Annotated in this window: 51 protein-coding genes and 1 tRNA gene (2 of these 52 running past the window's edge); 38 read left to right on the forward strand and 14 right to left on the reverse strand. The window is 63.6% G+C overall.

Annotated elements, in window-relative coordinates:
• The 12 genes from nadD to FVW59_RS01620 form a co-directional block, all read left to right on the forward strand.
• Positions 1 to 178, forward strand: partial view of a nicotinate-nucleotide adenylyltransferase gene (gene nadD / locus FVW59_RS01565; protein WP_148062472.1) — the final stretch only. 488 nt of this gene lie to the left of the window's left edge; 178 of the gene's 666 nt are visible here — the last part of the coding sequence; the start codon falls outside the window, past its left edge; the stop codon is at positions 176 to 178.
• A gap of 28 nt (positions 179 to 206) precedes the next feature.
• Positions 207 to 569, forward strand: coding sequence for a ribosome silencing factor (rsfS, locus tag FVW59_RS01570; protein ID WP_148062979.1), 363 nt, complete (start codon positions 207 to 209; stop codon positions 567 to 569).
• Positions 569 to 1039: a 23S rRNA (pseudouridine(1915)-N(3))-methyltransferase RlmH gene (gene rlmH / locus FVW59_RS01575; RefSeq protein ID WP_148062473.1), complete on the forward strand. Its 471-nt coding sequence runs from the start codon at positions 569 to 571 to the stop codon at positions 1037 to 1039. The genes rsfS and rlmH overlap by 1 nt, the downstream gene beginning before the upstream one ends.
• Positions 1040 to 1213: 174 nt before the next feature.
• Positions 1214 to 3088 (forward strand): penicillin-binding protein 2, encoded by a 1875-nt coding sequence (mrdA, locus tag FVW59_RS01580; protein WP_148062474.1) that lies wholly within the window; start codon positions 1214 to 1216, stop codon positions 3086 to 3088.
• On the forward strand, positions 3088 to 4227 hold the full coding sequence (gene rodA / locus FVW59_RS01585) for a rod shape-determining protein RodA (RefSeq protein ID WP_148062475.1): 1140 nt from the start codon (positions 3088 to 3090) through the stop codon (positions 4225 to 4227). Before mrdA ends, rodA begins: the two co-directional genes overlap by 1 nt.
• A gap of 33 nt (positions 4228 to 4260) precedes the next feature.
• Entirely contained in the window at positions 4261 to 5247 is a 987-nt protein-coding gene (gene mltB, locus FVW59_RS01590) for a lytic murein transglycosylase B (protein ID WP_148062476.1), read from the forward strand.
• Positions 5244 to 6071, forward strand: coding sequence for a septal ring lytic transglycosylase RlpA family protein (locus FVW59_RS01595; protein WP_148062477.1), 828 nt, complete (start codon positions 5244 to 5246; stop codon positions 6069 to 6071). The genes mltB and FVW59_RS01595 overlap by 4 nt, the downstream gene beginning before the upstream one ends.
• Before the next feature lie 51 nt (positions 6072 to 6122).
• Positions 6123 to 7313, forward strand: coding sequence for a D-alanyl-D-alanine carboxypeptidase family protein (locus FVW59_RS01600; RefSeq protein WP_148062478.1), 1191 nt, complete (start codon positions 6123 to 6125; stop codon positions 7311 to 7313).
• Positions 7306 to 7578: a YbeD family protein gene (locus FVW59_RS01605; RefSeq protein WP_148062479.1), complete on the forward strand. Its 273-nt coding sequence runs from the start codon at positions 7306 to 7308 to the stop codon at positions 7576 to 7578. Before FVW59_RS01600 ends, FVW59_RS01605 begins: the two co-directional genes overlap by 8 nt.
• Before the next feature lie 3 nt (positions 7579 to 7581).
• The gene (lipB, locus tag FVW59_RS01610; protein ID WP_148062480.1) at positions 7582 to 8232 is read left to right on the forward strand and encodes a lipoyl(octanoyl) transferase LipB; all 651 of its coding nucleotides are present in this window, start codon (positions 7582 to 7584) and stop codon (positions 8230 to 8232) included.
• A 196-nt stretch (positions 8233 to 8428) separates the two neighbouring features.
• Positions 8429 to 10681: a PQQ-dependent sugar dehydrogenase gene (locus FVW59_RS01615; RefSeq protein WP_187275707.1), complete on the forward strand. Its 2253-nt coding sequence runs from the start codon at positions 8429 to 8431 to the stop codon at positions 10679 to 10681.
• 174 nt (positions 10682 to 10855) lie between these two features.
• A complete protein-coding gene (locus tag FVW59_RS01620) occupies positions 10856 to 12958 on the forward strand; it encodes a PQQ-dependent dehydrogenase, methanol/ethanol family (protein ID WP_222711393.1) in 2103 nt (700 codons plus the stop codon).
• A gap of 24 nt (positions 12959 to 12982) precedes the next feature.
• Here the strand turns inward: FVW59_RS01620 and FVW59_RS01625 are convergent, their stop codons facing one another.
• Complete coding sequence (locus tag FVW59_RS01625; protein WP_148062483.1) at positions 12983 to 13513, reverse strand: response regulator transcription factor; 531 nt, start codon at positions 13511 to 13513, stop codon at positions 12983 to 12985.
• The gene (locus tag FVW59_RS01630) at positions 13510 to 14934 is read right to left on the reverse strand and encodes an ATP-binding protein (protein WP_187275708.1); all 1425 of its coding nucleotides are present in this window, start codon (positions 14932 to 14934) and stop codon (positions 13510 to 13512) included. The genes FVW59_RS01625 and FVW59_RS01630 overlap by 4 nt, the downstream gene beginning before the upstream one ends.
• Between FVW59_RS01630 and FVW59_RS01635 the strand changes: the two genes are divergently transcribed.
• Entirely contained in the window at positions 14912 to 16489 is a 1578-nt protein-coding gene (locus FVW59_RS01635) for a peptide chain release factor 3 (RefSeq protein ID WP_148062485.1), read from the forward strand. The two genes, FVW59_RS01630 and FVW59_RS01635, sit on opposite strands and share 23 nt — an antisense overlap.
• A gap of 28 nt (positions 16490 to 16517) precedes the next feature.
• Positions 16518 to 17633 carry a GGDEF domain-containing protein gene (locus FVW59_RS01640; RefSeq protein ID WP_148062486.1) on the forward strand — a complete coding sequence of 372 codons (1116 nt, stop codon included), beginning with the start codon at positions 16518 to 16520 and terminating at the stop codon, positions 17631 to 17633.
• Positions 17634 to 17646: 13 nt separating this feature from the next.
• Here the strand turns inward: FVW59_RS01640 and FVW59_RS01645 are convergent, their stop codons facing one another.
• Entirely contained in the window at positions 17647 to 18132 is a 486-nt protein-coding gene (locus FVW59_RS01645; protein WP_148062487.1) for a glutathione peroxidase, read from the reverse strand.
• Between the two features lie 121 nt (positions 18133 to 18253).
• Entirely contained in the window at positions 18254 to 19426 is a 1173-nt protein-coding gene (locus FVW59_RS01650; RefSeq protein WP_148062488.1) for a fatty acid desaturase, read from the reverse strand.
• A gap of 215 nt (positions 19427 to 19641) precedes the next feature.
• On the opposite strand from FVW59_RS01650, the gene FVW59_RS01655 reads away from it, so the two are divergent.
• A complete protein-coding gene (locus FVW59_RS01655; RefSeq protein ID WP_222711394.1) occupies positions 19642 to 21000 on the forward strand; it encodes an MATE family efflux transporter in 1359 nt (452 codons plus the stop codon).
• 7 nt (positions 21001 to 21007) lie between these two features.
• Here FVW59_RS01655 and FVW59_RS01660 read toward each other — a convergent pair whose 3' ends face one another.
• Positions 21008 to 22354 carry a glutamine synthetase family protein gene (locus FVW59_RS01660; protein ID WP_148062489.1) on the reverse strand — a complete coding sequence of 449 codons (1347 nt, stop codon included), beginning with the start codon at positions 22352 to 22354 and terminating at the stop codon, positions 21008 to 21010.
• Between the two features lie 122 nt (positions 22355 to 22476).
• The gene (locus FVW59_RS01665) at positions 22477 to 23322 is read right to left on the reverse strand and encodes a response regulator transcription factor (protein WP_148062490.1); all 846 of its coding nucleotides are present in this window, start codon (positions 23320 to 23322) and stop codon (positions 22477 to 22479) included.
• A gap of 210 nt (positions 23323 to 23532) precedes the next feature.
• On the opposite strand from FVW59_RS01665, the gene FVW59_RS01670 reads away from it, so the two are divergent.
• Positions 23533 to 24573, forward strand: coding sequence for an AraC family transcriptional regulator (locus FVW59_RS01670; protein ID WP_148062491.1), 1041 nt, complete (start codon positions 23533 to 23535; stop codon positions 24571 to 24573).
• Positions 24574 to 24588: 15 nt separating this feature from the next.
• On the opposite strand, the gene FVW59_RS01675 is transcribed toward FVW59_RS01670, so the two are convergent.
• A complete protein-coding gene (locus FVW59_RS01675; protein ID WP_425468387.1) occupies positions 24589 to 25194 on the reverse strand; it encodes a lytic transglycosylase domain-containing protein in 606 nt (201 codons plus the stop codon).
• A gap of 3 nt (positions 25195 to 25197) precedes the next feature.
• Positions 25198 to 26910, reverse strand: coding sequence for a proline--tRNA ligase (locus tag FVW59_RS01680; protein ID WP_148062492.1), 1713 nt, complete (start codon positions 26908 to 26910; stop codon positions 25198 to 25200).
• Between the two features lie 298 nt (positions 26911 to 27208).
• Between FVW59_RS01680 and FVW59_RS01685 the strand changes: the two genes are divergently transcribed.
• The 19 genes from FVW59_RS01685 to FVW59_RS01780 all read left to right on the forward strand — a co-directional run bounded on the left by FVW59_RS01685 (position 27209) and on the right by FVW59_RS01780 (position 42901).
• Positions 27209 to 27646, forward strand: a complete 438-nt coding sequence (locus FVW59_RS01685; RefSeq protein WP_148062493.1) for an HU family DNA-binding protein — start codon at positions 27209 to 27211, stop codon at positions 27644 to 27646.
• A 196-nt stretch (positions 27647 to 27842) separates the two neighbouring features.
• The gene (locus tag FVW59_RS01690; protein ID WP_148062494.1) at positions 27843 to 28136 is read left to right on the forward strand and encodes an FmdB family zinc ribbon protein; all 294 of its coding nucleotides are present in this window, start codon (positions 27843 to 27845) and stop codon (positions 28134 to 28136) included.
• Positions 28137 to 28188: 52 nt separating this feature from the next.
• Positions 28189 to 29976 (forward strand): aspartate--tRNA ligase, encoded by a 1788-nt coding sequence (gene aspS, locus FVW59_RS01695; protein ID WP_148062495.1) that lies wholly within the window; start codon positions 28189 to 28191, stop codon positions 29974 to 29976.
• A 15-nt stretch (positions 29977 to 29991) separates the two neighbouring features.
• On the forward strand, positions 29992 to 30735 hold the full coding sequence (locus FVW59_RS01700; RefSeq protein WP_148062496.1) for a YebC/PmpR family DNA-binding transcriptional regulator: 744 nt from the start codon (positions 29992 to 29994) through the stop codon (positions 30733 to 30735).
• Positions 30736 to 30839: 104 nt separating this feature from the next.
• Positions 30840 to 31358: a crossover junction endodeoxyribonuclease RuvC gene (gene ruvC / locus FVW59_RS01705; RefSeq protein WP_148062497.1), complete on the forward strand. Its 519-nt coding sequence runs from the start codon at positions 30840 to 30842 to the stop codon at positions 31356 to 31358.
• A gap of 31 nt (positions 31359 to 31389) precedes the next feature.
• Complete coding sequence (gene ruvA, locus FVW59_RS01710) at positions 31390 to 32004, forward strand: Holliday junction branch migration protein RuvA (protein ID WP_148062498.1); 615 nt, start codon at positions 31390 to 31392, stop codon at positions 32002 to 32004.
• 13 nt (positions 32005 to 32017) lie between these two features.
• Positions 32018 to 33094 carry a Holliday junction branch migration DNA helicase RuvB gene (gene ruvB / locus FVW59_RS01715; RefSeq protein WP_246139594.1) on the forward strand — a complete coding sequence of 359 codons (1077 nt, stop codon included), beginning with the start codon at positions 32018 to 32020 and terminating at the stop codon, positions 33092 to 33094.
• Entirely contained in the window at positions 33091 to 33522 is a 432-nt protein-coding gene (gene ybgC, locus FVW59_RS01720) for a tol-pal system-associated acyl-CoA thioesterase (RefSeq protein ID WP_148062499.1), read from the forward strand. Before ruvB ends, ybgC begins: the two co-directional genes overlap by 4 nt.
• The gene (gene tolQ, locus FVW59_RS01725) at positions 33523 to 34233 is read left to right on the forward strand and encodes a protein TolQ (RefSeq protein ID WP_148062500.1); all 711 of its coding nucleotides are present in this window, start codon (positions 33523 to 33525) and stop codon (positions 34231 to 34233) included. It begins immediately after the preceding gene.
• 39 nt (positions 34234 to 34272) lie between these two features.
• Positions 34273 to 34674 carry a protein TolR gene (gene tolR / locus FVW59_RS01730; RefSeq protein WP_148062982.1) on the forward strand — a complete coding sequence of 134 codons (402 nt, stop codon included), beginning with the start codon at positions 34273 to 34275 and terminating at the stop codon, positions 34672 to 34674.
• Entirely contained in the window at positions 34671 to 35447 is a 777-nt protein-coding gene (locus FVW59_RS01735; protein WP_148062501.1) for a cell envelope integrity TolA family protein, read from the forward strand. The genes tolR and FVW59_RS01735 overlap by 4 nt, the downstream gene beginning before the upstream one ends.
• Positions 35447 to 36733, forward strand: a complete 1287-nt coding sequence (gene tolB / locus FVW59_RS01740; RefSeq protein ID WP_148062502.1) for a Tol-Pal system beta propeller repeat protein TolB — start codon at positions 35447 to 35449, stop codon at positions 36731 to 36733. Before FVW59_RS01735 ends, tolB begins: the two co-directional genes overlap by 1 nt.
• A gap of 40 nt (positions 36734 to 36773) precedes the next feature.
• Positions 36774 to 37298 (forward strand): peptidoglycan-associated lipoprotein Pal, encoded by a 525-nt coding sequence (pal, locus tag FVW59_RS01745; protein WP_148062503.1) that lies wholly within the window; start codon positions 36774 to 36776, stop codon positions 37296 to 37298.
• Between the two features lie 30 nt (positions 37299 to 37328).
• Positions 37329 to 38282: a tol-pal system protein YbgF gene (gene ybgF / locus FVW59_RS01750; protein WP_148062504.1), complete on the forward strand. Its 954-nt coding sequence runs from the start codon at positions 37329 to 37331 to the stop codon at positions 38280 to 38282.
• Positions 38283 to 38304: 22 nt separating this feature from the next.
• A complete protein-coding gene (gene queE, locus FVW59_RS01755) occupies positions 38305 to 38997 on the forward strand; it encodes a 7-carboxy-7-deazaguanine synthase QueE (RefSeq protein ID WP_148062505.1) in 693 nt (230 codons plus the stop codon).
• Between the two features lie 2 nt (positions 38998 to 38999).
• Complete coding sequence (queC, locus tag FVW59_RS01760) at positions 39000 to 39683, forward strand: 7-cyano-7-deazaguanine synthase QueC (protein ID WP_148062506.1); 684 nt, start codon at positions 39000 to 39002, stop codon at positions 39681 to 39683.
• A gap of 108 nt (positions 39684 to 39791) precedes the next feature.
• Positions 39792 to 39867, forward strand: a tRNA-Lys gene (locus FVW59_RS01765).
• Between the two features lie 218 nt (positions 39868 to 40085).
• Positions 40086 to 40853 (forward strand): IPTL-CTERM sorting domain-containing protein, encoded by a 768-nt coding sequence (locus FVW59_RS19665; RefSeq protein WP_148062507.1) that lies wholly within the window; start codon positions 40086 to 40088, stop codon positions 40851 to 40853.
• Positions 40854 to 41818: 965 nt separating this feature from the next.
• Positions 41819 to 42901 (forward strand): glycosyltransferase family 2 protein, encoded by a 1083-nt coding sequence (locus FVW59_RS01780; RefSeq protein WP_222711395.1) that lies wholly within the window; start codon positions 41819 to 41821, stop codon positions 42899 to 42901.
• 168 nt (positions 42902 to 43069) lie between these two features.
• Here the strand turns inward: FVW59_RS01780 and FVW59_RS01785 are convergent, their stop codons facing one another.
• The 3 genes from FVW59_RS01785 to FVW59_RS01795 form a co-directional block, all read right to left on the reverse strand.
• On the reverse strand, positions 43070 to 44614 hold the full coding sequence (locus FVW59_RS01785; protein ID WP_148062509.1) for an alpha-N-arabinofuranosidase: 1545 nt from the start codon (positions 44612 to 44614) through the stop codon (positions 43070 to 43072).
• A gap of 96 nt (positions 44615 to 44710) precedes the next feature.
• Positions 44711 to 47902, reverse strand: coding sequence for an efflux RND transporter permease subunit (locus FVW59_RS01790; protein WP_148062510.1), 3192 nt, complete (start codon positions 47900 to 47902; stop codon positions 44711 to 44713).
• 10 nt (positions 47903 to 47912) lie between these two features.
• On the reverse strand, positions 47913 to 49049 hold the full coding sequence (locus FVW59_RS01795) for an efflux RND transporter periplasmic adaptor subunit (RefSeq protein WP_148062511.1): 1137 nt from the start codon (positions 49047 to 49049) through the stop codon (positions 47913 to 47915).
• Positions 49050 to 49560: 511 nt separating this feature from the next.
• Between FVW59_RS01795 and FVW59_RS01800 the strand changes: the two genes are divergently transcribed.
• Positions 49561 to 50478, forward strand: coding sequence for an AraC family transcriptional regulator (locus FVW59_RS01800; RefSeq protein WP_246139595.1), 918 nt, complete (start codon positions 49561 to 49563; stop codon positions 50476 to 50478).
• 61 nt (positions 50479 to 50539) lie between these two features.
• On the opposite strand, the gene FVW59_RS01805 is transcribed toward FVW59_RS01800, so the two are convergent.
• Entirely contained in the window at positions 50540 to 52450 is a 1911-nt protein-coding gene (locus FVW59_RS01805; RefSeq protein ID WP_148062513.1) for a choice-of-anchor I family protein, read from the reverse strand.
• 156 nt (positions 52451 to 52606) lie between these two features.
• Here FVW59_RS01805 and FVW59_RS01810 point away from each other — a divergent pair, with 156 nt between their 5' ends.
• Together FVW59_RS01810 and FVW59_RS01815 are read left to right on the forward strand one after the other, a co-directional pair.
• Complete coding sequence (locus FVW59_RS01810) at positions 52607 to 55129, forward strand: cation:proton antiporter domain-containing protein (protein ID WP_148062514.1); 2523 nt, start codon at positions 52607 to 52609, stop codon at positions 55127 to 55129.
• 65 nt (positions 55130 to 55194) lie between these two features.
• The gene (locus tag FVW59_RS01815) at positions 55195 to 55605 is read left to right on the forward strand and encodes a DUF2784 domain-containing protein (protein WP_148062515.1); all 411 of its coding nucleotides are present in this window, start codon (positions 55195 to 55197) and stop codon (positions 55603 to 55605) included.
• Between the two features lie 12 nt (positions 55606 to 55617).
• Here FVW59_RS01815 and FVW59_RS01820 read toward each other — a convergent pair whose 3' ends face one another.
• Together FVW59_RS01820 and FVW59_RS01825 are read right to left on the reverse strand one after the other, a co-directional pair.
• Positions 55618 to 56904 carry a magnesium transporter gene (locus FVW59_RS01820; protein WP_148062516.1) on the reverse strand — a complete coding sequence of 429 codons (1287 nt, stop codon included), beginning with the start codon at positions 56902 to 56904 and terminating at the stop codon, positions 55618 to 55620.
• On the reverse strand, positions 56901 to 57671 hold the 3' portion of the coding sequence (locus tag FVW59_RS01825) for a magnesium transporter MgtE N-terminal domain-containing protein (RefSeq protein ID WP_148062517.1). Its footprint extends 36 nt past the window's final position; only the last 771 of its 807 coding nucleotides appear in the window; its start codon lies off the right edge, out of view — the gene reads right to left on this strand; it ends in the stop codon at positions 56901 to 56903. The genes FVW59_RS01820 and FVW59_RS01825 overlap by 4 nt, the downstream gene beginning before the upstream one ends.

Here is a 57671-nt window from a genome sequence, read left to right on the forward strand (position 1 = left end):
GGGGAAGGCGCCTGCGGGCGCGGTGCTGTCACTGGCGCTGCGGCCCCTGGCCATCGCCTCTACCGATATCCGGACGCTGCTGGCAGCGGGGCGCTCGCCGCGTTTTCTGCTGCCGGAGCCGGTACTGGACTATATTGAGATTCATCAACTGTATCGCGGCACAGGCAATGGAGCCTGAACGCCGTCAACAACCGCTGGAAAACTGGATGCAAGCAGAGCAGATCAAGCAAATCGTCGAAACCGCGCTGGATGACCTCAAGGCGGTCAACATCGTAACCCTGGACGTCACCGGGCTCACCGATGTCATGGATTACCTGGTGATTGCCAGTGGCACTTCCAATCGCCACGTGAAATCCCTGGCCAACAATGTGGTGGTGGAGGGCAAGAAGCAGGGCGCCCGTCCGCTGGGCGTGGAGGGTGAGGACGCCGGTGACTGGGTGCTGGTGGACTTCGGCGATGTGGTGGTGCATGTGATGCTGCCGGCGACCCGCGACTTCTACGACCTTGAACGCCTGTGGGTGAGGCCGGTGGCGGGCAGCGCCAGCGAGCAGGAGGCGGAGCGGGACTGATGCGCCTCAGCATCGTCTGCGTGGGCGGCAAAATGCCGGCCTGGGTGGACGCCGGTGTCGGTGAGTACGAAATGCGCCTGCCGCGCGAACTGAACTTGCAGTGGAAGGAAATCCCCCTGGCCCGCCGCGGCCGCGACAGCAAGCCGGAGCAACTGCGCCAGGCCGAGGGCGAGCAGATTCTGAAAGCCATTCCCGAAAGCGACCGCGTGATCGCCCTCGATGTGCAGGGCAAAAGCTGGTCGACGCCGGAACTGGCGCAGCAACTGTCGGGCTGGCAGATGTCCGGTGACAACTACAGCCTGGTCATCGGCGGCCCCGACGGCCTTGCCCCACAGTGTCTCGAGCGCGCAGAGCGGCGCTGGTCGCTCGGCCCCCTGACCCTGCCGCACCCTCTGGTGCGCATTGTTTTGGCGGAACAGCTGTATCGGGCTTGGACAATTACGGTTAACCACCCGTATCATCGCGACTAGAGAAACCTCTGCAAAGCTACTGCGCTCGACATCTGAACCCCCGGCGGTGCTCGGAATGCTCATTTATTGCCATATAAACTCCGCATCCTGCGCTCCGGCGGAGGTGCACCTGTATTCGCTCGCTACGCTTTCCAGAGGCTTCTCACCCTGTTCCAGATTGCGGCTATTTAGTTAATGCCGCAGCACATCGCCCTCAAGGATCCCAATCGGGAAAGTCGCATTTTCAGCGCGCGCACCATCACTGCGATCCTCATCGTGACAGGATTGCTGGGGATTATCCTGGCGCGCTATCACACCCTGCAGATCACCGAGTATGAGACCTACCGGACCCAGTCCGAGCGCAACCGGGTGCAGCTACAGCCGCTGCCGCCCAAGCGCGGCCTGATCTACGATCGCAACGGTGTACTCCTTGCAGACAATCGCCCCAGTCACCTCCTGTCCATCGTGGTGGAGCGGGTGCCCGACCTGGAGCAGACCCTGGCGGAGCTGCGGCAGCTGGTTCCGGTGTCTGATGCCGACCTTGAGGCCTTCTACAAGAAAAAGAACCAGCGCCGCCCCTACGAAGCGGTGCCCCTGCGTTTTCGCCTGACCGAGAGCGAACGCGCCGTACTGGCGGTCAACCGCCATCGCCTGCCGGGGGTGACGGTGGAGGCCCAGCTGGTGCGGCACTACCCCCACGGCGAGTTGTTCTCCCACGCTATCGGCTACGTCGGCCGCATCAACGAGCGTGAGACTTTCGAGCTGGATGCCTCCGATTACCGCGGTACCTTCCATATCGGCAAGGTGGGAGTGGAGAAGTACTACGAGGATCTCCTGCACGGCGAGGTGGGTTACCAGAATGTCGAAACCAATGCCCACGGCCGCGTGCTGCGGGTACTGGAACGCTTCGACCCCAAGCCCGGCGCCGATCTGGTGCTGCACCTGGACATCGGCTTGCAGCGGGTGGCCTTTGACGCGCTCGGCGACCAGCGCGGCGCCGTGGTGGCGATGGACCCGGCCACTGGCGGGGTCCTGGCGCTGGTATCCACCCCGGGTTACGACAGCAACCTCTTCGTCAACGGCATCAGTTCCGCTGATTACAGCGCATTGCGCGACTCGCCGGATGTGCCCCTGTTCAACCGCGCGGTGCAGGGGCAGTATCCCCCTGGCTCAACGATCAAGCCAATGATGGCCATGGCGGGGCTGAAGTCGGGGCTGGTGACCCCCGAGTACACCGTTCCCGATCCTGGCTGGTACAGCCTGCCCGGCGACTCGCGCCGCTACCGCGACTGGATTCTGAAAATCCGCGGTACCGGCCACGCGCCGCGGGTGGATATGGAGATGGCGATTGCCGAGTCCTGTGACGTGTATTTCTATGACCTCGCCCGGCGCATGACCATCGACGGCATGTACGAATACCTGCACCCCTTTGGCCTCGGCGAGCGCTCTGGCATCGACACCACCAACGAGCGCCGCGGGGTGTTGCCGTCCACGCGCTGGAAGCGCGACGCCATGAACCAGCCCTGGTATCCGGGTGAAACCATCAGTGCCGGCATTGGCCAGGGGTATATGCTGGCCACACCGGTGCAGCTGGCGGTGGCCACCACGGCGCTGGCGACCCGCGGCACGCACTATTCCCCCCGCCTGGTGAGATCCATCAACGGGGAGGTGGTGAGCGCGCCGGAGTTGACGCCGGTCCAGGGCAGCGAGGAGCACTGGAGTGCGGTGCAGAACGCGATGCGGGAAGTGGTGCACGGGCGGCGCGGTTCGGCGCGCAAGATCGCTGCGGGGATTCAGTATGAAATGGCCGGTAAAACCGGTACCGCCCAGGTGATCGGTATTGCCCAGGGCGAAATCTACCGCGAGGAAGAGGTGGCAGAGCGCCATCGCAATCACGGTCTGTTCATCGCCTTTGCGCCGCTGGAGGCACCCACCATCGCAGTGGCGGTGATTGTGGAAAATGGTGGCGGTAGCAGTGCGGCCTATCCCATTGCGCGGCAGGTGATCGATGCCTGGCTGCTGGATGAGGAACTGCCCGTCGAAGATGCCGGGCCGGTGGAGGTGAATTGATGGGGGACTATGTACGCCAGTTGCCGGGCAGTTCCGCTGGTCTTTCCCGACGCCCGGGTGCCACGCAGCGCTTTCACCTGGATCTGCCGCTGTTGGGCCTGTTACTGGTATTGACACTGTTCGGCTTGGTGGTGCTGTACAGCGCCTCCGGTCAGAATATGGGTGCTGTCATCCGCCAGGGCCGGTTTATCCTGGTGGGCTTTGTGGTGATGATCGCGGCGGCGCAATTCAGCCTGCAGCGCTTCCAGCGCTGGGGGCCGTTGTTTTACCTTGTGGGGGTGGCCCTGCTGGTGGCGGTGGATGTCGCCGGAGTGGGGGCCAAGGGCGCCCAGCGCTGGTTGTCCATTGGCGGCTTCCGCTTCCAGCCCTCGGAAATCATGAAGCTCACGGTGCCGATGACGGTGGCCTGGTACCTGGCTGATCGTACCCTGCCGCCGCGCTTCAAATATATCGTTGCCTGCCTGACGATTATCGCCATCCCCTCGGCGCTGATCCTGATACAGCCTGACCTCGGTACCTCGCTGCTGATTGCCGCCAGCGGCATGTTCGTAGTGTTCATGGCGGGCATTGGCTGGGGCTATATCTTCGGCGCTGTCCTGCTGGCGGTGGCATCGGCCTGGCCAGTGTGGATGTACGGGCTCAAGGAGTACCAGCAGCAGCGCATCCTGACCCTGCTCAATCCCGAGAGTGACAAACTCGGCGCCGGCTGGAACATCATCCAGTCCAAGACCGCCATCGGCTCCGGCGGCTGGGAGGGCAAGGGCTGGCTCAAGGGCACCCAGTCCCAACTGGACTTTCTGCCCGAAAGTCACACCGATTTCATCATCGCGGTGCTGGCGGAGGAGTGGGGGCTGCGCGGCGTCATCATTCTGATGGGCCTTTACCTGCTGATTCTGCTGCGTGGCTTCTGGATTGGCATCCACGCCCAGAGTAGCTACGGGCGTTTGATGGCCGGCAGCCTCACGCTGACGTTTTTCGTATACATCTTTGTTAACATGGGCATGGTTGCCGGCCTGTTGCCGGTTGTGGGTGTACCGCTGCCGCTGGTCAGCGCCGGCGGCACCTCGGTGGTGACGCTGATGGCCGGCTTCGGCCTGTTGATGGCCGTCAGCACAGAACCGCGGCGCGTGGTGCACTGACGCCCGCCCGGCCCGACTTCTGGAGACCTCTGTATGGTAAGACCCTTCATCCTCGCCCTGGCTACCACTGCGCTGATCCCCCTCCAGAGCCTGGCGCAGCACTACGGTGACAACCCGCAGGCGCAGGCAATGATCGAGGAGCTGGTCGCTGAGGAGGGTTTCGAGCGCGATACCCTGGAAACCCTGTTCGGCAAGGCCGAGCGGCAGCAGAGCATCATTGACGCCATCTCCCGCCCGGCGGAAAAAACCAAGCCCTGGTACGAATACCGCAAAATCTTCCTGACCGAAAAGCGCGAGCGCGAAGGCCTCGAGTTCTACGCCGCCCACCGCGAAACCCTGGAACGCGCGGAGGCGGAAACCGGCGTGCCGGCAGAGATCATCGTCGCCATCATCGGCGTCGAAACGTCCTACGGCCGTATCACCGGCAACTATCGGGTGATGGACGCCCTGTCCACCCTGGCCTTTGACTATCCCCGCCGCTCCGCCTTTTTCAGTAAGGAACTGAAAAACTACCTGCTGCTGACCCGCGACCAGGGCATGGATCCGATGGCCCTGAAGGGCTCCTACGCCGGGGCAATGGGCTACGGCCAGTTCATGCCCAGCAGTTACCGCAGCTACGCGGTGGATTTCGACGGCGATGGCAGAACTGATATCTGGAACAATCCGGAGGATGCCATCGGCAGTGTTGCCAACTATTTCAAGCGTCACGGCTGGAACGCCGGCGAGCCGGTGGTGAGCGCCGCCAGCCTGCAGGGTGAAGTGCCCGAGGACTGGTTTAACGCCAGTCTCAAGCCCGAGCGCAGCCTTGTCGATTACAGCGCCGCCGGCCTGCAGCCGGTGACCGAGGGCCTCGATCCGGCGCAGCCAGCGACTGCCATTCGCTTTGAGACCGAGCAGGGCTATGAATACTGGCTGGGGCTGAAAAACTTCTACGTCATCACCCGCTATAACCACAGCAGCATGTATGCCATGAGTGTTTACCAACTCAGCCAGCGTATCGCGGCCGGGGTGGCGCCGTGAGGTCCTTGCGCCTCAGCGGTGCACTGCTTCTGTTCGCAGTGCTGGTCACCGCCTGCTCCATCGGCCCGCAACAACCGGAGCCGCCACCGCCACCGCCGCCAGTGCCCAGCGAGCCGGAGGTGTCTGACGGGGCACCCCTGCGCCACATCACCCCGGATCAGGTAGCCGACGCGGTGCCGCGGCCGGATCCCATCCTGTCGCTGGGCAACAAAAGTCCCTATACGGTCAATGGAGAGACTTACGAGGTGCTCGATGAGCACCACCGTTACCGCGAGCGGGGTATCGCCTCCTGGTACGGGACCAAATTCGACGGGCGTAAAACCTCTAATGGCGAGGTCTATGATCTCTATGCAGCTTCAGCCGCGCACAAGACCCTGCCCATCCCCTGCTACGCCCGGGTGACCAACCTGGACAACGGACGCAGCGTGATTGTGCGGGTCAATGACCGCGGCCCCTTCCACTCGGATCGCCTGATCGACTTGTCCTACGGGGCGGCGGTCAAGCTCGGTTACATGGAACATGGCACCGCGCCGGTGGAAGTGGAAGTGCTGACGGTCGCCGGGGTGGATGATCGCCGCGGCACGCCACTGGGCGACTACCGCTACCTGCAACTGGGCGCCTACAGCACCGAGGATTCAGCCAGACAGCTCACCAGCCGGCTGGCATCGGAAATTGACGCCCCGGTGTTTGTGGCCCCGGTGGAGACTGCTGGCAAGTTGCTGTACCGGGTGCGCATTGGCCCGCTGAACAGCAATGAGGCGCTACTGGTGCTGCAGGAACAACTGGAGGCCGGGGGCTACGGCAGCGGGCAACTACTGCCCTGATTCCCGACCAATTTATTTTTCACCTCTGCTACACACAGGGTTTTCTGCTTTATGAAGCACATTGCAACACTGATTTTTCTGGTATTGACCACCGCCCTGGCACAGGCTTCCACCATTGTGCCCTCGCCGCCGCAGGTCGCGGCAGAAGCCTATATCCTGATGGACGCCAACAGCGGCGCCGTGCTGGTGGAGCACAATGCCGAGGTGCCTCTGCCCCCCGCCAGCCTGACCAAGATGATGACCGCCTATGTGCTGGCCGGCGAGATCGAGGCCGGCCGGGTCAAGAAAGATGACATGGTAGCGGTCAGCGAGAACGCCTGGTCACAGAACCCGCTGTTTGAAGGCTCCTCCCTGATGTGGATCGAGCCCGGCAAGGACGTGTCGGTGGAGGATCTGGAGCGCGGCATTATTGTCTCTTCCGGCAACGACGCCACCGTGGCGGTCGCCGAGCACGTGGCCGGCAGCGAAACGGCCTTTGCCGACATGATGAACAGCCACGCCGAAGCCCTGGGCATGACCGGCTCGCACTTTGTGAATTCCCACGGGCTGCCGGATGCGAATCACGTGGTGACCGCCCACGACCTGGCGCGCCTGGCAGTGGCGATGATTCGCAATTACCCGGAACACTACGCCCTCTACAAGGAGCGCGATTTCACCTACAACGGTATCAAGCAGTACAACCGCAATACCCTGATGGCGGAAGATCCCAGCGTGGACGGCCTGAAGACCGGTCACACCGAGGAGGCGGGCTATTGCCTGGTGGCCTCCGCCGAGCGTCGCGGCATGCGCCTGGTGTCGGTGGTGATGGGCACCGCCAGCCCCAACGCGCGCAAGAACGAAACCCGCGGTCTGTTGAACTACGGCTTCCGCTTCTTTGAAACCGTCAAACTGTTCAGCGCCGGCGAAGAACTGGAAAAACCGCGCATCTGGAAAGGGGTGGAGGACAATCTCTCAGTTGGCCTGCTGGACGAGGCATTGGCCACCCTGCCGCGCGGCAAGCAGGACCAGCTCGCCACCGAGCTGGTGCTCGACGAGCCCCTGGTGGCGCCGGTGGCCCGCGGTGACCAGGTCGGTACTGTGCGCCTGACCCTGGAGGGAGAGACCGTGTTCGAAGCGCCGGTGGTGGCTTTGCAGGCGGTGGAAGAGGGGGGCTTTTTCTCCCGCCTCTGGGACATGGTGCTGATGTGGTTCTCCTCCCTGTTCAGTGCCGAACCGGGAGCGCAGGTGCAGGGCGATGAGTGAGCTGCAGGATCCGCCGAAAATCGAGTTTCCCTGCGACTACCCGATCAAGGTGCTGGGGCGCGACAAGCCCGAGTTCCGGCCGACGGTGCTGGCGGTCTTTGAGCGCCACGCCCCCGGCTTCGACAGTGAGACCATAGTGGTGAAGGGGTCCAGCAAGGGCACATTCATGTCTCTCACCATCACCATCACCGCCACCGGGCCGGAACAGCTCAAAGCCTTGCACGAGGAGCTGATGGCCAGTGGCCTGGTGCAGATGGTGATTTGAGCGGTGCCGGAGCTGCTCTGCAAGCGCCTCGGCCAGGTTGACTACCTGCCCACGTTCGAGGCGATGAAAACCCTCACCGATGAACGCGACGACGACAGCGCCGACGAACTGTGGCTATTGCAGCATCCGCGGGTGTTCACCCAGGGCCGTGCCGGCAAGGCCGAGCATGTGCTGGCGCCCGGGGATATTCCTGTGGTGCAGGTGGACCGCGGCGGCCAGGTCACCTATCACGGCCCCGGCCAGTGGGTCATCTACCTGATGGTGGATGTCAAGCGCCGCGGCCTGGGGGTGAGGGCGCTGGTGGACGTCATCGAACAGGCCATCGTCAAGTTGCTGGCGTCCTACGGCATAGAAGCCGCGCCCAGAGCCGAGGCTCCCGGGGTTTACGTGGGCGCCGACAAGATCGCCTCACTCGGCCTGCGCCTGCGTCGCGGCTGCAGCTATCACGGGCTGTCCCTGAACGTCGATATGGATCTGGAACCCTTCAGTCGCATCAACCCCTGCGGTTACGAGGGGCTGCAGGTGACCTCCATGGCGCGCTGCCTGCCGCAGCAAACGCTGGATATGGATCGGGTTGGCGACAGCCTGCTGGCCGCACTGGCCGCCGAGTTGGAACAGGCCAGCGCAGGCACCCGGGCAGGGGTCTGCAGGTGATGTAAACGCCTGCATGTCGTCCGGGAGGGTGCCGGGAGAGTGCTGGGATAACGCTGAGAGAGCCCCGGGGATTGAGGGCCAGTGGACTGCGCCAGTCAGCGGGCTAGACTGTGAGAGTCGCCACCGGAGACCTGCTGTGTGTTCCATTAAACCATTACCGGGCCGCGCGCTCTGCCTGAAGACAGTAAAACCCACAGTGACGGGACGTAGTTCAGGGTTCTGGCAGGCGCTTCGCCGGCGCACAGCCTGCCTGTTGCTGAGTGCCGCGCTGGCCGCCTGTGGCGGCGGCTCCGGCGGCAGTTCTTCCAGCGCCCCCGAGCCGCCAGCACCACCCCCGCCCGGCGGCGAGCCCGCCCCCGGTGACCCGCCCTTCGGGCTGACCGAGCGAGCGCCGCTGGCGACCCTGCGCCTGCCCACTGAACCGATAGCCGGCGGCAGTGTTGGCCTGGAGCGGCGTTTTCCGGCCCTGGCTTTTCCCTCGGCCCTGTTTGTCGCCGCGCTTCCGGCTGAACCGCGCCTGGTGGCGGTGCGCCAGTCGGGTACCCTGGAAGTGTTTGCCAGTGACAACGCTGCCGGGCAGGCCAGGACCGTGCTCGATCTCAGTGAACGCGTGCTGTTTGCCGGTGAGCAGGGTCTGCTGGGCCTGGCCTTCGATCCGGATTTCCTGGCCAATCGCTACATTTACCTGCACTACAGCGCGGACAATCCCCGCCGTTCCGTGATCTCGCGTTTTCACTGGGATGCCGCCACCGACGCGGTCGATCCCGGCAGCGAGAAAGTCATCCTGGAAGTCCTCCAGCCCTTCGCCAATCACAACGGCGGCATGCTCGCCTTCGGCCCCGACGATTACCTGTACATCGCCTTGGGGGACGGCGGCAGCGGCGGAGATCCGCTGAACAACGCCCAGGACACCGGCAATCTGCTGGGCAGTATCCTGCGACTCGATGTCCACCCGGCAGATCCGGCGGCGCCCTATGCCATCCCGCTGGACAATCCCTTTGTCGACAACCCAGCGATCCGCGACGAGATTTGGGCCTATGGCCTGCGCAACCCGTTCCGTTTTTCCTTCGATCGCGTCACCGGCCTGATGTGGATTGGCGATGTCGGGCAGAACGCACTGGAGGAAATCGATATCGCCAGCGGCGGTGAAAACTTCGGCTGGCGCGTGTTCGAGGGCAGTATGCACTTCGACGCTTCGCTGAATACCCTCCCGGATGCCGCCTTCACCGGGCCGGTATTCGAGTACGGTCGCGAGCAGGGCGTGGCGGTGATCGGGGGCTATGTCTACCGTGGCAATGCAATCCCGGCGCTGGCCGGCCGCTACATCTACTCGGATTTCGGTTCCGGCAATGTGTGGGCCCTGCGCTTCGACGGCCAGCGGGCGGTGGACAACGAACTGATCGCCCGGGCCAATGCGCCCACCTCGCTGGGCGAAGACAGTGACGGCGAGCTGCTGGTGGTGGACCGCCAGGGCCAGCTGCACGGTTTTACCCAGAGCGCCGGCGGCAACCCGCCGGATCGCCTTTCGGAAACCGGGCTGTTCACTGACCTGGCCAGCCTGGCACCGGCTTCGGGGTTGATCGAATACACGGTCAATCATGCCTTCTGGTCCGACAATACCCGCAAGCGGCGCTGGCTGGCGCTACCGGACGGCGCGCACATTGCCTTTGACGCAACCGGGGCCTGGGGTTTCCCCGTGGGCAGCGTTACGGTCAAGCACTTTGAAATACTGACACGGGAGGGCGATCCGGCCTCCGCCGTGCGCCTGGAGACCCGGGTCATGGTGCGCCTGGAGGCGGGCTGGGAAGCGTTTACCTACCGCTGGAACACCCAGGGCAGCGACGCCACCCTGCTCTCTGGCCGGCAAACCCGGCGCCTGCAGATCGAGGATGCCAGTGGTGGGGTCGGCGAGCAGGTTTACACTTTTCCCTCCCGCACTGATTGTTTCCGCTGTCACACCGCGGCTTCCGGACGTGTGCTCGGTATCCACACGGCGCAGTTGAACCGCGACTTCAACTACAGTGGTGTCACCGATAACCAGCTGCGCAGCCTGAACCATATCGGCCTGTTCGACGTCGATATTGGCGCCGCCGCCAGCTATTCCGCCTACCCGGCCCGCGACGACAGCGGGGCGGAGCTGAACAAGCTGGCGCGCGCCTATCTCGCCGTGAACTGTGCGGCCTGTCACCGGGAGGGTGGCACTGCGCCGGTGCAGATCGACCTGCGCTTTAGCACCCCGCTCGGGGATACCGGATTGATTGACCAGCCGCCCCTTGCCAGTACTCCTGGCATGGAAAATGCGGTACTGGTGGCGCCAGGTGCCCCCTCCGCAAGCCTGTTGATCGACCGCGTGGCGCGCCGCGATCGCTTCGCCATGCCGCCGCTTGGCAGCCATCTGGTGGATGAGGCGGGTGTGACCCTGCTGAGCCGGTGGATTGAGTCGCTTTAATTCCCGGCCGGTTTAATTGTTGGCGCTTAAAACATAGCGCCGCCAATGTACAATTTCCCCTTCGTTCGTGACGACTTCCCAGCCAGATACCAATAAGAGGACAGGATGGTTTTGATCTTTCGTGCGGGTGCGCCCGTATTGCTGTTGTTTCTAGTGTTGGCGGGTGGCGCCGCAGTGGCCGCACCTGTGTCGCTACCGGTCAGCGGTGAGCGCCTGCTGGCGGCCGACCGCGAGCCGCAAAACTGGATGAGCTACGGCCGCGATTACGCGGAGCAGCGTTTCTCGCCGCTGCAACAGGTAAACCAGTACACCGTGGAAAACCTGGGTCTGGCCTGGTACTTCGAGAGCGACAATCACCTGGGGCTGGAGACAACGCCCCTCGTTATCGACGGCGTGATGTACTTTACCGGCGCCTGGAACAAGACCTTTGCCGTCAACGCCGGCAACGGTGAGCTGTTGTGGCGCTTTGATCCCGAGGTGCCGCGCAGCAAGAGCATTACCGCCTGCTGCGGGGCGATAAACCGCGGCCTGGCCGCCTGGGGCGAGCGGCTGTTTCTCGGCACCCTGGACGGTCGCCTGATTGCCATCGATCGCGTCAGCGGTGAAGAAGTCTGGTCCACCCAGACCACTGACCCGGAGCAGGCCTACTCCATCACCGGTGCGCCTCGGGTGGCCAAGGGGCTGGTGTTCATTGGCAATGGCGGCAGTGAGTTCGGCACCCGCGGCTATGTCAGCGCCTACAGCGCTGAAACCGGCGAATTGCGCTGGCGCTTCTACACCATACCGGGCAACCCGGAAGAGGGCTTTGAGAACGACGCCATGGAGCGCGCCGCGGCCACCTGGAACGGCGAGTGGTGGCGGTACGGTGGCGGTGGCACCGTGTGGGATTCCATCGTCTACGACCAGGAACTGGACCAGCTCTACATCGGCGTTGGCAACGGGGCGCCCCACAACCGCCGAATCCGCAGCCCTGGTGGCGGCGATAACCTCTTTCTCAGTTCCGTGGTGGCGCTGGACCCCGACACTGGTGAGTACCTCTGGCACTACCAGGAAGTGCCCGCCGAAACCTGGGATTACACCGCCACCCAGCAGATGACACTGGCGGATATCGAATGGCAGGGGCAGCAGCGCAAGGTGATTGTGCATGCGCCCAAGGCGGGCTTCGTCTACCTGATCGACCGCAACACGGGCAAGTTGCTGTCGGCGGAGCCCTATACCACTGTCACCTGGGCCAGCCACTACGACATGGATACCGGCCGCCCGGTGGAAGTGGAAGGGCAGGACTACGACGGTGAAATGGCGGTGGTGTTTCCCTCCGCCATGGGCGGGCACAACTGGCAGCCCATGGCCTACAGCCCCGCGACAGGCTATCTCTACATTCCAGAACTCGACATGGGTATGCCCTTCGATGAGATCAGCCCGCCCGACTACAAACACCTGAAGCGGCATTTCAACACCGGCTACCACACCGACAGTGGCGACACCGGGCAGCGCTTCAGCCAGGCCATGATGGCCCACCTGCCCAAGTCCCACCTGCTGGCCTGGGATGTGGAACAGGCGAAAATCGCCTGGAAGCTGCCACACCCGCATATCCATAACGGCGGGGTGCTGGCGACGGCGGGCAACCTGGTGTTCCAGGGGACCTCCGATGGCCGCATGCTGGCGGTGCAGGCCGAGAGCGGTGAAGTGCTGTGGCAGTTCGATACCCAGAACAGTGTGCTGCCGGGCCCGATCAGCTACGAAGTCGATGGCGAGCAGTACATCGCCGTGGCCGTGGGGCGCGGGGGCGTACTCACCAGCAATACCGGTCGCGCCTACCCCACCGGCAATCCAAACAACCGCATCATGGCCTTCAAGCTGGGCGGTGCGGCATCCCTGCCACCGTTTGAGCGACCCGAGCGGCCTTTACCGCCCCCCAGGACTGATGCCAGTGATGAGGAGATTCTTGCCGGTCGCGCCCTGTTCGACCGCTTCTGTGCGCGCTGCCACGGCGCCAATGCCGTCGGCGACGGCTCGGTGCCGGATATGCGCTACCTGGAGCCGGTGTGGCATGAAAACTTTGAAGCCATTGTCCTTGAAGGGCTGATGGAGCAGGCCGGCATGCCGCGATTTGACGACGTGCTCGACAGCGGCGATGTGCGCAACATCCACGCCTACGTCATCGAGCGCGCCCATGAGGATCTCGAGCTGCGTCAGGAAAGTGGCTGGTGGGCGACGCTGAAAGATGCGGCCGCCGATGCCGGCGCGCGCGTAGTGAGCTGGTTCCTGAGGCCCTGATCGCTCGCTATTAGCGGCGATCGGCTAGCGCCTGACCGGCCGTTTCTGCAGTTTGCGCTGCAGGGTGCGGCGGTGCATTCCCAGGGCGCGGGCAGTGGCGGAGACATTGCCCTCATTCTCGTTCAGTACGCGCTGAATGTGCTCCCACTCCAGCCGGTCCAGCGAGGTCGGCTGCCCGGCTACCGGCTGTTCCGGTGCAGCCCCGTCGAAGGCGCGCAGCACTTCGTCCACCGTGGCGGGCTTGCACAGGTACTGGGTGGCGCCGGCCTTGATGGCGTCCACCGCGGTGGCGATGCTGGAGTAGCCGGTGAGCACCACCAACCTGGCCTGCGGCGCCGCCTGCAACAGCTCCGGCAGGGCCGCCAGACCCGACAGCTCGGGCATGTTGAGATCCAGCAGGATGTGGGTGGGCGCAAAAGCCGGACAGGCATCCACCGCCGCCCTGCCGCTGTGGCAGGTCCGGGTGACAAAACCGCGCCGGCCGAAACCCCGGGCCATGACCGCGGTGAATACCTCGTCGTCGTCCACCAGCAGGATGCGTTGCAATGAATTCATTGCGGTTCTTCCGGCTGCAGGGGGAGGGTCAGAGTGGCAAGGGTGCCGCCGCCCGCGGCATCGGCCAGCTGCAGGGTGCCGCCGTGGCGTTCGGCGGTGGCCCGGCTGAGGATCAGGCCGATGCCCAGCCCGCCTTCGTCGCCGCCCTCGCCGGGCTGGGCCCGCAGCGAGGCGCGCACCGCGGCAGGCGCGCCGGGTCCCCAGTCGCGCACCTCGATACTGGCGGCGTCCGTATTCCAGTCGATGCGCACCCGCAGTTGCTGCGAACCGGTATCGGCGGCGTTATTGAGCAGGTTTTCCAGCGCCTGGGGCAGAGTCTGGTCGTAGGCGATGCAGGGCTGTACGCCGTCAGTGACGATCTCGGTGCTGCAGGATACCCGCGGCCGGCGCGCCGCCCAGTGCTGCACCGTGGCATCCACAAATTCACCCACCCTGCGCTGCTGGCGTTTGCCGGCGGCGCTGGCTTCGGCGGTCTGGCTCAGGTCGGCCAGGATGGCGCGACACTGCAGTAACTGCCGCTGCAGCAGGCGGCAGTCCTCGCGGGCCGGTTCCGGCAACTGCGGGTCGCTGAGCATTTCGTCGACGACCACCGTCATGGTGGACAGCGGCGTGCCCAGTTCGTGGGCGGTGCCGGCGGCGAGGCTGGCCACGGCCAGGATCTGGTCGTCGCGCAGGTGGTTTTCCCGCAGGGCCGCCTCGCGCGCTTGCTGGCTGCGCAGCACCGCGGCCATGCGTACCACGAAGTAGGTGATCAGGCCGACGCTGAACAGGAAGTTGAACCACATGCCCAGGCGGTGAATGCCGCCGCTGTCGCCATGCACCATGCCGGCGTGGGGCGAGAACAGGGGGAAGGGCTGGCGGTAGTAGAGCAGCAGGCTGTAAGCAAGCACCGAGGCCCCGGCTATCAGCCAGGTGTAACGCCAGGGCAGCACCGCGGCGGCGACGACCACTGGCACGATGAAATAGGACACGAAGGGGTTGTCGGCGCCGCCGGAGCAGTACATGAGCACGGTCCAGCCCAGTACATCCACCAGCAACTGGGCCAGGAATTCGTCCTGTCGCACCGGCCACGGGCGGGTGGTGCGCCACAGGCTGGCCGCGGTAATCAGGGCCAGCAACAGCAGCGCCGTGGCGAGTCCGAACATGCTCTCGGTGGTGCGACTGGCCAGCAGCACCCAGCCCAGTACCCCGGCCTGGCCCAGCAGGGCGATGGCGCGAATCGCCAACAGGCTGCGCAGGTTGGTCAGGGAAGGGTGGTAGGTGCTGGTGGCGTCGGAAGTCACCGCGCCATTATAAAGGGGCGACAGGCAGCCGTCCTGTGGCAATGCGTCGCAGGCGGGCTCTGCGCGGGCGCCCGAAAGTGCGTATAATCCGCGGGTTTTCATCCCGGTCAGACCCATGGCAGAACTCAGCAAAGACATCGCCGCGCGCCGCACTTTCGCGATCATCTCGCACCCCGACGCCGGTAAAACCACGATCACCGAGAAGCTCCTGCTGCTGGGGCAGGCCATCCAGGTGGCCGGCAGTGTAAAGGGCAAAAAGGGCCCCCACGCCACCTCCGACTGGATGAGCATGGAGCAGGAGCGGGGTATTTCCGTTACCTCCTCGGTGATGCAGTTCCCCTACCTCGGGCGTACAGTCAACCTGCTGGACACCCCCGGGCACGAGGATTTCTCCGAGGACACCTATCGCACCCTCACCGCCGTCGACTCGGCGCTGATGGTGATTGACGGCGCCAAGGGGGTGGAGGATCGCACCATCAAGCTGATGAATGTGTGTCGCCTGCGCGACACCCCTATCTTCAGCTTCGTCAACAAGATGGACCGCGACATCCGCGACCCCATTGAACTGCTGGACGAAATCGAAGAGGTGCTAGCAATCCAGGGCGCGCCGATCAACTGGCCCATCGGTATGGGCAGCCTGTTCAAGGGTGTCTACAACCTCTACACCGACACCATCCACGTGTTCACCCCGGGGCAGGGCAGCGTATTACCCGACGACAAGCGTATCGAGGGACTCGATTCCGGCGCCGCCCGCGACCTGCTGGGCGAGGATTACGACAGCTTCGTGGAGGAAATCGATCTGGTGCGCGGCGCCAGCCACGAATTTGACCTGCAGCAGTTCCTGGCCGGCAAACTCAGTCCGGTATTCTTCGGCACCGCCCTGTCCAACTTCGGCGTGCGGGAAATGCTCGACGATTTCGTCCAGTGGGCGCCGCCGCCCCTGGACCGCGAGACAACCGAGCGCACAGTTGGCGCCAGTGAGGAAAAATTCAGCGGCTTCGTGTTCAAGATCCAGGCCAACATGGATCCGCGCCACCGGGATCGCATCGCCTTTCTGCGGGTCTGTTCCGGCCGCTACAGCAAGGGCATGAAGATGCGCCACACCCGGCTCGCCAAGGATGTCAAAATCGCCGATGCGGTGACCTTCAAGGCGGGGGAGAGGGTGCTGGTGGAGTCCGCCGTCTCCGGCGATATCATCGGCCTGCACAACCACGGCACCATCCAGATCGGCGATACCTTCACCGAGGGTGAGGAACTGCAGTTTACCGGCATTCCCCACTTCGCCCCGGAACTGTTCCGCCGTATCCGCCTCAAGGACCCGATGAAGTCCAAGCAGTTGCAGAAGGGCCTGCAGCAGTTGTCGGAAGAGGGGTCTACCCAGGTTTTTGCCCCCATCAGTAACACCGACCTGATTGTCGGCGCGGTGGGACAACTGCAGTTCGAGGTAGTGTCCTACCGCCTGAAGGACGAGTACAAGGTGGAGGCGATGTACGAGCCGGTTAATGTCTACACCGCTCGCTGGGTGCACTGCAGCGATGCGCGCAAGCTGGAGGAGTTCCGTAAGAAGGCGGCCGACCTGCTTTCCATCGACGGCGGTGGCCACCTCACTTACCTGGCGCCGACGCGAGTGAACCTCTCACTGATGGAAGAGCGCTGGCTGGATATCGAGTTCAGGGCGACGCGGGAGCACTGACAGTGTTGGCGCAGCTGGGCAGAATTGTTTGGACTGCGCCTGCACCGGCGACATTATCACCGGGCTGGATTGCGTGAAGATCTGGCGCCGCAATCATCCGCAAATCACTGTAGACGACCCGCGCTATCGGCAGGTTTCGCTGCTGTACAGCATCCTGCTGATAATGATGATCTACTGCTCGGTCATCGGCACCCTGAACGTGGTCTTGTTCAAGGATATGCAAACGGCGCTGTTTGATTACGCTGGCTTTTTCAGCGCTGTGGCCATTTACGTCTATGTGTCGCGAACAGCCCAGTTCCGGCGGGCCAGCTGGGCGGCGCTGTTGGCGCTGATTGCCGTTCTGGCCAGTTTCACCTTTGTCGCCAGGGGCGCCACCTATTCGCTGATCTGGGTGACGGTGTTGCCGCCCATCGCTTTCTTCCTGCTCGGCCTGCGCGCCGGCACCTGGCTATCAGCGACCTTTACCGCAGCGGTTTTGCTGTTTTTGTTGGCAATCACCGACAAGTGGGAAAGCGGCCCATTCAGTATTGCGGCGCTATTGAACTTCGCTGAAGTCATGACCGTACACCTGCTGATTTTTCGCCACTATGAACGCTCCCGACTGGAGGCTTTTGAGCAGCTGCGGCTGGGGGCGTCGATCGACCGCCTGACCGGATTGTTCAACCGGGAGCGACTGGACGAGCTGTTGGCCGACACTCTGGCGCAGGCCCGGCGCGGGGGGCAGAACACCGCTCTGATCATGCTGGATGTCGATCACTTCAAAGCCGTCAACGACCGGTATGGGCATTTGCACGGCGATGTGGTCCTGCAGCGGCTGGCCCACCAGTTGCGCGAGAACGTGCGCCAGACCGACCGTGTCGGCCGTTGGGGAGGCGAGGAGTTTCTGGTTATCTGCCCGGATACCGATGCCCGCGGTGCCGGTATCGTGGCCGAGAAAGTCCGGCAGGCTATCGCCGCCGGGAAAATCGATTCGATGCCGATGCCCACGGTGAGCCTGGGGGTGGCAGCGGGCAGCGGAGAGGTGGCGGCCAGCAGCCTGTTGCAGGCCGCGGACCGGCAGCTTTATCGCGCCAAGCGCGAGGGTCGCAACCGGGTCTGCATCGAACGGCAAGCCCCGGAGAGCGAAACCAAAGTGAGGGCTTGAAGCGTGGCGGCCCCTACGCCAACAAGCCCTCGATGTCCTTCGCAATCTCCTCCGGCCTGGTCTTTGGCGCGTAGCGCTTGATCACCGTGCCCGAGGCATCCACCAGGAACTTGGTGAAATTCCACTTGATCTTCTCGGTGCCGAACACCCCCGGCGCCTCGTGCTTCAGGTGTTTGAAGAGGGGGTCGGCGTTGTCGCCGTTGACCTCGATCTTGCCGAACATCGGAAAGCTCACCCCGTAATTCAGCTGGCAGAACTCCATAATTTCGCTGTTGGAGCCGGGATCCTGCTTGCCAAACTGGTTGCAGGGAAAGCCGAGGATCACGAAGTTGCGCTCACGGAACTGCTGGTAGAGCTTCTCCAGGCCCTCGAACTGGGGGGTGAAACCGCATTTTGAGGCGGTATTGACCACCAGCAGGACCTTGCCCTGATAGTCGGACAGGGATTTTTGCTCGCCGCCGGATGCGGCGCAGGTGAAGTCGTAGACGGTATTGCTCATGTTGTCCCCTCTGTTAGTTATGGACTGTGGCCATTATGCACTGGCCTCGGGTACGTCAATAGCGGGGTGCCGGATCAGTCTCTGGAGGGGGCGGGGCGCAGTGCGCCCCGCATAACCGTTGTCAGGCGGCCTGCAGTTGCACCTGCTGTACCAGCATCGCTACGCGCTTGCGCTGCATTTTCAGGGAGTACTCAAGCTCCTTGAACTTGGTGCGCAGGGCGGCGTGCTCCCACTTTTTCAGCAGGGCGGCCTTGCGCTCCTCTATGGCGCCTTCCAGTTCCGCCACTGTCCGCTCGTAGCGCTCGGCCTGCAGGGCCTTCCACTGGTTAACCGACTCGGTGAACAGCTGGTACTCGCGCTCCAGGGAGGCCAGCAGTGGCTCGCTGTTGTCGGCCCGCTCCAGTTTGCGACGGGCGCGTTCGAACTGGGTGTCGAGGATGGCGCGCTGGATCTTGAAGTTGGGTACCCGGCTCAGGTTGCTGGCCAGGCCCACGCGGGAGCACAGGGCGATCATCCACTTGGTCGGATCCCACTGATACCAGCGAATACCGTTGCGGTAGTCGTTCTGGAAGATGTGGTGATAGTTGTGGTAGCCCTCGCCGTAGGTGAGGAAGGCCAGGAAGCCGTTGTCCCGGGCGCTGTTGGTCTCGGTGTAGGGGCGGCTGCCCCAGTAGTGGGCCAGGGAGTTGATGAAGAAAGTGACGTGGTGGTTGACCACCAGGCGCAGCAGGCCCACCACCAGCACGGTGCCGATGATGTCGCCGTGCCAGATGCCCAGCAGCAGTGGCAGGCCGACGTTCATCAACACGGTCAGCGCCACGTAGTGATTGTGCTGGAACATGACAACGGGGTCGCGCTGCAGGTCGCGGGCATTGCTGAAGTCCGGGTCGTTGCTTTGGTACTCGCGCAGCATCCAGCCCATGTGACTGAACCACAGGCCGCGGCTGGCGGAGTAGGGGTCGAGGTCATCGTGATCCACATGGCGGTGGTGACGGCGGTGGTCCGAGGACCAGATCAGGATGCTGTTCTGCAGTGCGCCGGCGCCCCACAGGGCATAGAACCACTTCAGGGCCGGGTGGGCATCGTAGGACTTGTGTGCCCACAGGCGGTGGTATCCGCCGGTGATGGACAGGCCGTTCAGGTAGAGGAAGGCCAGGGCCCACAGCCACTGGAAGCTGTCGTAACCGTGGTAGATGCCCCAGAAGGGCACCAGGATCAGCGCCGCCAGGGGCAGCCCCACGAAGATGGCCGTATTAACCGGATTCAGGGGCGGTTTGCTGCGAACTGTGCTCATTGCGGAGGAAAACCTCGGCTGCTTGAAAGTGGCGAATAGTACCCAAAGGGCCCGGAAATGTCTCCCGGCTTTGCCCGCCAGTGTGGCACTCCCAATGCGCCATTGCCATGACTTTTGGCGCCGCCAACAGGCCCGCGGCAGGCGTAATTTTGCAGTATCATGCGCCCTTTCGCGTGGCTTCGGCCCCGCCGTCGCTGTCTCCACTGAGGATATTCATGATCCAGGCCAAATTCACCCGGGGCTCCACTATGGGCCACGTACTGGCCATGACCGGGGCTTCAGCCACCGGCCTGATCGCCATGTTCGGTGTGGATCTGGTGGACATGTACTTCCTGACCCTGCTGGATGACCATTCGCTGGTCGCCGCGGTGGGCTACGCGGGTACCCTGATTTATTTCCTGGTGTCGGTCAGTATTGGCTTGCAGATTGCGCTCGGCGCTGTGGTGGCGCGGGCAGAGGGTGCACACCAGCGCTATCTCGCCGGGCGTTACTGCAGCAATGGCCTGTGGTTCAGCGTGGTGGTGTCCTCGGTGATCAGCCTGGTGGCCTGGTTCTGGTTGCGGGACCTGCTGGTGATCCTGGGCGCCCACGGCCCGGCGCTGGAGTACGCGGTCAGCTATGGTGGCATCCTGTTGCCCAATATTCCGGTGATGGTGCTGGGCATGAGCGCCGCCGCGGGTGTGCGCGCCATTGGCGACGCCCGCCGCTCCATGTGGGCGACCCTGATCGGCTCCGCGGTAAACGCGGTGCTGGATCCGATCTTTATTTTCGGCTTTGGCTGGGGACTGGAGGGGGCCGCGCTGGCCTCGGTGGTCAGTCGCTTTGCCCTGCTGGCGGTGGCCTGGCGGGCGCTGGTACATGTGCACGACCTGCCCCGGCGCAGCACCTTCGCGGAATTTCGCGCGGATTTGCGGCCGCTGCTGGCGATCGCCGGCCCCGCCATCCTGACCAACCTCGCCACCCCTGTCGGAAACAGTTTCGTATTGCGCACCATGTCCCATTTTGGCGACGGGGCGGTGGCCGGCGCGGCGATTCTCGGTCGTATTGCGCCGGTTGCCTTTGCCGCGGTGTTTGCCCTGTCCGGCGCGGTGGGGCCCATCATTGGCCAGAATGCCGGCGCCGGCCTCTATCACCGGGTGCGCAGCACCCTGCGCGATGCGCTGGTGTTCAATGCCGTGTACGTGCTGCTCGTGTGGGGCCTGCTGTGGCTGGGCAGTGACCTGATCGTATCCGCTTTTTCCGCCGAGCCGGCGGCCGCCGAGCTGATCCTGTTCTACTGCCACCTGCTGGTGTGGGCCTTTTTCTTCAATGGCAGCCTGTTCGTTGCCAATGCCTGTTTCAATAACCTGCACCATCCCCACTGGGCCACCGCCTTCAACTTCGGCAAGGTGCTGCTGGGGGTTATACCTGCGGTCTACTTCGGTGCCCGCTGGTACGGCGCTCGCGGTGTGCTGGCCGGCGAGGCCCTGGGCATGGTGTTGTTCGGTGTCCTGGGCGTGTGGGCAGCATTTGCCCTGGTGGGGCGCCTGCAACGGGACTACACACCGCTGGCGGTACGGCCCCGGACGCTGTGACCGGGCGCTACAGCCGTTCCAGGTAGCTCTGCAACTCCAGCGGCGAGATGCGGCGCCGGAATTCCTCGACCTCCTGGGCCTTGGTCAGGCTGAAAATGCGCTGCAATTCGCCACCGAGGGCGGCGCGGATGAAGTCGGACTGGCTGAACTGTTCCAGCGCATCGTGCATGTACACCGGCAGCGCCGGCACTCCCTGCACACTGTAGCCATCGCCGGTGGTCGGCTTGGGGGCGGCCATCTGCTGCTCCATCCCCTCCAGCATGGCGCCGAGAATAACCGCGAACAGCAGGTAGGGGTTGGCGTCGGCACCGGCAACGCGGTGCTCGAGGCGGCGGGCGCTCTGGGCGCCGGTCGGGACCCGGACGGCGACGGTGCGGTTCTCGTAGCCCCAGGTGGGGTAGATGGGCGCGTGGGAGCCCGGCTGGAAGCGACGATAGCCGTTGTAGCTGGGCGCGAAGATGGCCATCGATGCCGGCATGTGGCGCAGGCAGCCGGCAATCGCATGTTGCAGCAGCGGTGTGCCGCGTTCGCCGCCATCGTCGAAGACGTTGTTGCCCTGGCTGTCCAGCAGACTGCAGTGTACGTGCAGGCCGTTGCCGGCTTCGTCCTCAAAGGGCTTGGCCATGAAGCTCGCCACCAGGCCGTATCGGGCGGCGACTCCCTTGATCAGCCGCTTCATCATCATGATCTGCTTGGCCGCCAGCACCGGGTTGTCCACGTGCAGCATGTTGATTTCGTACTGGGAGGGAGCGGACTCCTTGACCACGCCATCAAAGGGCAGGTCCTGCACTTCGCAGGCCAGGCGCAGCTCTTCCATCATCTCCTGATGCTGGTTGAGTACGTCCAGGCCGTACATGTTTCCCCCCACCGGGGTACCGCAGGTGGGAGAGGGGCAGCTGTGGCGGGCTTCGCCCTGATCCATGCTGACCAGGCTGAATTCCAGTTCTGCCGCTACCACCGGCGTCCAGCCGGCGTCCTGAAAGCGCGACAGCACCTGCTTCAGCACGTGCCGCGGGTCGCCCAGGTAGGGGGTGCCATCGGCCTCGAACATGGACAGCATGATCTGTCCGTGCTGGCCGCCTGCGGCCCATGGGGTGGGCAGGAGTGAGCCTTCCACCGGCCGGCAGATACCGTCGGCATCGCCGAAGGCGAACACCAGTTCTTCGACATCGCGTCCCCAGATATCGAGGCTGAGAGCGGTTTTGGGCAGTTTGAGTTCGCCCTCGAAAATCTTGCCGAGTTTGTGCCGCGGCACCCATTTGCCGCGCATGACGCCGTTGAGGTCTGGCAGCAGGGCCTCGATGGTATTGATTTCGGGGTGAGCCCGTAAAAACCAGTCGGCTTCCAGGGACATGGGGACTCCGGCAGGCGGGGTTGCAGAGACTATCCCAGCCGGACGCAGGTGCCTCAATGCCCCGGATTGGGCAGCGCCGGCGCCAACTGCCGGCTACCTGGCAATGGCGCTCCCGGGAAGGTCTAGCGAGGTGCCATATAGATGCTGAGTGGATCGGCGCCGGCCGCTTCGCCAAGGCAGCTCATGGCATTGATAAACAGGGAGAACAGGTCGGTCTGGGAATTGACGTCGAGTTTGCGGTAGATGCTTTTGCGGTGGCGACGCACCGTCTCCACGGCAATTTCCAGTTTCTGTGCCGAGATGTCCGTGCCGTAGCCGCGCAGCATCATTTCCAGTACGTCCTTTTCCCGCGGAGACAGCATGGAGGCGCCGAAGGTGCGAAAGGCGAGATCAATCTGGTGGTTGATGCCGGGCTGAATCAGGTTGGTGATGGCAAAATCGTTGTGCTCGGAGTGGCGTTTCAGCAACTCGGAGACCGGTTCCGCCAGCAGGTAGAGGCTCTCGTACTCCTGCTCGCTGAATTCGCCGTGGTGGGGCAGGCGCATCATGCTCAGGTTGATGACATTGCCGGCGTGCAGACGCGCCAGGTAAACCGCTTCGTCCACCGTGCCGGTGCCGCTGTAGTAGCCGCTGTAGTAGCTGGATTCCTGCAACTTGTTATGCGTGAGGCGCGACAGCAGGTAGATTTTCGAGCGCGGCTGGTTCATCGAGGCCTGGTAGAAGGGATCTTCCCGGTAGGGGCCCTCGAGATACTGGTCTATCTGGGCGCGTACTGCGTGGGCGGGAATCTCGTGATACAGCACCCGCGGCGGCAGGTCGCGGTGATAGAGCCATATCTGGGGATAGTCGATGGCTACCTGGCCGCGCACGGCGGCGATCAGGGCAGGGAAGAAGTGTTCACTGCCCAGCGCCCCTATAGCGATGGAGATGTCCCGATTCCACTTGCTCAGCTGGCTTATCGTTGTCATCGAATTGTTTTTGTCTGGCGCCCCGTTGGCACAGTGTGGGGAGGCCGTATGACGATGTCAATTGCAACCCGCGCGGCCCGCCAGCCGGCGCCCGCTGGCCGGCGCGGGGCTGGCTAAAGCCGTTTGCGGTTTAACTCCTTGTGCAAGGCGCCTTTCGGCGGGCGTTGGCGCGGCTATACTGGCCTTCGGGTAGCCGTATCGGGTTCTTCTATGAAAAGTGGTATTACTGCGCAACAGCGGGAGCTGATTCCGGCGGGTTTCATTGAAGCGCTGCTGGCTCAGGGCGAGCGCGCCGGCCGCGAGCGCGAGTTACTGCTTGGCGACGCCGCCTTTCCCTTTGACCCGCTGCGCGGTTGCAGCGCTACACAAACCACTTCCTCCGCCGCTTTCTCGCGCCTGGCCCTGGCCCTGTTCAGGGTGCTGGATGATGAGGCGGGCGGTAGCATGCCCGATGCACCGACACCCGTTGGCACGGCCAGGTTGCTGGCCTTCAGCCTGCTCGGCAGTCACAACCTCGGGGCGGCACTGCGTCGCGCGATCGAGTTCAATCGCTGTTGCCGGCTTAACCGCGGCCAGTCCGCGGTCAATAGCCTGACCATAGACGAGGATTTGCGGGAAGCCACCCTGAGCTATTACCTGGAAGGGTCCGATCGCGCCCAGCAGCGATTGCTCTGTGGCCTGGCGATCTGGATGCGCTTCTGCGGCTGGCTGATCGGCCAGCACATCGATGTGGTCAGCGCCCGCTGCGCCGCTGCGGCGCCGGCCAACGTGCGCGAGCTGAGGCACTTTTTCCCCTGTCCGGTGGCCTTTGGCGCTGCCGACAACGCGGTGGTGTTTTCAGTGCGCCACCTGGAAGCGGAACTGCTGCGCAGCGAGACCGATCTGTCCCGCTACCTGCGTGAGGCGCCTTACTGCCTGGTCGTCGCGCCCAAGCCGAGTTCCCTGAGCATTACCCGCCGCATTCGCGAACTGCTGGGGGATGACTTCCGCTGTGAAATGCCGAGCTTTGAAGATCTCACCGGCATGCTCAATATGTCGGCCCGCACCCTGCGTCGGCGGCTGGAGCGGGAGGGTACGTCCTATCAGCGGATCAAAGATAACGCGCGGCGCGATCTCGCCATCGCCCTGCTACAGCGCGACGGCGCCACAGTCAGTGAAGTGGCGGAACGGGTGGGATTTTCCGACCCCAGCGCCTTTCACCGCTCCTTCAAGAAATGGACGGGTGAGTCCCCCGGCGCATTCCGCGCCTGACTGAAGCGAATTCTGTCAGGGCGCCCAGTACAGGGGTTCAGTGCGCCAGTGTGATTTCCAGGCGACCTTGACCTTGTTGCTGTAACGCTTGCTGCCGCTGCTGCCGTTATAGGCGGCGAGGGCGCGGTGCAGGTGGCCATCCTCCCGTTGCAGATAGAACTGCAGGATGCGGCAGCCATACTCGAAATTGGTGCGGTTGAGGGTGAGGTTGTCGCCGGGGCGCCCGATTTCATTCTTCCAGAAAGGCATCACCTGCATCATGCCTTGGGCGCCGGCGCTGGAGACGGCAAAGCGATCAAAGTGGCTTTCGACTTCGATCACCGCCAGCACCAGTTCCGGGGGCAGTTCCGCCCGCACTGCGGCGGCGTGAACCTGGCGCAATAGCTCCAGGCGCTCGCCCGGCTCTTTCACAAACCGCGCCAGCCGGGCCGACATATCCACCAGCCAGACCTCGGCGTCGTAGCGGTCCTCGAAGCTGTCGGCACTGGAAATAGTGCGCTCCAGGAATGCGCGCAATGCGGCGCGCTCCTGGGGGTCCTGCGGCTGCCCGTGTACCGCCTGTGTCAGAGGTCCGGCCAGCAGCAGGGTCAGGCCGCAGCGGCAAAACAGGCGCCGCCGCACCGTTCAGCGTCCCAGCTTTTCCATCACGGCGGCGAAGATGGCGTCGCGATCAATCAGTGTGGGCTCGGCATCCCGTCGGCCCTTGTATTCCAGTTGGCCCTCGGCCAGGGCGCGGTCGCCAATCACGATGCGGTGGGGGATGCCAATCAGTTCCATGTCGGCGAACTTCACCCCGGGACGCTCGTTGCGATCGTCCATCATTACATCGACGCCAGCCTCGCGGAACTGCCGGTACAGGGCTTCGGTGCACTCGGCCACGGCCTCGGACTTCTGCATGTTGAGCGGCACGATGACCAGCTCGTAGGGTGCCATGGCGGTGGGCCAGATAATGCCCTTGTCGTCGTGGTTCTGCTCAATGGCGGAGGCAACGATGCGGCTGACGCCGATACCGTAGCAACCCATGGTCATGGTGACCTGCTTGCCGTTTTCATCCAGTACGGTGGCATGCATGGCTTCGCTGTACTTGGTGCCGAGCTGGAAGATGTGGCCAACCTCGATACCGCGTTTGATCTGCAGAGTGCCCTGGCCGTCGGGGCTGGGATCGCCTTCGACCACTTCGCGCAGGTCTTCGACGCGCGCCAGCGGGCAGTCGCGCTCCCAGTTCACGCCGCGCAGGTGTACGTCGTCGCGGTTCGCGCCACAGACAAAATCGGCCAGGTGGGCGGCGCTGCGATCGACAATGACGGGAATCGACAGACCCACCGGACCCAGCGAGCCAAAGCCGGCGCCCAAGGCCTTGCGCACGGCTGCTTCCTCGGCCATTTGCAGAGGGCTGGCCACGCCGGCGAGCTTTTCCGCCTTGATTTCATTCAGGCTGTGGTCGCCGCGCAGAACCAGGGCCACCAGGGTGCCGGGCTCATCGCCGGCGACCACCAGGGTTTTTACCGTGGTGGCCGGATCGATGTCGAGCAGGGCGGCGAGATCGTCGATGGTTTTTACGCCGGGTGTGGCGACGTCGCTCATGGTTGCGGCGGGCGCCGGGCGCTCGCCGGCCGGGGCCAGGGCTTCGGCCATCTCCACATTCGCGGCGTAGTCGCTGCTGTCGCTGAAGGCGATGTCGTCCTCGCCGGAATTGGCCAGCACGTGAAATTCGTGGGAGGCGCTGCCGCCGATGCTTCCGGTGTCTGCAATGACCGGACGGAAATCCAGCCCGAGACGGGTGAAGATGGCGCTGTAGGCGCCGTGCATCACCTGGTAGGTGGCCTCCAGTGAGGCGTGGTCGCGGTGAAAGGAGTAGGCGTCCTTCATCAGGAATTCGCGCGAGCGCATGAGGCCGAAGCGCGGACGTATTTCATCGCGCACCTTGGTCTGGATCTGGAACAGGTTCAGCGGTAGCTGCTTGTAGCTCTTGATTTCGTTGCGCACCAGTTCGGTGACGACTTCCTCGTGGGTCGGGCCCAGGCAGAAATCGCGCTCGTGGCGATCCTGGATGCGCAGCAGTTCCGGCCCGTACTGTTCCCAGCGCCCCGATTCCTGCCAGAGCTCGGCCGGTTGCACCACCGGCATGCTGACTTCCAGCGCGCCGGCCGCCACCATCTCCTCGCGCACGACGTTTTCCACCTTGCGCAGTACCTTCAGGCCCAGCGGCAACCAGGTGTAAAGACCGGACGCGAGCTTGCGGATCAGCCCGGCGCGCAGCATCAGCTGATGGCTGATGACTTCAGCGTCGGAGGGGGTCTCCTTGAGGGTGGTGATAAGGTACTCGGAGGTGCGCATGGTGGTTCCATTGGAAGGCGAAAATGAGGCTGGGTAGTTTACGTCTGAACGGGATTTGGGTACAGCGAGTGCGCCCTGAAGGGGTGCAGGTGGCGGTGAGGCCCGGGAACGTCCGGGTGAAATGGCTCACACACCTGCAAAAATAGGGTTTAATTGCGCAGATTGGCTTCAAAGCGCTTGTATTGCAGCGTTTCATGATTTATACATTTGTGCGTGCCTGACGTCGGCACTTGTTTCTGCGGTTCGGGGGGCGGGTCGGCACACTACTCACTCATAACGAAGGAAGGTTGCAAACAACATGGCTACCAGAAAAGCAGCAGCTAAAAAGAAAGCTCCGGCCAAGAAGGCAGTAGCTAAAAAGGCTCCGGCCAAGAAAGCTCCCGCCAAGAAGGCCGCTCCAGCCAAGAAGCCTGCGGCAACTGCGCTCAAGGACAAAATGACCAAGAGCCAGATTGTTACCAGCATTGCTGAGAGCACTGGTCTGTCCAAGAAGCAGGTGGGCGATGTGTTTGGTGAGCTGGAATCCCTGATCGAGCGCAGCATCAAGAAGCGCGCGGTCGGCGAATTTACCCTCCCTGGCCTGATGAAAATCACCACGGTGAAGAAGCCCGCCCGCAAGGCGCGCAAGGGCATCAACCCCTTCACTGGCGAAGAGACCACCTTCAAGGCCAAGCCGGCCAGCGTCGCTGTTAAAGTGCGTCCGCTGAAGAAAATGAAGGAATTCGCCGCCTCCTGAGGCGCCGGTTCTTCCCGTTTCCCGCGGGCTGTCTCCGCGGGAAACGCCCCTCCCTCGCGCCGCGTCAGTTGGCGTGAAAGCCCGATTCCCCCTGAATTTCTGTCGCTGTTCACTTCTTGGCCTGTTTCCCCGCTTGGGGTAAAATCCGCGCCTCGTTTTTTTCCTTGTTGTTTTCGTTTTATCGGCGAGCAAACACATGCCTATCTATGAGTATCAGTGCCAGTCCTGTGGTAAACCCCACGAGGCTTTGCAAAAGATCAGCGATGCCCCGCTGCAGGACTGTCCTGCCTGCGGCAAGCCCGAGCTGAAGAAGAAGATTTCCGCGGCTGGCTTTCGCCTCAAGGGCGGCGGCTGGTATGAGACCGACTTCAAGACCGGCAGCAAGAAGAACCTGGCCGGCGGCGGTGATAGCGGCGCATCCAGTGGCACCGACAAGGCCGGCGGCGACAAGAAAAGCAGCGGCGAGAGCAAGAGCAGCGCTCCCGCCTGACACCCGGCTCGCGGCAGCGGGCCTCACCTGACAAGCAATGGATACCTGAGTTATGCGCAGTCATTATTGTGGCGCCCTTGGCACCGGCAACATCGACGATACCGTCACCCTCTGCGGGTGGGTAGACCGTCGCCGCGACCACGGGGGCGTTATCTTTCTCGATCTGCGCGACCGCGAGGGCATCGTCCAGGTGGTATTCGACCCGGATACCGAGGAGCATTTCCAGCGCGCCGACCGGGTTCGCAGCGAATACGTGCTGAAGGTCACCGGCCGGGTGCGCGCGCGCAGCGATGCCACCGTCAATCCGAATATGGCCACCGGCGCTATCGAGGTGCTGGGTAAGGAGCTGGAGATTCTCAACAGCGCCGCCACGCCGCCCTTCCAGCTGGACGAGCACACTGCGGTGGGCGAGGACGTGCGGCTGAAGCATCGCTACATGGACCTGCGCCGCCCCGAGATGCAGGCCAAGCTGATGCTGCGCGCCCGCATCACTTCCGCCGTGCGCCAGTTCCTCGACAGCGAAGGCTTCCTCGACATCGAGACCCCAATCCTGACCCGCGCCACGCCCGAGGGCGCCCGCGACTACCTGGTGCCGAGCCGCACCCACCCGGGGCACTTCTTTGCCCTGCCGCAGTCGCCGCAGTTGTTCAAGCAGCTGTTGATGGTGTCCGGCTTCGACCGCTACTACCAGGTCGCCAAGTGCTTCCGCGACGAGGACCTGCGCGCTGACCGCCAGCCGGAATTCACCCAGATCGATATCGAGACCTCCTTCCTCGATGAAGACGCGATCATGGGCATCACCGAGCGCATGATCCGCGAGCTGTTCCAGAGTGTGCTGGATGTGGAGCTGGGTGACTTCCCTCACATGACCTACGCAGAGGCCATGGACCGCTTTGGTTCCGACAAGCCGGACCTGCGCATCGCGCTGGAACTGGTGAGTGTCGACGACCTGATGCAGCAGGTCGATTTCAAGGTGTTCCGCGGCCCCGCCGATGACCCCGACGGTCGCGTGGCGGCCCTGAAGGTACCGGGCGGCGCCAGTATCAGCCGCAAGGAAATCGACGATTACACCAGGTACGTGTCCATTTACGGCGCCCGCGGTCTGGCCTGGATCAAGGTCAACGATCTGGCGGCCGGTGTTGAAGGTTTGCAGTCCCCCATCCTCAAGTTCATGCCGGAGGACGTGGTACAGCAGATGATGGCGCGCCTGGAGGCGAAGGACGGCGACATCATCTTCTTCGGCGCCGACAAGACCGGCGTGGTCAACGAGTCCCTTGGCGCCCTGCGCCTGAAGGTGGCCGAGGATCAGGGCCTGGTGGCCGCGGGCTGGGCGCCGCTGTGGGTGGTGGACTTCCCCATGTTCGAGGACGATGGCAACGGTGGCTGGACACCTCTGCACCACCCCTTCACCGCGCCGTCCTGCAGCCCTGAAGAACTCAAGGCCAACCCCGGTACCGCCCTGTCGCGGGCCTACGACATGGTGCTGAATGGCACCGAACTGGGCGGCGGCAGTGTGCGCATCCACCAGCGCGATATGCAGGAGACGGTGTTCCAGATTCTGGGCATCGATGAGGCCGAGGCCGAGGAGAAATTCGGCTTCCTGCTCAACGCCCTGAAGTACGGTGCGCCGCCCCATGGTGGCCTGGCTTTCGGTCTCGACCGCCTGGTCATGCTGATGACCGGTGCCACCTCGATTCGCGAAGTGATCGCCTTCCCGAAAACCCAGACGGCGGCCTGTGTAATGACCGACGCCCCCGGTGAGGTGGCTGCCCAGCAGCTGCGTGAACTGAATATCCGCCTGCGCCAGAAACAACAGGAGCAGCCGGCCCAGGGCGAGTAAAGGAAGGGAGGACGCATGGCTGGCCATAGCAAGTGGGCCAACATCAAGCACCGCAAGGCGGCCCAGGACGCCAGGCGGGGCAAGATCTTCACCAAACTGATCCGTGAACTGGTGGTGGCCGCCAGGCAGGGCGGCCCCCTGCCGGAAGACAATCCGCGCCTGCGCGCGGCGGTGGACAAGGCCCTGGGTGCCAACATGACCCGGGACACCATCGACCGCGCCATCGCCCGCGGGGCCGGCAACAACGATGCCGACAACATGGATGAGCTCACCTACGAGGGCTATGCCCCGGGTGGTGTGGCCGTGTTGGTGGAAGTGATGACCGACAATCGCAACCGCACCGTGGCGGAGGTGCGCCACGCCTTCAGCAAGCGCGGCGGCAACCTGGGGACCGACGGCTCCGTGGCCTACCTGTTCAGTAAAAAAGGCCAGATCAGCTTCGCCCCTGGCGCCGATGAAGAGGCTGTTATGGAGGTCGCGCTGGAGGCCGGCGCCGAGGATATCGAGGCCAATGACGACGGCTCCATCGATGTCACCACGCCCTGGGAACAGTTCGGTGCGGTGAAGCTCGCCCTGGAGCAGGCAGATCTGCAGCCGGAAGGTGGCGAAGTCACCATGGTGGCCTCGACCACAGTGCCGCTGGACGCCGATAGCGCCGGCACGGTACTGGGCCTGGTGGACGCGCTGGAGGACCTGGACGATGTGCAAAACGTCTACACCAACGCGGACATCCCCGACGAGGTCTACGCAAGCCTCTGAATCCCCTGTTTTCCGGGGTTTGCGCGGCTTCAGCTAGTGCGCACGCAGGCTGGATGCTGTATATATGTACAGAATAAGCAGACAGGCAGCGGGCAGCGCAATCTATGGCGGTCATCCTGGGGATAGACCCCGGCTCACGAAAAACCGGCTTCGGCATTATTCACTTCGAGGGTGGGCGATCCGAGTACATCACCAGTGGCGTTATCCGCCTGTCGGCGGGGGAGCTGCCAGAGCGCCTCGGGGTTATTCACGCCAGCTTGACCGAGCTGATTGAGTTGCACTGTCCGCAGCAGCTCGCCATCGAGCAGGTCTTTATGGCCAAGAGCGCGGGTTCCGCACTCAAGCTGGGGCAGGCGAGAGGCGCCGCCATCGTCGCCTGTGTGGCACAGCAGATGGCTGTTTCCGAATACTCGGCGCGCCAGATCAAGCAGTCCGTGGTGGGTACCGGCGCCGCCGACAAGGCCCAGGTGCAGCACATGGTCAAGGTCCTGCTGAAGCTGCCGGCGGAGCCCCAGGAGGATGCCGCCGACGCCCTGGCCGCCGCCCTGTGTCACGCTCACACCCAACAAAGTATGATCAGCATGGCCGGCGCCACCTCAGTGCGCCGGCGCCGCATTCGCTAGGCTTATTAAAGTACAGGTAGAGAAGCAGTTTATGATTGGCAGGATTCGCGGCACTCTCATCCACAAGCAGCCCCCGGAGATCCTGGTGGAGGTGGCCGGTGTGGGTTACGAACTGCAGGTGCCGATGACCACCCTGTTCCAGTTGCCGGCGCTGGGTAAAGAAGTGGCGCTGGTCACGCACTTTGTAGTGCGCGAAGACGCCCAGCAGCTCTTCGGTTTTATCGACGAGCGCGACCGCGGCCTGTTCCGCCAGCTGATCAAGGTCAGCGGTGTCGGCCCCAAGCTGGCCCTGACCATCCTCTCCGGCATGGACGCCAGCAGTTTCGCCCGCTGCGTGCAGCAGGGAGATATTTCCTCGCTGGTGGCGCTGCCCGGTGTCGGCAAGAAAACCGCCGAGCGCCTGCTGGTGGAGATGCGCGACAAGCTCAAGGGCTGGCTGGACGAAATGGGGGAGGGCGCTGGCAGTGCAGGTATCGCCGCGGTGGCGCGCCCGGCCAGCAAGGTCGCCGACGCAGAGGGCGCCCTGGTCGCCCTGGGCTATAAGCCCGCCGAGGCCGCCCGCGCGGTGGCGGCGGTGAACGACGACGGTGTCGACAACAGCGAAGAACTGATTCGCCGCGCCCTGAAATCCATGGTCAGCGGTTGATTGAGCGGCCACCATGATTGAAACCGATCGCCTGATTGCACCCGCCGCCCGTGAACGCGAGGATGCCCTGGATCGCGCTATCCGCCCCAAAAGCCTGGCCGAATACGTGGGCCAGCCGGCCGTGCGCGAGCAGATGTCCATCTTCCTGGAGGCCGCCCGCGGTCGCGGCGAGCCACTGGACCACACCCTGATTTTTGGCCCGCCGGGTCTCGGTAAAACTACCCTGGCCAGCATTATCGCCAACGAGATGGGGGTGTCCCTGAAAACCACCTCTGGCCCGGTGCTGGAGAAGGCCGGTGACATCGCCGCGTTGATGACCAACCTCGAACCTGGCGATGTGCTGTTTATCGACGAGATCCACCGCCTCAGCCCCTTCGTGGAAGAGGTACTGTACCCGGCGATGGAAGACTACCAGCTCGACATCATGATCGGTGAAGGGCCCGCGGCGCGCTCTATCAAGCTGGATCTGCCGCCCTTTACCCTGGTGGGTGCCACCACCCGCGCCGGCCTGCTGACTTCGCCGCTGCGGGATCGCTTCGGCATCGTGCAGCGTCTGGAGTTCTACCAGGTGGCGGATCTCGCCCATATTGTCGAGCGCTCCGCCCATATTCTGGGTATCGGCATCGACCCGGAGGGCGCGGCGGAGATCGCCTGTCGCGCTCGCGGTACGCCGCGCATTGCCAACCGCCTGCTGCGGCGGGTGCGGGACTACGCCGAAGTGCGCGCCGACGGCACCATCACCGCCGCGGTGGCCGACAAGGCCCTGGACCTGCTGAGTGTCGACAACCGTGGCTTTGATCACCAGGATCGTCGCCTGCTGCTGGCCATGATCGAGAAATTCGACGGTGGCCCGGTGGGCGTGGACAGCCTGGCGGCGGCGATTTCCGAGGAGCGCGGCACCATCGAGGATGTGCTGGAGCCCTACCTGATCCAGCAGGGCTACATGGTGCGCACGCCCCGCGGTCGCATGGTTACCCGCAATGCCTATCTGCATTTTGGTTTGCCGGCGCCGAGGGCGGGCCAGGCAGAGCCAAACCTCTCCCTCGACCTCAGTGCCGGCGAGCCCGAAGCAGAGAGCGGCGAGCCGTGAGCGGGGCGGAATTTTCCTATAAGCTGCGGGTCTACATTGAGGACACCGATGCCGGCGGCATCGTGTACTACGTGAACTACCTGAAATTCATGGAGCGGGCGCGTACCGAGATGATGCGCGCTCTGGGTTTCGGCAAGGATTACATATTTAACCACGACCTCATGTTCGTGGTGCGCGACGTGGCGGTGCAGTACCGGCTGCCGGCGCAACTGGACGACGAACTGGAGGCAACCGCGACAATCAGGGAATTGCGCGGGGCCACCATGCGTCTACACCAGACGGTAAAGCGCGACGGCCGGCCACTGGCCGAGGGTGAAGTGACCATCGCCTGTGTCGATCGCGCGGGAGTGAAGCCGCGGCGCCTGCCGCGGGAGATGCTGGAGCGGCTGCGGACAGCGCAGGCCGCCGGGACTGAAGGGGAACCCTGAGTGGAAGAACAACTGAGTTTGATAGACCTGGTGCTGCACGCCAGCTTCACCGTGCAACTGGTGATGCTGATCCTACTGCTGGCATCGATGCTGTCCTGGTACATGATCGTCCAGCGCGCTATCTATTTCCGCAACTCGCAGGATGACATGATCCGTTTCGAGGAGCAGTTCTGGTCGGGCATAGACCTGTCCCAGCTCTACCGCGAGGGTAACGAGCGCGCCGCCGACGGCCAGACCATCGTCGGCATGGAGAGCATCTTCCGCGCCGGTTTCAAGGAGTTTTCCCGCCTGGCCCAACAGCAGGGTATGGATTCCGAGGCGGTGATCGAGGGTTCCCGCCGCGTCATGCGGGTGGCCATGCTGCGGGAGGAGGAGCGCCTGGAACGGCACCTGCCCTTCCTCGCCTCGGTGGGCTCCACCAGCCCCTATATCGGCCTGTTCGGCACGGTGTGGGGCATCATGCACTCCTTCCGCGGCCTGGCCAACGCCACCCAGGCTACCCTGGCCACCGTGGCGCCGGGGATTTCCGAAGCCCTGATCGCCACCGCCATGGGCCTGTTCGCGGCAATTCCGGCAGTTATGGCCTATAACCGCTTCGCCGCCAAGGTGGACATGTTCACCAACCGCTACGACACCTTTGTCGATGAGTTTTCCAGTATTCTCTACCGCCAGGCCTACGCCCTGCGGTCCCGCGAGAAGAAGGCGGGCTAGGAGCGCATCGTGGGGAGATCCAGTAAAAAACACCGGCCCATGGCCGAAATCAACGTGGTGCCCTACATCGACGTGATGCTGGTGCTGCTGATCATCTTCATGGTGACGGCGCCGATGCTGATGCAGGGGGTCAAGGTCGAGCTGCCCGAGGCCAATGCGGCACCGGTGGAAGATCAGGACAGTGAACCGCTGATTGTGTCGGTGGATGCCAGCGGCCAGTTCTTCCTCAATATCGGCGGCGACGAGAAGCAGGCAATCAGCCTGGCGACCGTGCGCGAGCGGGTGTCTACCGTGATGCGCCGCAGTCCCGAGAAGCCGGTGCTGGTATGGGGTGACCAGGCGGTGGCCTATGGCACCGTGGTCACCGTGATGGCCGCTTTGCAGGAGGCGGGCGCCCCCAGCGTTGGCCTGGTGACCGAGAGCCCCGAGAACCCGCAGTGAGCGCTTCCGTCTACGCCAGGCCCGTCCAGCCGCGCATCGTGCTGCGACCGACCCTGGCGACCATTGCCCTGCACGGCCTGGTGATCTACCTGCTCACTGCCAACTGGCATGCCTTTGAGGACAAGACCATCACCGCCAAGGTGGTGCCCAAGGTGATTGATGCCAAGTTGGTGGAATTGAGCGAGGTCATGCCGAAAAAGCCGGAACCCAAGCCGCCGGCGCCAAAGCCCGCTCCCAAGCCGGAGCCGAAGCCGCAACCTAAACCCGAGCCGAAGCCGGCCGCACCGAAACCTGAACCGAAACCTCAGCCCAAGCCGGTGGAAAAGAAGCCCGAGCCGAAGCCGCAACCCAAGCCGGAGGAAAAGAAACCCGACCCGGGCCCCAGCCGCGAGGAACTGCTGCGCCAGCAGCGTGAAGATATGGCGCGCACCATGGCCCAGGAAGAGGCGGCCCGCGCCGCGGCCACCGCCGATGAAATGGCCGCCAGCTTCGCCGCCCTGATCCAGCGCACGGTGGTTGGCTACTGGAGCCGGCCGCCCAGTGCCCGCAATGGCATGGAAGTCCTGCTACAGTTGCAGTTGATTCCCACCGGGGAGATTGTCAGCGTGACGGTGCTCAAGAGCAGCGGCGACACCGCCTTCGACCGCTCCGCGATCAACGCGGTGGAGAAGGCCGGCCGCTTCCCGGAGCTGCAGAAGCTGCCACAGCGCAAATTTGAAGAAACCTTCAGGCGATTCCGCCTGCTGTTCCGACCAGAGGACCTGCGATACTAATGATACGGATACTACTGAGCCTGGTACTGACCCTCGCCGCCTTTGCAGCGCGCGCCGAACTGGTCATCGAGATTACCCAGGGTGTGGACAACCCCACTGCCATTGCAGTGGCCCCCTTCGACTGGCAGAACGGCGGTGCCGCGCCGGAGGATATTGCCATGGTGGTTCAGGGCGATCTCGCCCGCAGCGGTCAGTTCGCACCGGTGGATCGCAAGGACATGCTGGGTCGCCCCAGCACCGAAAAAGAGGTGTTCTACCGCGACTGGCGCGCCATCAGTGCCGAATACCTGCTGATCGGAAGGGTGTCCGGCACCGAACAGATGAAAATCGAGTACGAACTCTTCGACGTCAATCGCCAGACCAAAGTCTTCAACGGCACGGAAACCGGCCCGGCCAGCGAGGCGCGCATGCTGGCGCACCGGGTGTCCGACGCCATCTACGAGAAGCTCACCGGCATTCCCGGCGCCTTTGCCACCCGCTTGCTGTACGTGTCGGTGACCCGCAACCCCACCGGCAAGGACTACTACCGCCTGACCCTGGCGGACTCCGACGGCGCCCGCCCGATTGTACTGCTGGAGTCCCGCGAACCGATCCTGGCCCCCTCCTGGTCGCCGGACGGCAAGGAGATCGCCTACGTGTCTTTCGAGACCAGCCGGCCCGCTATCTTCCGCCAGAATCTGGCCACCGGCGCCCGCGAGCAGCTCACCAATTTCCAGGGCCTGAACAGCTCCCCGGCCTGGTCGCCGGATGGCGGCACCATGGCCATGGTGCTGTCCAAGGACGGTAGTCCGGACGTCTACCTGATGGATCTCGCCAGCAAGCGCCTGACCCGGGTTACCCGGCACTACGCCATCGATACCGAGCCCACCTGGATGCCGGATGGAAAGTCGTTACTTTTCACATCTGACCGTGGTGGACGGCCGCAAATTTACCGCTATGATCTGCGCAGCGGCACAACCGAGCGGGTAACCTACGAGGGCGCCTATAACGCCCGCGCCCGGGTAGCCCAGGACGGTCGCAACGTGGTGGTTGTGCACCAGAGCAACGGACGTTTCCATATCGCAATTCACGATCTGGTGACGAACCGTTTGCAGGTGCTCACTTCCACGGAACTGGACGAAAGTCCGAGTATCGCGCCCAATGGCTCTATGGTACTGTACGCAACGAAGTCGGGAGATCGCGGCATTTTGGCGGCAGTCTCTGTTGACGGGGGCGTGAAATTCCGGCTGCCGGCTCGCGAAGGCGATGTCAGGGAGCCGGCGTGGTCACCTTATATGAGCCAATAAGCTCGTTAAAATCAAAGACTACACTTTTAAGGATGGGAATATGAAACATATCAATGTTGCCGGAAAGGCGCTTACGCTGCTGTTCACGGCGGCATTCCTGGTGGCCTGTAGCAGCAGTGACACCAAGGAAGACGACGATGCGGCTGCCCGTGCAGCTGCAGCTGCCGCAGCCGCTGAAGAAGCGCAGCGCGCCGCCGCTGCTTCTGCGGAAGCAGAGCAGCGTCGTCTGCAGGATGCCGTTGCCTCTGTTGGCAACGTCTTCTACTTCGAGTTCGACAGCTCCAACCTGACGCCGGACGCACAGCGCTCTGTTGACGCGCACGTCGCCCTGCTGAAGACCAACGACAAGACCGTCCGTCTGGAAGGTCACACCGACGAGCGTGGCACCCGTGATTACAACATGGCACTGGGTGAGCGCCGCGCCAACGCCGTGCGCGATTACATGGTCGCCAACGGTGTTGCCAGCTACCGCATCGAAACCGTCAGCTACGGTGAAGAACAGCCGGTAGCCTACGGTTCCGGTGAGTCCAACTGGTCCCAGAACCGTCGTGTTGAGCTGAAGTAACTTTCTAACGGAAGTAAAACGGAAGAAACAATGCGTCAAAGCGTAAGCAGACTGCTTGCCGTGAGCGGGCTGGCCCTGGTGGCCAGCCCGTTCTGCTTTACGGTCCAGGCACAGGATTACATCGACGTCGAGGCCGAGCGCCGCGCCCAGGAACAATCTGGCGGCAGCGTTGCGGCCCCCGACACCCGGCGCGCCCCCTCTGGCGCCCAGCCATCCAATACCTACCCGGCCACCAGTTACGGGGTCAGTACGGCTCCAGCTGGCCAGGGGGTTGGCGAGAGCCCGACGCCGGTGGCCGCGGCCCCCGATATGGCGTCAGGTGGTGGCGGGAATATCGGCCAACTGGTGCTCAAGGTGCAGCAGTTGCAGCAGGAAGTGATGCGCCTCAACGGCATGGTGGAAGAGCAGGCCCACGAGTTGCGCACGCTCAAGTCCCAGAACCTGGAGCGCTATGTGGACCTGGATCGCCGCGTCAGTGAACTGGCGACGGGTGGTGCTGTATCGCCCGGTGGCGCGGCAGCGGCGGGTGCGGCTGCCGCGATGGCTGACGACAGCACGCCCACAGTCAGCACCGGTGCCGCCAGTGTCAAGGAGCAGCCCGGTGAAGCCGATGCCTATCGCGCCGCCTATGCCCTGGTGCGCGGCCAGCAGTTTGACCAGGCCGTGCCCGCCTTCCGCGATTTTCTGCGCCAGTACCCCGGTGGCCGCTATGCCCCCAATGCCTACTACTGGCTGGGTGAGCTCTACCTGGTGGTGCAGCCGGCGGATCTCGAGTCCTCACGGCAGAATTTCACCCTGCTGCTGGAGGAGTATCCGGACAACGCCAAAGTGCCGGATGCGCTGTACAAGCTCGGCAGGGTACATTACATGAAGGGGAACCGGGAAAAAGCCCGGGAGTACCTCGATCAGGTTGTACAGGAATACGGCGACAGCAATAACGCCGCGGCCCGCCTGGCCCAGGATTTTATCAACGAAAACTACTGATCACCCAGTAGCCAGCCCCACTATGAACAAGCCGTTGCCACACAGCGACGGCGCCCCCTCCGCCGTGGCGGAAGGGGCGCTGCGTATTACCGAGATTTTCTATTCCCTGCAGGGGGAAGCCCGCACGGTGGGCCTGCCCACGGTGTTTGTGCGCCTCACCGGCTGCCCGCTGCGCTGCGTTTACTGCGATACGGCCTATGCCTTCAGCGGCGGCGAGATGATGCCGCTATCGGCCATCCTCGGGCAGGTCGCCGGTTACGCGCCCCGCTATGTCACGGTGACCGGTGGCGAGCCCCTGGCCCAGCCCGACTGCCTGCCGCTGCTGCGACAGCTCTGCGACGCCGGCTACGAGGTCTCCCTGGAAACCAGCGGCGCCCTGCCCGTGGCGGAAGTCGATCCGCGGGTGGTCAAGGTTCTGGATTTGAAAACGCCTGCCTCCGAAGAAGCCCATCGTAACGACTACGGTAACATTGCCCACCTGACGCAGCGCGACCAGGTCAAGTTCGTCATCTGCGATCGTGCCGATTACGAATGGGCGCGCTTCAAGCTGGATGAATACCAGCTGGCCGCCAAAGTCTCCGATGTGCTGTTCTCACCCAGCCACGGCAGCCTGCCGGGGCGGGACCTGGCGGAGTGGATTCTGGCGGACAACCTGCCGGTGCGGATGCAACTCCAACTGCACAAATACCTCTGGAACGACGAGCCAGGGCATTGACGATGGAAAGTGAAAAACGCGCAGTGATCCTCGTCTCCGGCGGGCTCGATTCCACCACCGTGCTGGCCATGGCGCGCAGTGAAGGCTATCAGTGCTACACCCTGAGCTTTGATTACGGCCAGCGCCACCGGGCGGAGTTACTGGCCGCAGAGCGGGTTTCCGAGGCCCTGGGCGATGTCGAACACAAAGTGGTCAAGCTGAACCTGGACAGCATCGGTGGTTCAGCCCTCACCGACACCCGTATTGCTGTGCCGGAAGAGGAAACCAGCGGCATCCCTGTCACCTACGTGCCGGCCCGCAACACCGTCTTCCTGTCCATCGCCCTTGGCTGGGCGGAAGTACTGGGCGCCAGCGATATTTTCATCGGCGTCAACGCGGTGGATTACTCCGGCTATCCCGACTGTCGCCCGGAGTATGTCGCCGCCTTCGAAACGATGGCCAACCTGGCGACCCGGGCCGGGGTGGAGGGGAGCAAGCTCACCATTCACGCGCCGCTGATGAATATGGGCAAGGATGAGATCATTGCGACGGGCCTCGCACTGGGCGTTGACTATGCCCTGACGGTGTCCTGCTACCAGGCCACCGAAGCCGGGCTGGCCTGTGGCAAATGCGACAGCTGCCGTCTGCGCAAAGAAGGATTTTCCGGCGCCGGGGTGGCTGATCCCACGCGTTACCTTGATTCGTAAAAAGTTGGTATTCGGGCCGAAAAGTGGCTTGAGTTTTGACACTGAATCAGTAATATACGCACCTCGTTTGCGGCGACAAGGCACCGTTGCCCAAACCGACCCGTTTAGGGGCCGTTAGCTCAGTTGGTAGAGCAGTTGGCTTTTAACCAATTGGTCGATGGTTCGAGCCCATCACGGCCCACCAACAAAGCCTGAGTCATCAGGTACAGAAAAGCCCTCCGCAGCGAGGGCTTTTTTGTGTCCGATTCTATCTGGATCCCGCCCTCAGGAAGGTTCAATCCCGGCGAAATCATGATCCAGGCACACTGTGACCCTGCCCACAGTTTTCTCCTGATTGCTGGATGTCACTACAATTACTCGGTAGTGTCGCCCCCGGTAGAATAATGAAGATTGTGAGGGCGCGTGTTTCAATCTGGAAAGCGGAAGAGCACCGCCAGCGACAGCTGGTGTTATCGGTGCAAGGGAGGCGTGGTCCGTTGGCTTGTCTTAAGTCTGAGTCTGGGGCTGGCTCCCCTGGCCAGCGCCCAGGGTCTTCTGGTTCCTGAGGGCACAACCTTCAACGTGCCCTCGGGTGGCTCCTTCGACCTGGCATGTGGTGATCTCAATATTGGTGGTGATGTAGCTGTCAGTGGCGGTGCCTTCGCGGGTGTTGGCACTGTCGCCATTGCTGCCAGCGGTCGCTTGCAGGGTGGTAGTGGCAATATTGAGTTTGGAGGCAACTGGCTTAATCAGGGACAGTTTCAAGCCGGCACCAGCACCGTGACCGCAGTCGATGACTGTGGTGCGACGACCGCGATCTTCTCTGGCATGACAGTGTTCAACAACCTCGTACTGCGCAGTACCGCCGGGCGCGAGTTCATCTTTCCCGCTGGCAGCCTGGTTACCGTCGCCGGCTCCCTGACTCTGGCGGGCACCAGCAGCCATCCGGTCATTTTATCGTCTGCGGGAGCAGGCGTTGCCACAATCAGGCTGGCACCGGGAGCGACCGTACAATCCAGCTTTGCCCAGGTCCAATCCAATGTTGTCATTGGCGACAGGCCAGCGGCGAGCCCCGTACCGGCTCTGGGCGCCTTCGGCCTGCCCGGGTTGATCACACTGACCCTACTGCTGGCACTGTCCAGGCTGCGCTTGAACAGGACAGCCCCGCTGCTGGCGATTCGCACCAAATAATGGAGTGTTCCCTATGAAGTCACGTTTGCCTTCCAGCAAAACGCCGTTGTTTCTGGCAATTGGCGCGCTGCTGAGCGCACCGTTGTCCTGGTCTGATGATATCTCGGCCACAGTGCCCCCCGGTGGCGGGTTTGTCGTCAAGAATTCCGACGGCTCTCAGGAGCGGTTGCGTGTGCAGGAAGACGGTCAGGTGCTCCTGCCAGAGGTGGGTAATGGGCCCACAGGTGCCAACGTACTCTGCTATGACGGCGCGGGAACTCTGGGGCCCTGCACCGCCAGCGCAACAAGTGGGCCAACAGGTGCAACCGGGCCGGCGGGAACGACTGGCCCGACAGGTGCGGCCGGACCTGCTGGCCCTACCGGTGCCACCGGCGTCAGCGGCCCTACGGGTGCGACCGGACCTGCTGGTCCTACCGGTGCCACCGGCATCAGCGGCCCTACGGGTGCGACCGGACCCGCTGGCCCTACCGGCGCCACTGGCGTCAGCGGCCCAACAGGTGCGACAGGTCCTACTGGCGTGACCGGAGCGACAGGTCCTGCTGGAGCCACCGGCACCAGCGGACCCACAGGGGCGACCGGAGCAGCTGGACCCCAGGGGATTCCGGGACCGCAAGGAATTCAAGGCCCACAGGGGGCAACGGGTGCCACAGGGGCAACGGGCGCAACAGGCGCTACCGGCGCAACGGGGCCGAGCGGCGGCTTTAGCTCGGTCACAACGGCTACGCAGGTTCAGAGCTTCCCGGGTGGCTCTGAGTCCACAATCACAGCGAGCTGTCCGGCCGGCGGCAGGGTATTGGGCGGGGGGTGTAGTGGTACGAATGTTTCGGATTTTGTCACCTATGCCAGCTATCCGGCGACTAACACCAGCTGGGCTTGTCGAGCCTATGTCTACAGCCCAATGGACGTGACTGCCTACGCTATTTGTGCCGAGTGACGGATTGTTTGGGAGTTCGCCTGAGAACAGGATGAGCATCAAGCCTCGACCAACGATTTGTCTGAATATGATTGTCCGCGACGAATCGGCTGTGATTGAACGCTGTCTGGCTTCTGTGCGAGCCCATATCGATTACTGGGTTATTGTTGATACAGGTTCGCTTGATGACACCCCGGCTCTCGTCGAGCACGCTCTTGATGGCATACCGGGCGAATTGCATCACACGCCCTGGCGCGACTTCAGCTACAACCGCAACGACGCGATGCAGCGGGCCAGCGGCAAGGCCGACTACCTGCTGTTTATCGATGCCGACGAGCAACTGGAGGTTGACGACGGCGCTATGCTTGCACCACGGATCCAGGAAGCCTACTCGCTCGAAACCTGCTTTGGTGCGCTGCGCTACGATCGACTTGCGCTGGTGTCCACTGCTCTGCCCTGGCAGTGGGCCGGCGTGCTGCATGAATATCTTGATGCCGGTCGCACGGTGTCGCAGCCGCGATTACCTGGTGTCAGGATTTTGGTCACTGCCGATGGGGCGCGTTCGCGCGACCCGAATAAATTCGAGAAAGACGTCAAGGTACTGCAACAGGCATTAGAGCGGGAACCTGACAACGCGCGTTATGTCTTCTACCTGGCCCAGAGCTACCGGGATGCAGGCCATAGAGAAGAGGCACGTCATTACTACCTGCAGCGAGCGGGCATGGGCGGCTGGGAGGAGGAAGTCTGGTATGCCCTCTTTCAGGTGGCGTTGCTGCACCAGCAATTGGAAGAAATTCAGGCCACTGTGGTGGACGCCTTTTTGGCCGCCTATGCCTGCCGGCCTCTGCGCGCTGAATCGCTGGTATCCCTGGCGCACTATCTGCGCACCCGCGAAGCCTGGGAATTGGCTTACCTGTTTGCCCGCGCGGCTTGTGATATTGCCCCGCCGTCCGACCGGCTTTTCGTCGATTGGTCCGTGTACCAGTGGCGAGCCCGTGATGAGCTGGCACTTGCAGCTTTTTATACCGGTCGTAAGGTCGAAGCAGAACAGCTCTGGCGCCAGCTATTGAGCGATGTAGAGGCACTGCCGGCCTCGGAGCGTGGCAGGGTTGAGCAAAATCTGTCGTATATCTAACCGGTTACCGGACTGCAGCACACAGTGGTCTGGGCCCGGCTCCAGTGACTGGCAATCCTCGCGATGTCGCCATTGCTCAGGAGCCATCCGGCGGCGGAAGGGTACACGGTCAGCGGCGTTGACGCAGGCCCCCGCATCTGTTCGAACGTGGGGGTTCCTCATCGTGAGTTACTGCTTCAGCTCCACCACCAGGATGCTCCTGGACGGGATTTCAATCACTCCCGCGCTGTTGGCGTTCAGCGTGACGGGGGAGGGCTTTACGGCACCGGGCTCGCCAAACCCGTTCTCTGCATCCAGAGCTGGCGCTGTCAGGTGTTTGCCGGTGACCGAAGTCACCTGCCGGTCGCCCAGGGTAAGCTCGATCTGGTGCGATTGTCGTGGGTCGGCATTGGTGACCGCTAGATAGATCTTCCCGTCCTTGGCTCTGGCAACGCTGAACGAGAGCGCCGCGGTACTCCGGTCGGCGAAGCGGTATTCAGGGATTTCACTGGTGCTAAAAGGCAGCGCAACGGCGTCCTGGAATACCCGGTACATGTGGAATACGTGGTAGGTGGGGGTGAACACCATGCGCTCTCCGTCTGTCAGTATCATCGCCTGGAGCACATTGACCATCTGCGCGATATTGGCCATGTGCACGCGCCGCGCATACTTGTGGAAGTAGTTCAGGTTGATGGCGGCGACCATGGCGTCCCGCAGCGTATTGCGCTGGTGCAGGGCGCCTTTGTCCGGGTCTTCCTCGTCATACCACGTCCCCCACTCGTCGACGTAAAAGCCTACCTTGCCATCGGGGTCGTTGCGGTCCAGCGCAGCGATGTGCTCGGCGAGGAAGCTGTCCATCTTCGCAGTTTCCACCAGGGTGGATATCCACTCGGCCTCGCCAAACCCGGTGGCGCTGCCCTTGGTGTCCCAGTCGCCAGTGGGCAGGGTGTAGTAGTGGTAACTGATGCCGTCCATGTTCTGTTTGATATTGCCGCTGAGAACCTCGGTCCAGTTCAGCAGGTTGCTGTGGCCTCCGCTCGCCACGAACTTTGGCCGCTTGTCCTCGGGTGCATTCAGGAAGGTCGCATACTGGTTGTACAAGTGGGCGTAGAACTCCGGTTGCATGTTGCCGCCGCAGCCCCAGCTTTCATTGCCCACACCGAAGAACGCGACCTGCCACGGCTCTTCCCGTCCGTTCCCGCGTCGCTCCCGGGCCACGGCGGAATCGGTGGCCGCGGTCATGTACTCGAGCCACTCCGCCATCTCGCGGATGGTACCGCTACCAAGATTGGCACTAATATAGGCCTCGGCGCCGATCAGCTCGATGAACCGGAAAAACTCATGGGTACCAAAGCGGTTGTCTTCCTTGACCCCGCCCCAGGAGTGGTTCACCCGCAGCGGACGCGAATCTCGCGGGCCGATGCCGTCGCGCCAGTGATACTGATCGGCGAAGCAGCCGCCAGGCCAGCGCACCAGCGGCACCTGGAGTTCCCTGAGCGCCTGAATGACATCGTTGCGAAAGCCATCGGTATTGGGGATGCTGGACTCACTCCCGACATAGATACCGCCGTAGATGCCGCGGCCGAGATGCTCGGCAAACTGGCCGTAGATATTGCGGCTGATCAGTGGGCCGTCCGTGCCGCTGTCAATGGCCAGCCGCACGGTGTCCGCCCGCGATGAGACGGGCAGGCAGGTAACACACAGCAAGAGGGTGAGGATTATTATCTGTTTCATTGGCCGCCCCGGACGTTTATCCACTGGAACCTGTTATCCAGGATGCATGGTAGCAAGTTTCGAGGCGCTGTCACCGGCCGGGTGCTGTCGGGGCTTTCAGTCAGCCATAGCCGCTCCGGGTGGATGCCGGGCTTTCACGGTTGCTGATGCGGTGGCCCTCGCCTCGCTGTGCCCCGCAAGTCGGCGCAGGGTGACGTAGAAGGCCGGGGTCAGCAGCAGGCCGAACAGGGTGACCCCCAGCATCCCGGTAAACACGGTGACCCCCATGACGTTGCGCACCTCGCTGCCGGCGCCAGTGGCTGTCAGCAGGGGGGTCACGCCGGCGATGAAGGCGACGGACGTCATGATGATGGGGCGCAGGCGCAGGCGCGACGCCTCCAGGGCAGCGCTGACCGTATCGTAGCCGGACTGCTCCAGTTCGCGGGCGAACTCCACGATCAGGATGGCGTTCTTGCAGGCCAGGCCCATCAATACCACCAGCCCGACCTGTACAAACACGTTGTTGTCACCGCCGCTCAGCCACACGCCAAACAGCGCTGCCAGCATCGACAGGGGCACGATCAGGATCACCGCCAGCGGCAGTACCCAGCTTTCGTACAGGGCCGCCAGCACCAGGAAGACCAGCAGCAGGGCCAGTGGGAACACGATCATCGCCGCGCTGCCCTGTGTGATCTGCTGAAAGCTGAGATCGGTCCACTCAATGTCCATACCCGCGGGGAGGGTCGCTGCCGCCACCGCGGCCACGGTGTCCAGGGCCTGGCTGGAGGACAGCAGGGCCGGGTCGGACTGGCCGATGAGATCCGCGGCTGGGTAGCCGTTGTAGCGGATCACGGGATCCGGGCCGTAACTGCGTTCGAGGCGCACCATGGTGCTGATCGGCACCATCTCCCCGCGTTCATTACGGGTAAACAGGTGGTCGATATCGCTGGGTTCATCGCGAAAACGCGCATCCGCCTGGGCCATCACCCGGTAGGTGCGGCCGAACAGGTTGAAGTCATTCACATAGAGTGAGCCGAAGTAGAGTTGCAGGGTGCCGAACAGATCGTCCAGGCGCACGCCCTGGGATTTCGCCTGCAGGCGATCCACCACCGCATCCAGTTGCGGCACATTGGCCTGGTAGGAGCTGATTGGCCGGTTGAGGCCCGGGGTCTGGCCCAGGGCATCGGCCAGTTCGTTTGCCGCGGTTTGCAGGGCACCAAACCCCAGCCCGTTGCGATCCTGCACATATACCGAGTAGCCGGACCCGGCGCCCAGGCCAAAAATAGGCGGCGGCATCAGGGTGATGGCGAAGCCCTCCTCGATACTCATGAGCTTCTCGTTGAGTTCGTTGGAAATGGCCTCGGCGCTCCTGTCGCGCTCGCTGAAATCGTCGAACAGGATGAACACCGTGCCCACATTGGGGGTATTGGTGCGCTGCAGGGCGTTGAAGCCGACAAAGGCCGCGGCATCGGCCACGCCTTCGGTTTGCAGGGCCAGTTCGGTTACCTCGCGCGCCACCGCCTCGGTGCGATCCAGTGAGGCCCCTTCCGGCAGGCGAATACTGCCCACCAGGTAGGTCTTGTCCTGCACCGGAATAAAGCCACCGGGCACCTGGTTGAACAGTACGGCGGTCAATCCCAGGAGCAGCACATAGGTGCCGAACACGGCGCCGCGCCGGCCCAGGCTCCAACCCACAAAATGTCCGTAGTGCGCGGCGTAGCGCTCGAAAAGGCGGTTGAAAGGGCGGAAGATCCAGCCGAACAGGCGTTCGATGATCCGCGCCGGCAGATCCGGCTGTGCGCCGTGTGGCTTCAGCAGGGTGGCGGCCAGGGCGGGCGACAGGGTCAGCGAGTTGATGGCCGAGATCACCGTGGCGATGGCGATGGACATGGCGAACTGCCGGTAGAACTGCCCGGTCACCCCGTCCAGGAACAGCATGGGAATAAACACCGCGCACAGTACCAGGCTGATGGCAACGATTGGCCCGCTGACCTCGCGCATGGCCTCGTGGGCAGCGGCCAGCGGAGGCAGGCCCTCTTCGATATTGCGCTCCACGTTCTCCACCACCACGATGGCGTCGTCCACCACAATGCCGATGGCCAGCACCATGCCGAACAGGGTCAGCGTATTGATGGAGTACCCCAGCAACTGCAGGACGGCAAAGGTGCCGACGATAGACACCGGCACCGCCAGCAGCGGGATCAGCGAGGCGCGCCAGGTCTGCAGGAAGAGGATGACCACCAGCACCACCAGCAGGACCGCTTCCAACAGGGTCTGGATGACGGCGTCAATCGAGGTACTCACGAACACGGTCGGGTCGTAGGCCACTTCCCAGTCGAGGCCCTCGGGGAAAGTGTCGGCCAGGGTAGCCATGCGCTCGCGCACCGCGCGGGACACCTCCAGGGCGTTGGACCCGGGCGCCTGGAAAATCGGCAAGGCCACTGCCTGCCGTCCATTGAGCAGTGCGCGCAGGGCGTCCTGGGAGGATTCCAGCTCCACGCGGGCTACGTCCCGCAGGCGGGTAATCTCGCCGTTGTCGCCGGTCTTCAGCACGATATTGCCAAACTCCTCGGCGCTCTCCAGGCGGCCGCGGGCATTGATGGAAATCAGGAAGTCAGAGCCCGATGGCATGGGTGGCGCGCCGATCTGGCCCGCCGATACCTGCACATTCTGCTCCCGCACCGCGGTGGCGATGTCGCCGGCGGTAATGCCGAGGGACGCGGCCTTTTGCGGGTCGACCCACAAGCGCATGGCGTAGTCACCGGAGCCGAACAGGCCGGCCTCGCCCACCCCGGGCAGGCGCGCCAGCTGGTCGCGAATGTGCAGCACCGCGTAGTTGCGGATGTAGGTGGCGTCCAGGCTGTTATCCGGCGACAGCAGGTGCACCGCCATCATCAGGTTGGGCGACTGCTTCTGCGTGGTCACACCCTGGCGACGCACGTCTTCGGGCAGGCGTGGCAGCGCCTGGGACACGCGATTCTGTACCTGTACCTGGGCGAGGTCGGGGTCGGTGCCCAGTTCGAAGGTGGCGGAGAGGGTCAGGGTGCCGTCACTGCCGGCCACTGACTTCATATAGATCATGTTCTCGACGCCGGTGATGGCCTCCTCCAGCGGGGTGGCCACCGTTTCGGAGATGGTTTTCGGGTTGGCGCCCGGATAGCGCGCGGTCACCTGGACACTGGGCGGAACCACCTCGGGGTACTCGCTGACCGGTAGCACCGGGATGCTGATCAGGCCGACCACAAAGATGATGATGGACAGCACCGAGGCGAAGATCGGCCGGTCAACGAAGAAGCGGGAGATATTCATGGCGGCGTTCTCAGAAGCTGAAGTGGTTGGCCGCGGCGACCTGGTTGCCGATGTCCTGTTCGACACTGCCTGCGCTCTGCGGCCGCACCGCAATACCGGGCTCACTCACCCGCTGCAGTCCATTGACGATGACGCGGTCGCCGGCCGCCAGGCCGCTGAGAATGACGACCCTGTCGTCCACCTCGCGCCCGGGCTCGACCTCGCGACGCAGGGCGCGATTCTGCCCGTCCACGACATAGACGAAGCGGCGATCCTGGTCGGTCAGTACAGCCTTGCGGTCCACCAGCAGGGCGGCGTGCGCGTGCTCCACCGGCATTTCCACCCGGGCAAACTGGCCGGCGCGGAAACGGCCGTCGGGGTTGTCCACTACAGCGCGGAACTGGATGGTGCCCGACTGGCTGTTCAGGCGGTTATCGATGAAGTCCAGGCGCCCGCGGTGCGGCAGGCCATCCTCGCCGGCCAGGCCGATGCGCACTTCTGGGCGCGTGTGGCTATCCACCAGCTCGCGACTGTTCAGCAGCGTTTGCTGGTCGCTTTCGAAGTACACGTACATCGGGTCTACCGATACCAGCGTGGTGAGTTGCGTCTCGTTGGCCCCGGCGAGATTGCCACGGGTGACCAGCGCGCGTCCGACGCGCCCGCTGATGGGGGCCTCTACGGTGGTGTACTGCAGATCGAGGCGGGCGCTTTCCAGGGCGGCCTCCGCGGCATTCACCGCCGCTTCCGCCGCGGCGCGCGCGGCATCGCGCTGCTCATGTTGTTCGCGGGAAATGGCCTTGCCGTCCAGCAGCTGGCGGGCGCGGCGCGCCTCGCTGTCGGCCAGTTTCAGCTGGCTTTGGGCCCGTGCCAGTTCCGCCTGTGCGGCCTGTTCCCGCGCCCGGTAGGGACGGGGGTCTATTTCAAACAGTACGTCACCCTGCTGCACCAGTTCACCCTCGGTAAAGGCGACGCGTTCTATATACCCGCTGACCCGGGGCCGTAGCGCCACGGTTTCCGGGGCGGCGACGCGGCCGGTAAAGCTGTCCCACAGTACTGTGGGTTCGGCGCGCAGTTTCGAGACTTGCACGGCAGGCGGGGAGGGCGGTGCATCTCCATCATTGCCGCGGGCAGTGCAGCCCCCCAGCACCGCGGTGGCCAGTGTGGCCATGGCCAGTGCGCGCCACCGGCGTCGCGCCTGAAATCGTCTGAATGTGTTTCCCAACTTCACCCTACTACTCCCTGTCCAGCCCTGTCGGGTGGAACCTTATCTGTGGACGGGTCGGAATGGCCCGTCGCGATAGTGGAGGAAATACTAGGTGCCAGGGGCTCGCGGGCGGTAGCGGGTTCCTGTGTCTTGATTGCACAATACTCCATTGCTTGAGGGTGGCGCCGCTACTTGCTCTCTCAGCTCATGGATTATTTCGGCTTTGTTTCCCAATTATTTCAGTGTTTATGCCAGTGGATTCCTGTGATAGACCTGTTTGGATGATTGCCTGATTGTCCGATTCTGCAAGGTGCTTGCCTATTCCTGCAAAAGTCCGGCGTCGGCCCGGTGTAGCCGGAAGTCCCGGCATATACTGTGGCCGATGCGCCGGAAACGACCGGCGAGTACTGTTACGGAGATTGTTGATATGCCAGCAAACGCCACGGCAAAGCCATTGAGCAGCACAGAGACGCAATTGGAGATACTGCGAATGCAGCTGGCGCAGAAGCTGATGCGCTGGCTGCCCATTGAGGGCATGGTGGAGTCAGAGATTGACGGTGTCACCCTGGTGCGCGGTGACGGCTGTTCCGGCTGTATCGGCACGCTGTACGAGCCTTCGCTGGCGTTTATGATTCAGGGCGCCAAGAGTGTACAGCTCGGTGACAGGGAGATTCGCTACGGGCCGCTCTCGTATCTCGTCACGTCGGTGCATCTGCCGGTCATCGGCCAGGTAATCGAGGCCGCCCCGGATCAACCCTACCTCGGCATCAAGCTCAAGCTCGACCCTCAGGAGGTGACCGACCTGCTGCTCGCGATGGGCGACCTCGCGCCCGACCCGGGCAGGGCCGGTGATTGTCCCGATGCCGCCTGCGGAATGTGCCAGGCGCAGATGGACGAGCCCTTGCTGCAGGCCCTGTCGCGCCTGGCGAGCCTGCTGGATTCCCCGGCGGACATTCCGGTACTTGCCCCGCTGGCCCGGCGCGAGCTGCTTTACCGCGCATTACTGGGTGAGTTGGGTCCGCGTATGCGCCGTTTCATCATGAGCGACAGTCAGGCGGCGCGGGTTTCCCGGGTCATCGCCACCCTCAAGGATCGCTACAGCGAGCCGCTGCGGATCAGCGATCTCGCCTCCCAGGCCAACATGAGCGAGTCGTCGCTGTTTCACAGCTTCAAGCAGATCACCCGGATGACGCCGCTGCAGTACCAGAAAAAGCTGCGCTTGCACGAGGCCCGGCGATTGATGGTCAGTGAAGGTCTGGAGGCGGCGTCCGCCAGCTATCGGGTCGGTTACGAAAGCCCTTCCCATTTCAGCCGCGAGTACAGTCGCCTGTTCGGCGCGCCGCCGAAGGCCGATGTCAGCCGACTGCGCGGCGAAGAGCGCTTGCCGGCCTGAGCCGGTAGCGAGGTGAGTGCCCGGCGCGCTAAAGCAGCATCGCCGGGCGCTCGAATGGCCGCTATTCGGCCAGCATCTGTTCAATGCGGTAAACGGCGGTGCTGCCACTTACCTCAAAGCCGACAACCAGCAAGGCCTCGCCATTGGGCGAATCGCTGGCGGGGATAAATACCAGGCCCTCCGGCCCCAGGTCTCCCACACTGTCGAGGATGCCCTCGACATCTTCTGTCACCCAATCCTCGCGGCTGTTGAAGTAATCCACTCGCTCCGGCGCCATCGGGTCGGTGATGTCGTAGACCATGACACCGCCCATGCGCTCGAGGCCAAGGAAGAGGAAGGTTTTATCGCCCAGCTGGCCTGTGGTTAAGCCTTCCGGCTCGGGACCCTTGGCGTCGCTGCGGCTATCGAGTGCGCTTCCTTCGTCGTGTCCGCTATTGAAGTAGTCGCGGCAGGGAATGTCGCGCGCGCTGCCCACCCGGCACTCGTCGCCGGCGAGGTACTGCTCAATGGCATCACCGGAATCCCACACCAGTTCACCGGCGGTGTTCCAGATGCTGAAGGAGCGGGCGCCATAGCTGAACAGCTTGTCGTACATCAGGCGATCGCCAGCGGCGGACTCATTGCCTTCGGTGTCAAACAGCACCGGCATGCCCTCGCTGTCGGTGCGGTAGCCCATCGTCCAGGTGATGTTCAGGCGCCCCAGTTCCTCGTCTTCACGGCAATCGCCCGGGTCACCCGCGCTTGCACCGCAATAGCCAAACACATCGGGGTTGAGCAGGGCGCCCGCCGCCAGCTCGCGCAGCTGGGGCGGCAGGTCGTCATTGGCGCGGCGATCAAAGCCGTCGGCGTGGACCAGGTGTTTGACGCGGAACTCCTCGACAAAGCCCTGGCTGGCATCGCCGGCCCAGTAGGCATCGTTGTCCTCGCCCCAGGCGCGGGCGTCGCCCTCATTGGCAGTGATCAGCCAGGTCTGGCCACCGGCTTCATAGCTGGTGATGGCGTCCGGGTGGTACTGGCCATGCACGCCCGGGTGGACACGAATGTTGATTTCGACCGGGTCGTCAGAGGCGTCGAAGGCGTTGCTGGAGCCGAAGGCGTTGCCCTCGAGGCCGTGGTCCTTGTATCCGAGCGCGGTGATGCGCTGCACGGTGGCCGAGGCGATATCGATGTGCGCCAGCGCGTTGTTCTCCTGCAGCGCGGCCCAGGCGGTGCCGCTGTCGGCGGACACGGCGATATATTCCGGCTCCAGGTCCTGTGCCACCGATGCGCCGGGACCGTAGATGCGTACGCCGTCCTCGCGCAGGGTGGCTTCGGTGCCGTTAAATGCGGTGAAGTCGGCGATGCGTACCACCGGGTTTTCGATGTCGCTGATGTCAATCACGCCGATGGAACCCTCGGGGTCGACGCTGTAGTCATCACTGGGCTCGCCTTCATTGGCGGTCAGTACAGTATTGCCGTCGGGCGTGAAGACCAGCATGTCCGGCTGCGCGCCCACATCCACACTGGAAATCAGCGACAGGTTATCTGCCCGGTAGAAAGCCACGGCCCCGGGGTCGGTCTTGGGGCTGGCCTCGATGGCAACTGCAACAATGCCATCCTGCACCGCCACCGAGTTCACCACGCTGCCGGCGCGGATGTCCTCGGTGGTAATCGCGTCAATGAAGTCCGGGCTGGCTGGGTCGGAGAGGTCCAGCACATCCAGCGCGCCCTTCTGCGCATTGACCACGAACAGGCGCTGGCTGGCGGCGTCGTAGGCGGGAATTTCCGCCGCGGCTTCGTCGAACTGGCCAGTCTGGTAGCGGCCGAGCAGGCTCAGGGACACAGACTCCGGCGTGTTGTCTACCGGCGGCTCAACCACCGGCGGTTCCGGTGTCTCGGGGTCGCGGCGATCGCTGCTATCGCTGCTATCGCTGCAGCCGAACAGCGTCAGGGTGGAACAAGCGAGGAAGATGAAGGGCAATGTCCGTTTCAAAGTGCTACTCCTTGTGTCAGTTTGACCTGCAGAGTAGCGAGGCAGTGTTACAGATTTATGGCGAATTTGTGGCCTGCGTAGCGAGAATTCGGGGGCATCTGCGCCAAACCGGGCTATAACTACCTTATAAGCACAAAAAGGTTCAAGGAGGGACGGGTGGAGCACAGCAGCGCGGTAATCGATCTGGTGATGGCGGTCACCTTCCTGCTGTTGGTGGCGGCCGGTGTGCTCGCCCTCAGCAAGCGCATCAAATTGCCCTTCACGGTGCTGCTGGTAGTGATCGGCATCGCATTGTCGGAGTTGGCCCACCTCTCGCCTGGCTTCCTGGCGCCGCTGGTGGAATTCCAGATTTCCCCCGATGTCATCCTGTTTGTGTTTCTGCCCACCCTGATCTTCGAGTCCTCGCTGCACCTCGAGGCGCGCGAGCTGCGCCGCAACCTGTTACCGGTACTGACTCTGGCTGTGCCGGGGCTGTTGATATCAACCCTGATCATCGGCTCCCTGGTAGCGCTGCTGACGCCGATCGATTTCTCCGCGGCCCTGGTGCTCGGTGCCATTCTCAGCGCCACCGACCCGGTGGCGGTGATTTCCCTGTTCAAGCAACTCGGTGCGCCGCGGCGGCTCACCATCCTGGTGGAGGGGGAGAGCCTGTTCAACGACGCCACCGCCATCGTCGCCTCGCAGATTCTGCTGGCCATTGCGGTGGCCGGCTATGTCTCCACGGAAACCGTGGTTGCCGGCGTGGGCGATTTCTTTTTCGTTTTCTTCGGCGGCGCCCTGGTGGGCTGGCTGATGGCGCTGGTCACCGGCTTTTTTCTCGGCCACGTGGAAGGCGACCCGCTGATCGAGATTTCCCTGACCACCATCCTCGCCTACTTTTCCTTTCTTATCGCCGAGCACACCCTGCACGTCAGCGGGGTGATGGCGACGGTGGCTGCGGCATTGACGATCGGCGGCTGGGGGCGCTCCAAAATCTCCCACTCGGTCAGCGAGTACCTGGAGAACTTCTGGGAATACCTGGCTTTTGTCGCAAACGCCCTGATCTTCCTGCTGGTGGGGCTGCAGATTGATCTCGCCGCGGTAGCGAGTGTTTGGTCGATGCTGGCGTGGGTCATCGTCGCCATGCTGGTGGCCCGCGCGGTGGTGGTGTTCTCACTGGTGCCACTGGTGGGCAAGCTGCCGGGAGCCGAGGTCATCGACCGCAAATTTCAGGCGGTGATGTACTGGGGCGGGCTGCGGGGCGCCATCGCGCTGGCGATTGCACTCAGCCTGGGGGATTTCCGCTACGCCGATACCTTTGTGGTGCTGGTCACCGGGGCGGTGCTGTTTACCCTGGTCGTGCCCGGTTTGACCATCGAACGCTTGATCAAGAGCCTGGGCCTCAACCGGCCGCCCCTGGCTGATCGCATGGCGCTCGCCGAGGCGAGCCTCAACGCCCAGTACAAGGCATTGGTGAGCCTGCCGGAGCTGCAGCGCGAGACGGATTTTTCTCCCCGCGTGGCGGCGGCGCTGGAATCGCGCTATCAGCTGGCGGTGGAGGAGGCGGATGCACGCTACCGCAGGCAGCGTGAGGAAGAGCTTGACGCCGAGCAGGAGCGCAACCTCCTGCTGTTGCGGTGCTTTGCCGTGCAAAAGGCCCTCTATCACCAGATGTTCGCCCACGGCCACCTGTCGGAAAAAACCTACCGCAACATGGTGTACTCACTGAATGTGGAGGGCGACAGCCTGCGCTATCACAACGCACTGCCGAATATCCCGCCGCGCTCCTATTTCGAGCGCTGGAGCCGCAATACATGGATGCGCTTTGTGCAGCGCGCCGGTTTCGGCCTGCTGGACAATTACGCCGAGGCCATTCGCAGCCACTCCACCGCCCGCGATTACGAACTGGCCTGGGCCGGCTACCACGGCTGCTTGCGTGTGCTGGCGACGATTGACGAGCTGTCGCAGCTGAGCCAGGCCCGCAGCGCGGCGACAGACGAGGTGAGGGCGATGTTCCAGCGCTGGTCCGAGGGTGCGCGCAAGCGGCTGAATGCGGTGGTGGAGCAGTTTCCGGAGTTTTTCAACGCCAGCCAGCAGCGGCTGGCAGAGCGCACCATGCTGCACAGCCAGCGCAATTTCATTGTGTCCCAGCGCCGCAGCGGCGCCATTCCCAACAGCGTTGCGGCAACGCTGCTGGATGAGTTGGACCAGCAGATCCGCGCCCTGCGCGGCTACGACACCACCCATCTCAAAATTGATGCCAGCGAACTGCTGCGCAAGGTACCGATATTTGCCGATTTGCCGGAGCAGGAGGTGCCGCGGATACTGGCCTGCCTGACCCAGCGCACCATTCCCGCGCGCCAGGATTTGATTCAGGAGGGCTCGGTGGATGAATCGCTCTACCTGATTGCCAGGGGCCAGGTGCGGGTGCTGCGCCGCGACGAGGCGGGGCGCGAGATCGAGCTGGCGGTGCTCAGCGCGGGCGATTTTGTCGGCGAGTCGGGATTCCTCACCGGTGCGCCCCGCAGCGCCACCTGTCGCGCGCTGACGCCCTGCGCCATCTACCAGCTCAAGCGTCGCGACCTCGACACTTTCCTGGCCACCTGTCCCGGCCTGGAGACTGCGCTGGAGCGCGCCATGCGTCACCGCACCGGCGATGTCTGCCTGCTGGATGACCGCCCGGACCCGGTCCCGGGCTAGCGCTCCCGGCTTGCCGGCCCTGCGCTACACTGCGGGTGATCACTTGCTGAATACGGTGTGAGGCCATGTTATACCGTGTCGCCGCCGACCTCGTGCTGCTTGTCCACGTGCTGTTCGTCCTGTTCGTGGTACTGGGTCTGGCGCTGGTGCTGCTCGGCGGCCTGCGCAAATGGGAATGGGTGCGCAATCCCTGGTTTCGTCTCGCACACCTGGCGGCTATCGGCGTTGTGGTATTGCAGGCCTGGCTGGGGCAGTTGTGTCCGCTGACCCATCTGGAGGTGGCGCTGCGGCAACAGGCCGGTGACGCCGCCTACACCGGCGCATTTATCGCTCACTATCTGGAGCGGGTCCTCTACTTCCAGGCGCCCCAGTGGGTCTTTGTCGCGGCGTATACCCTGTTTGCTCTGTTGGTGGTGGCGGCGTGGTACGGCGTGCGTCCGCGGGCCTTGCAGCGCGGCCAGCGCCGCGCGGACTGAGCCGGCGCGGTGTTACAGCAGGGACGAGAGCCCGGTCGCGGTGCCGAGAAAGGCCAGGAAGCCCGCAACATCGGTGACCGTGGTCAGGATGATGGAGGATGCGGTGGCGGGGTCCTGGCCCAGCCGCGACAGGATCATCGGCACCAGGGCGCCGGCGATACCGGCCATGATCATGGCGGTGACCATGGCGATGGCGATCACCAGCGCCAGCCCGGGGGACTGGCTCCACAGCCACACACCCAGGCCGCAGGTCAGCGCCAGGGCGCTGCCATTGATAATGCCGATCTTCAGTTCCTTGGACAGCACCGCCCGCCATTGCACGGTACTCACTTCCTTCAACGCCAGGCCGCGCATGGTCACCGCCAGGGCCTGTGAGCCGGCGTTCCCGGATTGTCCTGCCACCACCGGCAGCAGGATAGCCAGCGCGGTGAACTGGGCGATGGTGGACTCGAACAGCCCCACCACAGCGGCGGCGAGAAAGGCGGTGAGCAGGTTGATGTGCAGCCACACCAGGCGCCGCTTGACCGCGAACAGGGCCGGGGACAGGGCGCGCTCGTCGGCGCTGGCGCCCACCATGCGCTGGATGCCCGCCGTCGCCGCCTCTTCTGCCGCCTGGAACAGGTTGGTGTAGCGGATGACCCCCAGCAGCTTGCCGGCCTGGTCCACCACCGGGATGGAGTCCGAGCGGGAATCGTCGAACAGCTTGACCAGGTCCTCTTCGGTGGAATTCAGGTAGGCCACCGCCTGTACCGGATGTAGCAGATCCGACATCGGCGTTTCCGGTTCGGCCAGGGCCATGTCCTGCAGGTCGACCCGGCCTTCCAGTTCGTCCTGTTCGGAGACCACATAGAGCGAGCGCACCCGCTTGATTTTTGACTGGCGCAGTTCCGCCAGTGCTTCGCCGACAGTCTGGTCCGGAAGGTAGCGGGCGCGCAGGCGATCCATGTAGCGGCCGGCGGTGCGCTCGGGGAATTCCAGCAGTTCGCTGTATTCGTTGCGCAGGCCGCCGGGCAGGTCGGCCAGTGCCGATTCGCGCTCGTCGGCATTGAGCGAGCGCAGGATCAGCAGGGCGGTGCGAATGCTGGCGAGCTGCAGCACCCGGCTGCGCTGCGCCGGTTCCAGCGCCAGGAACAGGGCATTGAGCTGGCCCGGGTCGGCGTACTCCAGCAGCCGCGTATAACTCTCCGGCGACAGCTGATCCAGCCCGTCCGGCAAGGGGCCGCCGCGCTCCACCACGCGGGCGGCCTCGGCGGGAAACTCGCGCACGTAGTATTCGCGCAGCTGGTCGGTGAGGTTCATGGGCGCCCGAGCAGGGATTCCATCACCCGGCCGCAGGTGTTGAGGTAGCCGCTGGCCAGTTCGGTGAGGACCTTTTCAATGCCGAATTCGCCGGGGCGCGTCTCGCCGGCCACCCGCTCCAGGGCGGCGCGGCTGATGACGCCAAGCACGCGCTGCTGGTGATCCACCACGGGCAGGTCGGCATGGTCCGCCCACTGCCGGGAACCGAGAGCCGTGGCGGCATCGGTGAGGCCGCTGAGCGGCTCCACGTTGTCGACCACCTGGCCGACGGTGCGTCCGCGGTTTTTGCGGGCGAAGGCGGCGCGCAGGTTGAGCAGGCCGCGATAGTGGCCCTGGGGCCCGACCACCAGTACCGGCTGGGCGCGGGTATCGGTGCTGCCGGACAGCTCCTCGCAGAATTCCTGGCACAGGGTGTCGTCGGCGACGCGGATAAAGTCGCTGCTGACCAGCGCCGCCAGGGTGTGGGACGGAAACTGCAGCAGCTGGTAGAGCGTGCCGCGTTCCTCCTCTGGTGCGGCCTGCAATACCGTCTCGTAGCGACTTTCATGCAGGTGGGCCGCCAGTGCGACCGCTTCGTCGGCACTGGCGTCCGCCAGCAGCGCCGCCACCTGCGCCGGTGGCAGGGTTTCCATCAGCCCGGTCAATTGCCAGCTCGGCAGGTGGGAAGCCAGCGCCGCAGCCGTGCCGCGGGGCAGTTGCGCGATAAAGGCTTCCAGTTCTGCCAGCTCGCGGTCCGCCAGTTGCACCGCCAGTTCCCGCGGCCGCGA

This window comes from Parahaliea aestuarii, assembly GCF_008064635.1.
Lineage (GTDB): Bacteria > Pseudomonadota > Gammaproteobacteria > Pseudomonadales > Halieaceae > Parahaliea > Parahaliea aestuarii.

Excerpts from the sequence above, each read along its gene's own strand:
- FVW59_RS01600 (WP_148062478.1), top strand. The coding sequence starts at position 6,123 with ATGAAGCACATTGCAACACTGATTTTTCTGGTATTGACCACCGCCCTG.
- FVW59_RS01700 (WP_148062496.1), top strand. The coding sequence starts at position 29,992 with ATGGCTGGCCATAGCAAGTGGGCCAACATCAAGCACCGCAAGGCGGCC.
- FVW59_RS01795 (WP_148062511.1), bottom strand. The coding sequence starts at position 49,049 with ATGGCCACACTGGCCACCGCGGTGCTGGGGGGCTGCACTGCCCGCGGC.
- mltB (WP_148062476.1), top strand. The coding sequence starts at position 4,261 with ATGGTAAGACCCTTCATCCTCGCCCTGGCTACCACTGCGCTGATCCCC.
- FVW59_RS01815 (WP_148062515.1), top strand. The coding sequence starts at position 55,195 with ATGTTATACCGTGTCGCCGCCGACCTCGTGCTGCTTGTCCACGTGCTG.
- aspS (WP_148062495.1), top strand. The coding sequence starts at position 28,189 with ATGCGCAGTCATTATTGTGGCGCCCTTGGCACCGGCAACATCGACGAT.
- pal (WP_148062503.1), top strand. The coding sequence starts at position 36,774 with ATGAAACATATCAATGTTGCCGGAAAGGCGCTTACGCTGCTGTTCACG.
- mrdA (WP_148062474.1), top strand. The coding sequence starts at position 1,214 with ATGCCGCAGCACATCGCCCTCAAGGATCCCAATCGGGAAAGTCGCATT.
- FVW59_RS01660 (WP_148062489.1), bottom strand. The coding sequence starts at position 22,354 with ATGTCCCTGGAAGCCGACTGGTTTTTACGGGCTCACCCCGAAATCAAT.
- FVW59_RS01625 (WP_148062483.1), bottom strand. The coding sequence starts at position 13,513 with ATGAATTCATTGCAACGCATCCTGCTGGTGGACGACGACGAGGTATTC.
- FVW59_RS01790 (WP_148062510.1), bottom strand. The coding sequence starts at position 47,902 with ATGAATATCTCCCGCTTCTTCGTTGACCGGCCGATCTTCGCCTCGGTG.
- FVW59_RS01785 (WP_148062509.1), bottom strand. The coding sequence starts at position 44,614 with ATGAAACAGATAATAATCCTCACCCTCTTGCTGTGTGTTACCTGCCTG.
- queE (WP_148062505.1), top strand. The coding sequence starts at position 38,305 with ATGAACAAGCCGTTGCCACACAGCGACGGCGCCCCCTCCGCCGTGGCG.
- FVW59_RS01665 (WP_148062490.1), bottom strand. The coding sequence starts at position 23,322 with ATGACAACGATAAGCCAGCTGAGCAAGTGGAATCGGGACATCTCCATC.
- rodA (WP_148062475.1), top strand. The coding sequence starts at position 3,088 with ATGGGGGACTATGTACGCCAGTTGCCGGGCAGTTCCGCTGGTCTTTCC.
- ruvA (WP_148062498.1), top strand. The coding sequence starts at position 31,390 with ATGATTGGCAGGATTCGCGGCACTCTCATCCACAAGCAGCCCCCGGAG.
- FVW59_RS01690 (WP_148062494.1), top strand. The coding sequence starts at position 27,843 with ATGCCTATCTATGAGTATCAGTGCCAGTCCTGTGGTAAACCCCACGAG.
- FVW59_RS01645 (WP_148062487.1), bottom strand. The coding sequence starts at position 18,132 with ATGAGCAATACCGTCTACGACTTCACCTGCGCCGCATCCGGCGGCGAG.
- FVW59_RS01685 (WP_148062493.1), top strand. The coding sequence starts at position 27,209 with ATGGCTACCAGAAAAGCAGCAGCTAAAAAGAAAGCTCCGGCCAAGAAG.
- FVW59_RS01670 (WP_148062491.1), top strand. The coding sequence starts at position 23,533 with ATGAAAAGTGGTATTACTGCGCAACAGCGGGAGCTGATTCCGGCGGGT.
- ybgF (WP_148062504.1), top strand. The coding sequence starts at position 37,329 with ATGCGTCAAAGCGTAAGCAGACTGCTTGCCGTGAGCGGGCTGGCCCTG.
- tolR (WP_148062982.1), top strand. The coding sequence starts at position 34,273 with ATGGCCGAAATCAACGTGGTGCCCTACATCGACGTGATGCTGGTGCTG.
- FVW59_RS01680 (WP_148062492.1), bottom strand. The coding sequence starts at position 26,910 with ATGCGCACCTCCGAGTACCTTATCACCACCCTCAAGGAGACCCCCTCC.
- FVW59_RS01650 (WP_148062488.1), bottom strand. The coding sequence starts at position 19,426 with ATGAGCACAGTTCGCAGCAAACCGCCCCTGAATCCGGTTAATACGGCC.
- queC (WP_148062506.1), top strand. The coding sequence starts at position 39,000 with ATGGAAAGTGAAAAACGCGCAGTGATCCTCGTCTCCGGCGGGCTCGAT.
- FVW59_RS01820 (WP_148062516.1), bottom strand. The coding sequence starts at position 56,904 with ATGAACCTCACCGACCAGCTGCGCGAATACTACGTGCGCGAGTTTCCC.
- ruvC (WP_148062497.1), top strand. The coding sequence starts at position 30,840 with ATGGCGGTCATCCTGGGGATAGACCCCGGCTCACGAAAAACCGGCTTC.
- FVW59_RS01780 (WP_222711395.1), top strand. The coding sequence starts at position 41,819 with ATGAGCATCAAGCCTCGACCAACGATTTGTCTGAATATGATTGTCCGC.
- FVW59_RS01655 (WP_222711394.1), top strand. The coding sequence starts at position 19,642 with ATGATCCAGGCCAAATTCACCCGGGGCTCCACTATGGGCCACGTACTG.
- rlmH (WP_148062473.1), top strand. The coding sequence starts at position 569 with ATGCGCCTCAGCATCGTCTGCGTGGGCGGCAAAATGCCGGCCTGGGTG.
- tolB (WP_148062502.1), top strand. The coding sequence starts at position 35,447 with ATGATACGGATACTACTGAGCCTGGTACTGACCCTCGCCGCCTTTGCA.
- rsfS (WP_148062979.1), top strand. The coding sequence starts at position 207 with ATGCAAGCAGAGCAGATCAAGCAAATCGTCGAAACCGCGCTGGATGAC.
- FVW59_RS01630 (WP_187275708.1), bottom strand. The coding sequence starts at position 14,934 with ATGTCTTTGCTGAGTTCTGCCATGGGTCTGACCGGGATGAAAACCCGC.
- FVW59_RS01635 (WP_148062485.1), top strand. The coding sequence starts at position 14,912 with ATGGCAGAACTCAGCAAAGACATCGCCGCGCGCCGCACTTTCGCGATC.
- FVW59_RS01605 (WP_148062479.1), top strand. The coding sequence starts at position 7,306 with ATGAGTGAGCTGCAGGATCCGCCGAAAATCGAGTTTCCCTGCGACTAC.
- ruvB (WP_246139594.1), top strand. The coding sequence starts at position 32,018 with ATGATTGAAACCGATCGCCTGATTGCACCCGCCGCCCGTGAACGCGAG.